Genomic DNA, 47,344 nt, shown 5'->3' on the forward strand with positions numbered 1-47,344 from the left:
CATGGTCAAGATATCGTAGGAATCGGTCAAAAACTTGCTGAAGAATATGGCGATCGTTTTGTGAACGAAAGCAAAGAAGAACGCTTCAAGTTTTTCCGTGAGTACGGTCTGAAATATGAAATGGCAAAATTGAAAGCCGATCTTGAAGATTTCCGTGTGCCATTCGACGTTTGGTACTCCGAGACTTCTTTATATGAAAACGGCAAAATTGACGATGCGATTGCAGAATTAAAAGCACGCGGCCATATTTATGAGCAGGACGGCGCAACGTGGTTCCGCTCAACAGAGCTTGGCGATGACAAAGACCGTGTATTGATCAAACAAGACGGCTCTTATACTTACTTATTGCCGGATATCGCTTACCACCGTGATAAGTTGGAGCGTGGATTTGAGCAACTGATCAACATTTGGGGAGCAGATCACCACGGCTACATTCCTCGTATGAAGGCGGCAATCGAAGCGCTAGGACACGACAGAGAGCAATTGGAAGTAGAAATCATCCAACTTGTTCACTTGTTTAAAGACGGCGAAAAAATGAAGATGAGTAAACGTACAGGGAAAGCTGTAACGATGCGTGATCTTGTAGAAGAAGTTGGTCTTGACGCTACGCGTTATTTCTTCGCGATGAGAAGTGCTGATACACACCTTGACTTCGATTTGGACTTAGCGGTTTCACAATCGAATGAAAACCCTGTATACTATGCGCAATACGCACATGCCCGTATTTGCAGTATCCTTCGTTCCGGACAAGAGCTTGGCATTGAAATCGGTAAAAACTATGACTTGAAGCAAATTACGACAGAAAAAGAGTATGAAGTGCTGAAGAAGTTGGGTGAATTCCCGCTTGCAGTAGCAGAAGCAGCGAAGAAACGCCTTCCTCATCGCGTGACAAACTATATTTTCGATTTGGCTTCAACATTCCATAGCTTCTACAATGCGGAAAAAGTTTTGGATAAAGAAAATATCGAACGCACAAAAGCAAGACTAGCACTTATTCAAGCTGTTGGCATCACACTTCGTAATGCTCTGACATTGATCGGCGTATCTGCACCAGAGAAGATGTAATAAAGAGAACTTGCCTTTGGCAAGCCTGACAAGGCGCAGGCAAAGGTCTAGTTGTGATTTGGTGACTACATCGAATTTTCTGCCACGTTGCCAATTTATTTTCCTATAGTGCAAGAAAAACCGACACCAGTCCTTTTTCATTTTGGATTGACTCCTTGATATTTCTACAATGAAAAAGGAGCCATGCGGCAGGACTAAGATGAATCACACGAGAAACCCGATTTTGGTTTCTTGGGGGAGGCAGCTTAGGCCCGAGCATGGCAGGTGAAAGGTTAGACAATACGAAAAACCGACACCGGTCCTTTTGTAGAAGAAATAAAGAGGTTTGCCTGGAGGGTATTCTTCCGGCAAACCTCTTTTTATTTTACTAATAGTGAAGCGCCGCTTATTTGCTTTACTCCACGAATTTTTGCTAAATCGCCAACCAATTGAAGCATCGCCTGGTCTTTGCTTTTTGCTTCAATCATAAAATCAGCATCTCTCTTCATTTCTTTTAGAAGCTTCAGAAGGGGAGAGAGAAATTCAACATCGACAAAATCAGCATGAGAACGAAAGGTTTTCTCTGACTTGGGAGATGAGATATGTATTTTCGGGGGCAGCCCGGTTCGATCCCACGTAGCAAAAATCCGCGGCATCAGCTCATCTAACGGTTCCTCGCAAAGATTGGCCATATGATGATGATAGTCAAAGACGAATGGAATGCTCTCTTGCTCGCATGCCTTTAATGTTTCAGAGGTATTATACGTTTTATCATCATTCTCTAAAGTCATTTGTACCTTAATGTCAGAAGGAAGCTGTTTCAATTGCTTATGGAAGCGTTTAATGGTCTCAGCTTTATTCCCATAGGCGCCGCCAATGTGGATATTGATATAAGAATCCTTCTCTACACCCATCGCCTCAAACATCTGATAGTGAAAAGCCATATCCCCGACTGCGCTGGTTGTCACTTCTTCGCGTGGACTTGTAAACAACGTAAATTGATTAGGGTGAAAGCTCACGCGCATTTTCATTTTTTTAATAAACTGACCGAGTTCCGACCATTCTTTTTGAAACGGCGAGACAAAATCCCACATGATTTCAGGGTGTGTAGCTAAAGGTACAATTGAGCTGGATAGCCGATACAGCTCAATTTCATGGGCAGCATTGTAATACAAAGTTCTCATCGTATTAGCAAGATTTTGGGCTGTAATAGCCAGTAGCTTTTCTTTTCGTTCTTCCCTTGACAACTGTGAATAAGTTTTGAATGTCATTGTTTTTGACGGTGATGCGTTAAATAATGTAATGGCAGTTGAAACATAGCCAAGCCTTATTTTCATATGCTCCTCCTTTCTCACAAGCTCCGGTGCGTTTTTTCTCTATAAAAAGTATGAAAGACGGATGGCTATCCATTCTTTTGTTTTGCTCCATATGCCAGTACTTTTCAAATCGTCTAGCGAAAGAAGCCGGCTGTTTTCGATATCCTTATGTATTTCCTTAGACATATTTTGAATGAAATGCTGATCATATATGTAGCAGTTTATCTCGCTGTTGAGGTAAAAGCTGCGTTTATCAAAGTTGGCTGTCCCGATATCTGCGAAAGTTTGATCAATCATCATATACTTGCCGTGAAAAAAACCTTTCTGGTACTGATATACTTGCGCTCCGGCTGAAATCAGCTCACGAAAGGACGGAAAGGAGGCCTCTTTGACGAGAAAGTGGTCGGAACTAAAAGGCACAATGATAGTCACAGAAATCCCGCGTCGCAGGCAATTTATCAATTCCTGCACCAGTTTATAAGTTGGAATGAAATAAGGAGAGGCAATGGTGATGTTTTTTTTTGCCTGCTGAAATAAAGCAACGTATTCCTCTTCTAAAAAAGCGCCATCCGAATGAAAAAAACGATGTAAAGCTTGTCCCTTAAAGGATGGAGTAATAAAGACGTCCTCATATTGTACATCTTCGCCGGTCGCTAAGCGCCAATCCTCTAAAAAGACACGTTCTAAGTCTTGAACACCTTCCCCTTTAAGACGCAGATGGTAGTCATGCCACGGGGTTAACTTCTTGTCGCCATCTATGTATTCCTTACCGATATTAAAACCGCCGATATAGCCGATTTGTCCGTCGATTACAGAAATCTTGCGGTGATTTCGTCTTTGGAGACTGTAGAAAAGAAAAGGCCATTTTGGCTTGGAACTGTAGAAAAATTTGGCTCCGCTTTTCTTTAAGTCATCACGAACATTGACAGGAAAAGAAGAACTTCCTGCCCAATCGAGTAGAAGACGCACTTCCACACCTTGCTCTGCCTTTTTTCGGAGTAAATCGGCAAGCTGGATGCTGATTTTATCATTTTTGACGATGAAGAATTGAATATGGATGTACTGTTTTGCTTTTTGCAGGTCGTGAAAAAACTGATTGGTCAAAGCTTTTCCTTTTGTAAAAAGATCAAAATCACTCTGCCTCTCCGGAAACTTCACATTCTTCACTGTCGCTCTATGTTTTTTCCGGCCAATGTAAAAATCTGCAGACAGCCATAGAATTAACAAGATGATAATGCTAACGGCAATAATTGCTTTCATGAACCAAAGCTCCTTTACACAAAATGAATCCTCTTTATATGGTTCTTCAATAAAAACGGTTTATGTATACGCTACCAGAAAAATATTATCTTGTTGACTGAATACTCATTCATAATTACAATATAAATAACAGAAAATGATAGAATACCCAAAATATTCATAATGAGATGGGTATTCACATAATTTTTTTGCAAATAGGGGGAGGGTGAATAGGATGGACGGATTATTGTGGGTCAACTTAATAGCATTTCTATTAGTGACAATATACGCACTTAGTTTATTCGTATATTTAATCAGAACAAGAATCAGTTACATCAAGCTTGGGAAGAAGGTTGAGTTCGATAACAAAGTGAAAGAAAGACTCGGCCTACTTTGGGAAAATGTCTTTGGACAAAAGAAATTATTGAAAGATAAGAAGAGTGGCATCATGCATGTCATGTTTTTCTACGGCTTTATTCTTGTACAATTTGGAGCGATTGATTTCATCATTAAAGGGATTTATCCGGGTGCGCATTTACCGTTTGGACCATTGTATCCGGCATTCACTTTATTCCAGGAAATTGTCACCTTCATTATCTTAGTCGCAGTTTTCTGGGCATTTTACAGACGTTATATCGAAAAACTTGTCCGTTTGAAAAGAGGCTTCAAATCAGGATTAGTTCTCATCTTCATCGGTGGTTTGATGCTATCGGTATTATTCGGTAATGGTATGGCGATGATTTGGCATGGACATGAAGCAACTGTTTTTGAGCCAGTCGCTTCCGGAGTGGCGCTTCTGTTCGGAGGAATCGGTGAAACTGCTGCGATTGTTCTTTTCTATATTTCTTGGTGGGTTCACACGCTGATATTATTTACATTCCTTGTATATGTGCCGCAGTCGAAGCATGCGCATTTAATTGCAGGGCCAGTGAATGTATACTTCCACAGACTTTCGAATCCTGGGAAGCTTTTGAAAGTTGATTTTGAAGATGAAACACAAGAATCATTTGGTGTAGGCAAAATTGAAGATTTCACGCAAACACAGCTTATTGATTTATATGCCTGTGTTGAATGCGGACGCTGTACAAATATGTGTCCGGCAACGGGAACAGGCAAAATGCTTTCACCGATGGATTTAATCTTAAAACTTCGTGACCATCTGACTGAAAAAGGTGCGGTAGTTACGAAGCAGCAGCCATGGGTTCCTGGATTTATCTTCTCGAACTCGAAAGGCAATCAGTTGGCTTTGGCTGCGTCAGGTCAAGGTGTGGAGGAACAAGCGGCATCATCTTTATACAATCCTAGCTTGATCGGGGAAGTTATTACAGAAGAGGAGATTTGGGCATGTACGACTTGCCGTAACTGTGAAGATCAGTGTCCGGTAATGAATGAGCATGTTGATAAAATTATTGATTTGCGCCGTTACTTAGTATTAACGGAAGGGAAAATGGACCCAGATGCGCAACGTGCGATGCAAAACATCGAACGACAAGGAAATCCTTGGGGTCTTAACCGAAAAGAACGTGAAAGCTGGCGCGAATTACGCTCGGATGTCACAATTCCGACTGTGAAAGAGATGAACAAAGCTGGAGAAGAATTTGAGTATTTATTCTGGGTTGGTTCGATGGGCTCATATGATAATAGAAGTCAGAAGATTGCGTTATCTTTTGCGAAGCTACTTAATGAAGCAGGAGTCAAATTCGCGATTCTCGGCAATAAAGAAAAGAACTCAGGCGATACAGCAAGACGTCTTGGCAATGAGTTTGTCTTCCAGGAGTTGGCTGCCAATAATATCGCAGAGTTTGAAAAAGCGGAAGTGAAGAAAATCGTCACGATTGATCCTCATGCCTACAATATTTTCAAAAATGAATATCCGGATTTCGGTCTAGAAGCAGAAGTGTACCATCATACAGAATTGTTGGCACAACTGGTGAGAGAAGGCAGATTAGAGCCTAAATATGAAGTTAATGAAACAATTACGTTCCATGATTCTTGTTACTTAGGTCGTTACAATGAAGTATACGATCCACCAAGAGAGATTTTGAAATCTATTGCTGGCGTCAAGTTAGTGGAGATGGAAAGAAACCGTGAAACAGGTATGTGCTGTGGAGCCGGTGGTGGTTTAATGTGGATGGAAGAAGAGACAGGTCACCGTATTAACGTAGCTAGAACGGAGCAAGCGCTTTTAGTTAGTCCATCCGTCATTAGTTCTGGATGTCCGTATTGCTTGACGATGCTGTCAGATGGTACGAAGGCGAAAGAAGTGGAAGAAGCTGTACAGACATACGATGTAGCAGAGATTCTAGAGAGAGCGGTTGTAGGTGAAGTTGTCCAAGAAGCATCCTAAAATGTAAAAAAATAAAAGTATTGTATTTTTTATACAGTTAGTTGTAAAATTGAATTGAGAAAATTTGGTTTTTTCAAAATGCTTCTGTAAGCGACTAAAATGTAATATAAGGGGTGCAAATACAAGGCACCCCTTCATATTGAAAGAGAGTTGAGCGAGCGTTCGGTCAACCACTTGTCAACTTTTAGGTCAGAATATTCAGTCTAATAGAAGGGGTGAGGGATATGGGGAAAACAGTAATCGTTGGCGGTACTAGAACGCCAATCGGCAAATTAGGAGGAAGTTTACGGACACTTTCAGCTTCTGATCTTGGCGGTATCGCCATTAAAGAAGCATTGAAGCGAGCGGGGATGGAAGCATCTCAAGTAGGCGAAGTCATTATGGGAACTGTCCTTCAAGGGGGACAAGGACAAATCCCTTCACGACAAGCCTCAAGGAAAGCTGATTTGCCTTGGGATGTCAAAACAGAGACCATCAACAAAGTGTGTGCATCGGGTATGAGGAGCGTAACATTAGCAGACTTATTTATTAGAGCTGGTGAAGAAGACGTTATTGTTGCTGGCGGGATGGAATCGATGAGTAATGCACCGTATATTCTTCCGGATGCCAGATGGGGCATGCGCATGGGCTCTTCTAATGTGCTTGATTTAATGCAATACGATGGTCTGACATGCAGTTTCACGGGGGCATCAATGGGCGCTTTTGGAAATGGCACGGCAGAGGAATATGACCTCAGTAGAGAAATGCAAGATGAGTGGTCTTATCGAAGTCATCGTTTAGCGATTGAAGCGATAGAATCTGGCAAATTAGCGGAGGAGATCGTAGCAATTGAGGTACCACAAAGGAAGGGGCAACCGATTGTTATCGCTAATGATGAATCGCCGCGAAAAGACACAACAATTGAGAAACTAGCATCATTAAAACCAGCGTTTGGTCCTGGAACAATCACAGCTGGAAATGCACCGGGTATAAATGACGGAGCAGCTGCGCTTGTTCTTGTAAGCGAAGAGAAGGCAAATCGTGATGGGCTCACGCCACTAGCTTTTATTCTTGGGCATGCAGAACTTGCGATTGAATCAAAGGATTTTCCGAAAACGCCAGGATTAGTAATTAATAAATTACTAGAGAAAACAGGTAAAACAGTTGAAGATATTGATTTATTTGAAATAAATGAAGCTTTTGCGGCAGTGGCACTTGCCAGCATAAAAATTGCCGGTATTGATCCTGACAAAGTTAACGTGAACGGTGGTGCCGTCGCTCTTGGTCATCCAATTGGTGCAAGTGGCACGCGCATCATTTTGACACTTATGTATGAGCTGAAGAGAAGAGGCGGTGGCATAGGTATTGCTGCAATATGTAGCGGTGGTGGTCAAGGCGATGCCATTATGATTGAGGTTCCAAGAGTCTAGGAATATAGAGGAGGATGATGAAATGACAATATCACAAGTAATGGTCATTGGTGCAGGGCAAATGGGTTCTGGGATTGCTCAAGTATTTGCTGCATCGGGCTACTCTGTTTATTTGCACGATTTAAAAGAAGAATTCGTCCAAAGAGGTCTTTCGAGTATTGCGAAAAATTTATCTCGCCAAGTAGAAAAAGGCAAACTATCGCAGGAGCAGCAAGAGCAAATCTTATCTCATATCTCTCCTTCTACAGATTTACAGAATGCCGCTAAAGTTGACTTAGTCATTGAAGCAGCCATTGAAAACATGGAGATTAAAAGCAAACTGTTTTCTGATTTAGACAAAATTGCACAGCCGCACACGATATTGGCGACGAATACTTCATCGTTACCTATCACTGAAATTGCTGCTGTGACAACAAGAGCCGATAAGGTGATTGGCATGCACTTTATGAATCCTGTTCCAGTCATGAAACTAGTAGAAGTTATTAGAGGGCTGGCAACAACAGATGAAGTGTATAAGACGATTGAAGATCTGTCAAAATCGCTCGGCAAAACACCGGTTGAAGTCAACGATTTTCCAGGGTTTGTGGCAAATCGTATTTTATTACCGATGATCAACGAAGCAATATACGCTTTATATGAAGGAGTTGCTTCTAAGGAAGCGATCGATAATGTTATGAAGCTTGGGATGAACCATCCGATGGGACCGCTGACTTTAGCCGACTTCATTGGCTTAGATACATGTCTGTATATTATGGAAACGCTTCATGAAGGCTTCGGTGATGATAAGTACCGCCCGTGTCCGCTTTTGCGTAAGTATGTAAAAGCTGGATGGCTTGGCAAGAAGTCAGGTAAAGGGTTCTATGAATACAACTGATTTTGAAAAGCCGAGATTAGTTTTGAATGTCAATGGATCAACTGGGGAGGCTTACATGAATCTGCAACTGAGTGAAGAGCAGCAAATGATGCGTCAAATGGTTAGAAGTTTCGCTCAAAATGAAGTGAAGGGCTTTGTCGGACGGATGGAACAGGGTGAGTTCCCTCGAGAGCTGCTTGATCAAATGGGTGTGCTTGGCATGATGGGTATTCCGGTACCAGCGAAATACGGTGGTGCTGAAATGGATATGATTTCCTATATTATTGCTATTCATGAGCTGTCAAAAGTAAGTCCAACTTTAGGTGTTATCTTATCAGTGCATACATCAGTTGGTACGAACCCAATACTTTATTTCGGAACGGAAGCCCAAAAGAATAAATATGTGCCAAGGCTTGCTTCGGGTGAATATTTAGGCGCTTTTTGCTTAACTGAGCCAAGTTCTGGTTCTGATGCAGCTAATTTAAAGTCACGCGCTGTTCGGCAAGGAGAGCATTACCTCATTAACGGTTCAAAGATATTTATTACAAATGGCGGAGAAGCAGATGTGTATATTGTATTTGCTGCGACCAACCCAGAGCTTGGAAGCAGAGGGATTAGTGCGTTCATCGTAGAGAAGGATACCCCGGGACTGATCATTGGAAAAGATGAAAATAAAATGGGAATGAATGGTTCTCGTACAGTAGGGATTACTTTTGATCAAATGAAAGTTCCGAAAGAGAATTTGCTTGGGGAAGAAGGAGAAGGCTTCAAGATTGCTATGGCAAATTTAGATACGGGGCGAATTGGTATAGCGGCACAAAGTTTAGGAATTGCTGAAGGGGCCTTTGAAGAGGCAGTTGCATACAGCAAGGCACGTATTCAGTTTGGAAAACCGATAAGCAAACAGCAGGGAATCGCTTTTAAATTAGCGGAAATGGCAACAAACATTGAAGCAGCAAGATTGCTCGTTTATCGTGCCGCCTTCATGCGCGACCAAGGCATTCCTTGTGGTAAAGAAGCTTCAATGGCGAAATTGTTCGCCTCAAAGACAGCGATGGATGTGGCGATTGAAGCTGTTCAAGTATTTGGAGGATATGGGTACACAAAAGAATATCCTGTTGAACGATACTTCAGGGATGCAAAGGTCACAGAAATATACGAGGGAACTAGTGAGATACAGAAAATAGTCATCAGCAAACATTTAACTAAATAATTCAAAAAGGGATGGGGATTAGGATGAACTTTCGTTTAACAGAAGAGCATGAAATGATTCGTAAAATGGTAAGAGATTTTGCACGCAATGAAGTAGCGCCGACAGCTGCGGAAAGAGATGAAGAAGAGCGCTTTGATATCGACATCTTCAAAAAGATGGCGGAGCTTGGCTTAACAGGTATTCCTTGGCCGGAACAGTACGGCGGAATCGGTAGCGATTACTTGGCATACTGTATCGCGGTTGAAGAGCTTTCAAGAGTTTGCGCATCAACGGGTGTTACGTTATCCGCCCACACGTCGCTTGCTGGCTGGCCGATATACACATTCGGAACAGAAGAGCAAAAACAAAAATACTTGCGTCCGATGGCACAAGGCGAAAAGATTGGCGCTTATGGCCTGACGGAACCAAGTTCTGGCTCGGATGCCGGCGGAATGCGCACAACGGCTAGATTAGAGGGTGACCATTATGTACTGAATGGATCGAAAATTTTCATTACAAACGGTGGCGTAGCTGATATTTATGTCGTGTTTGCAGTGACAGATCCGGAATCCAAGAAAGGAACAAGCGCATTCATTGTGGAAAGTACAACTCCTGGTTTTAGCACCGGCAAGAAAGAACAGAAGATGGGCATTCGTTCATCGCCGACAACAGAAATCATTTTCGACAATTGCCTAGTTCCGAAAGAGAATCTTCTTGGTCAAGAAGGAGAAGGTTTCAAAATTGCCATGATGACTTTAGATGGTGGCAGAAACGGTATCGCTGCTCAAGCAGTTGGTATTGCACAAGGAGCGCTTGATGCAGCTATTGATTATGCGAAAGAGCGTGTTCAGTTTAGAAAACCGATTGCTGCTCAACAAGGGATTGGCTTTAAGTTGGCTGAAATGGCGACAAGTGTCGAGGCATCCCGTCTATTAACGTACCAAGCAGCTTGGTTAGAATCGAAGGGATTACCATACGGAAAAGAATCAGCTATGTCAAAACTATTTGCCGGCGATACAGCTATGAAGGTAACAACAGAGGCTGTACAAATTTTCGGTGGTTACGGCTATACGAAAGATTATCCGGTTGAGCGATACATGAGAGATGCAAAAATCACGCAAATTTATGAAGGAACGCAAGAAATTCAGAAACTGGTCATTTCAAGAATGGTCACAAAAGACTAATTACCTTTAACAGCCTTTGGAGAATGTCTCAGATTTTTACCATTTCAATTTGATAAAAATCTGACATGGCATCTCCAAAGGCTATTCTCATATGAAGTGAGGTGAGAAAATGGAGAAAAAGGAAGTGCAAGCTTCGGTGAAGGATGAACACCTCATAAAAACGAGGCGCAACCAGATGATCAAAGGTGCTGTGACACTTTTTACTGAGAAGGGTTACCACCGCACAACAACAAGGGAGATTGCCAAAGCATCCGGCTTTAGTATCGGTACACTTTATGAATACATACGCACGAAAGAAGATGTTCTCTATTTGGTGTGTGATAGCATATATGATGAAGTAAAAGAGCGGCTAGAGAAAGAGCTTGGAGAGGCTGAAGGGACGATAGATAGCTTGAAAACGGGCATTGCCAATTACTTTAAAGTTATCGATGAAATGCAGGATGAAGTACTTGTTATGTACCAGGAGGCAAAGTCACTCTCAAAAGATGCTTTGCCGTACGTACTTAATAAGGAAATTGATATGGTCGCCATGTTTGAGCGGCTGCTCTTAAAATGCAAAAGCAACGGGGAACTGAATTTGGCAGATGAGCAAATCAAGATGGTTGCCCATAATATCTTTGTGCAAGGTCAAGCGTGGGGCTTCAGGCGCTGGGCATTGCAAAAACTGTACACGCTCGAGCAATATATTGAGATTCAAACAAGCTTAATTATGATGAGTCTTAAAAAAGAAGCGAGATAATGGGAGGAAGAGATGAATATGGTACATGTTTATACTGCGAAAAAACATTTGCGATTCATTACAGCATCGAGTTTATTTGATGGTCATGATGCCTCTATTAACATTATGAGAAGAATTCTTCAAAGCAGTGGAGCAGAGGTAATTCACTTAGGGCATAACCGCTCGGTTGAAGAAATTGTAAACGCTGCAATTCAAGAGGATGTACAAGGTATTGCTGTTTCATCATATCAGGGAGGGCACGTCGAATATTTTAAATACATGTATGATTTACTTAAGGAAAAAGGAGCAGGTCACATTCGTATTTACGGAGGCGGCGGAGGAGTCATCATTCCGAAAGAAATAAACGACCTGCATGAATACGGTATTGCCCGTATTTTTTCTCCGGAGGATGGTAGACAAAACGGTTTGCAAGGCATGATTAATATCATGATTCAAGAATGTGAAGAGCAAATGGCACATTCTGACGTTTCCAGTTTACTTCAGCATTTGCCAAGCGGGGACTTTCTAACAGTATCAAAAATGATTACAGCAGTTGAGAATGAAATGGATAAACCAGAAGTTGACCGTGCATCGTTTTTATCCGAGATAAGGAAGACCTCAAAGATAGTTCCAGTAGTGGGGATTACCGGAACGGGTGGTGCTGGGAAAAGTTCTTTGACGGATGAGCTGATTCGTCGCTTTCTTCGTGAGATTCCCGGAACACGTGTCGCGATTTTATCGGTAGATCCGACGAAACAAAAGACAGGCGGCGCCTTATTAGGAGATCGGATACGGATGAATGCAATTTTCTCAGATCGGGTGTATATGAGAAGTTTGGCAACTCGTTCCTCAAGAAGTGAAATTTCATTGGCACTAAAAGATGCCATTGCGGTTGTGAAAGCAGCGAGCTTTGATTTGGTAATAGTAGAAACATCCGGAATCGGTCAAGGTGATGCGGCTGTTGCAGAGTTGTGCGATTTGTCCATGTATGTCATGACAAGTGAATTCGGAGCGCCATCACAGCTTGAAAAAATCGACATGCTCGATTACGCTGACTTAGTGGTGATCAATAAATTTGAAAGAAAAGGCTCAGAAGATGCACTTAGACAGGTGCAAAAGCAATATCAGCGCAATAGAGGACTATTTGACCGAGACTATGCAGAGATGCCGGTTTACGGAACGATTGCCAGCCAGTTTAATGATACAGGAACAAACAGATTGTTTGCTGCACTAATTAATAAGTTGAATGAGACTGCTAATGTTCAGTGGACAACATCTTTTTCTGACGAAGGTATAGTAGAAAAGCAGAGTGTCATCATTCCGAATGACCGCCGCTATTACTTGAGAGAAATTGCTGATACAGTACATCAATACAAGATAAAGGCTGAACAGCAAGCGGATATTGCTAGTCGTTTGTATCAGATTGAAGGAACATTGCAGGAAGTAGCAAAAGTAGAGCAAAATGAACAGCTCATTGCCTCATTGAAAAAAATACGCAACGATATTGCGATGCAACTGACGGGAGAATCGAAGAACATCCTAGAAAGATGGGATGAATTTAAAGAAAAATATAGCCAAGATGAACTTGTGACCGTTATTCGAGACAAAGAAATCAAAACTAGCTTAAAAACGAAAAGTCTATCAGGATTAATGATTCCGAAGATTTCATTACCGAAATATAAAGACTTCGGGGATATTTTATTATGGGTGTATAAAGAAAATGTGCCGGGTTCTTTCCCGTTTACTGCTGGAGTTTTTCCATTTAAACGCGAGGGAGAAGATCCAAAAAGGCAATTTGCCGGAGAAGGATCGCCGGAAAAAACAAACAGAAGATTCCACTATTTATCAAAGGATGACGATGCAAAACGCCTCAGTACAGCCTTCGACTCAGTTACGCTTTACGGAGAAGATCCAGATTATCGTCCTGATATATTCGGCAAAATCGGAGAAAGCGGCGTCAATGTCTGTACGCTAGATGATATGCGGAAATTATATGCTGGATTTGATCTTTGCCATCCTTCCACCTCAGTATCAATGACCATTAATGGCCCTGCGCCTATCATATTGGCAATGTTCTTAAATACAGCTATTGAACAGCAACTCAACAAAAAGAGTGAAAAGCTTGGAAGAGCACTTACGGAAAAAGAGTACGAAGAAGTGAAGAGTTACACGCTGCAAACAGTACGTGGAACTGTTCAAGCTGATATTTTAAAAGAAGACCAAGGCCAAAATACATGCATTTTCTCAACAGAATTTGCTTTGCGCATGATGGGGGATATTCAGGAATACTTTATCCAAAACAGGGTAAGAAACTATTACTCTGTATCAATTTCCGGCTACCATATCGCGGAAGCTGGAGCGAATCCGATTTCCCAATTAGCTTTCACATTATCTAATGGATTCACGTATGTTGAATATTATTTGAGTCGTGGTATGCATATCGATGATTTTGCACCAAACCTTTCTTTCTTTTTCTCTAACGGGCTTGACCCTGAATATAGCGTGATTGGACGAGTTGCGCGCCGTATCTGGGCAACTGTTATGAAAAATAAATATGGTGCTAATGAGCGTAGTCAGAAGCTTAAGTACCACGTGCAAACGTCAGGACGTTCGCTTCATGCACAAGAAATTGATTTTAACGACATCCGTACTACACTGCAGGCATTAATGGCTCTTCATGATAACTGCAACTCTCTGCACACAAATGCCTATGATGAAGCGATTACAACTCCTACCGAGGAATCTGTTCGAAGAGCTATGGCGATACAGATGATAATCACAAAAGAGCATGGCTTAACTAAAAACGAAAATCCGCTACAAGGCGCCTTTATTATTGAGGAGCTGACTGACTTGGTAGAAGAAGCTGTTCTGCGCGAATTTGAGCGGATTGATGATCGCGGAGGTGTGCTGGGGGCGATGGAGACACAGTACCAGCGCGGAAAGATTCAAGATGAATCGATGCATTATGAGATGAAGAAACATACAGGAGAACTGCCGATTATTGGCGTAAATACGTATTTAAACCCAAATCCTCCTTCAGAAGAACAAGTAAACAATATGGAACTGGCTCGTGCCCCATATGAAGAGAAGGAAGGGCAAATCCTGCAGTTGCGCCGTTTCCAAGAACAGCATAAACATGAGGTCGATCAAGCTTTGACGAAACTTAAGCAAGCAGCACTTAACGGAGAAAATATTTTTGCTGAACTGATGGATTGTGTGCGCGTAGCCAGTCTGGGCCAAATTACGCATGCCTTATATGAAGTAGGCGGGCAGTACAGACGGAATATGTGATTGCGTAATTAAAAAGAAAGTATGTATTTTTGAACTTTGATAGCTGTCTAACCTTGCACCTGCAATGGGCGATTTATCGTAGTCCATGTCTAGCTCCAGCGACCATCCAGTTTTTTCTTAGAATATCTTCTTTGAGTATCTTGTCAAATTCATGACTGATAAGTGATGAATTCGACAGCTCGAGGTCATAGACGAATCACTCCGGGAATTTTTCAATTTCCGGAGTGATTCGTCTTATGCTGGTCGGAGGCTTTCAGAACGAGAGTCATAGCGATGAAGATATGCAGACGTAACGTCCTTAGTCGTTTTTCCTACTTACGGGCCGCTTCCGCTTTTCGGTTTCCGCATGTCTCCTTTTGATTCGTAAATTATTTAAAAAAGGTCATCATCTGAAGAAGACTGCAAGTTTCTGAATATGTGACATATCAAAAGGACCGGTGCCGGTTTTTCTTTCAAAATAAATGTAGTAGAGGTTGCCTGAGTATTGTATAGTTAGGCTAACCTCTTTTCTTCTGAAAAAAACTTTATAATAAGTGCAGATTAAGGTTAGAATGTTATTCTTAGAGTAAAATTGTTTTTTGGAGTTGGAGCTATGAAAATAAAGACGATCATTATTGTTTTAGCAATTTGTAGCTTTGCATTTCTATTTCGGTTTCTGTATCAAAAACAGTTTGGTGCAGTAGGTTATTTTATCCTGGCAGTAGCCGCTGTCTTTCTTGCATTAAGAGAGTGGAAAAAAACTAAATGACAGATTGAGTATGCGAAAACATTTTGTGGGTAAAGTTTGAACTAGCATAAAGGTATTTGTATTGTTTATAATGAAATATAGTATATAGAAAATGTTAGCAAAGTATTATTGTACATATTTTGCTTTTTGATATGAAAGGAAGTGCCGATATTGAGCTTAAATCAATATACACAAGAAGAAATCAAGGAAATGTCCTTAATTGAAGTTGCATATGAAATTATGCAAGAAAACCACAGCAAACAAGCAGTAGCATTTGGCGACCTTGTTCAACAGATTGCTCAACTGCAAGAGTTATCAACAATCGAGGTTCAACAAAAAATCGCACAGTTCTATACGGATCTGAATGTAGACGGCCGTTTCAATACAGTGGGTGAAAACCGCTGGGGCTTAAAAGATTGGTACCCAATCGATCAAGTTGAAGATGAACTGATCAATCCGGTTAAGCCGAAGAAGAAGAAAGGTAAAAAAGTCGTTGATGAAGACTTCGAAGATCTTGACTTGGATGAAATCGATGAATTCGATGATACTGAAGAGGAAGAATTATTGGTGGATGAAGAAGATATCCTTGACTTGGATGAAGATGATGATGAAGATCTTGACGAAGATGAACTTATTGAAGATGATTTCGAAATCGTCGACGAAGAAGAACTTGATGAAGAAGAAGAGGATGAGCTTTTGTAAATCTCTTGACTTTTGAAGCTGAAATTTGTAGAATCATTTTTGGGCTCCTTAAAGAAGGACGAAATGATAAATATGCCGCTCCCTTACTTAATTGTAGGGAGCGTTTTTTGTTTTTTTATAAAAATTTATCGTATTCTTTAGCGTTATGCGCCAAAAACTATAAAGAGTCTATCGCATAAAGAATTGAACAATAATGGAAGAAAAAGCATACCCCTTTCATTCAGCAATGTTAATCAGACACAAGAAGTTTTGTCATGCAATTTTAAGTAAACATAAATAATAGGGGGAATAAAAGTGACTAAATATATTTTCGTAACAGGCGGCGTAGTATCTTCACTAGGAAAAGGAATCACAGCTGCATCTTTAGGAAGACTTTTGAAAAACAGAGGATTAAGCGTAACAATCCAAAAATTCGATCCGTATATTAACGTGGACCCGGGAACAATGAGTCCATACCAACACGGTGAAGTTTTCGTAACTGATGATGGGGCTGAGACTGACCTTGACTTAGGTCACTATGAGCGCTTTATTGATATTAACTTAAGCAAGCTAAGCAACGTAACTTCAGGAAGAGTGTACTCTACAGTTCTTCGCAAAGAGCGTCGCGGCGATTACTTAGGCGGAACAGTTCAAGTTATCCCGCACATCACGAATGAAATTAAAGAGCGCGTGCTTCGTGCCGGCAGTGAAACAAATGCAGACGTTGTCATCACAGAGATTGGCGGAACAGTCGGAGATATTGAATCTTTACCATTCCTTGAAGCAATCCGCCAAATCAAAAGCGATATCGGCCAAGAAAACGTTCTTTACTTGCACTGTACATTAGTGCCTTACATTAAAGCTGCTGGTGAAATGAAAACAAAACCGACTCAGCATAGTGTAAAAGAGTTGAGAAGCTTAGGTATCCAGCCAAACGTTATCGTTGTACGTACAGAAATGCCGATCTCTCAAGACATGAAAGATAAAATCGCGTTATTCTGCGACATTGATAAAAATGCGGTAATCGAGTGCCGTGATGCGGATACGCTATACTCTGTACCGTTAGCTCTTCAAGAGCAGCACTTAGATCAAATCGTTTGCGATCACTTGAAATTAGATTGCAAAGAAGCAGATATGACAGAATGGAAACAGCTTGTAGAGAAAGTATTGAACTTATCTAAAACAACTAAAATTGCTTTAGTAGGTAAATATGTAGAGCTTCAAGATGCGTATCTTTCTGTAGCAGAAGCATTAAAACATGCTGGTTATGCATTTGATGCAGATATCGATATTGACTGGATTAACTCTGAAACAGTAACTCCGGAAAACGTAAAAGAATTGCTGAAAGATGCAGACGGTATTCTTGTGCCCGGCGGATTCGGTGACCGTGGTGTTGAAGGGAAAATCACAGCTATTCAATATGCGCGCGAAAACAAAGTACCGTTCCTTGGTATTTGCCTAGGTATGCAATTAGCGACAATTGAATATGCTCGTAACGTATTAGGTCTTGAAGGAGCACATTCTTCAGAGCTTGACCCGAATACACCATACCCAATCATCGACTTGCTTCCTGAACAAAAAGATGTAGAAGATTTAGGCGGAACATTACGTCTTGGACTGTATCCATGTAAATTAGTCGAAGGCACTAAGGCGATGGAAGCATATAACGATGAGGTTGTGTACGAGCGTCACCGTCACCGCTATGAGTTCAATAACCACTTCCGTCAAGAGATGGAAGACAAAGGCTTTGTTTTCTCTGGAACTAGCTTAGACGGACGTCTGGTGGAGATCGTTGAAGTGAAAGATCATCCATGGTTTGTAGCGAGCCAATTCCATCCGGAATTTATCTCTAGACCGACAAAACCGCAACCATTATTCCGTGACTTCATTGAAGCATCACTAAACAATAAATAATTGATATAGATAAAAAAGCTGCCATGTTTAGGCAGCTTTTTTTAAAAAGATAAGAAAGCGTATATTTTCGAACTTGGAAAGCTGTCTAACCTTATACCTGCCATGCTCGGAGGACAACAGGATGTTGGTCACATCGGCGTTGTCACAGGACGTGACACCCTTAACCGATGTTCTCCTCCATCCCACCCAAGAAACCAAAACCGGGTTTCTTGGGCAGTTTGTCTTAGGCCTTGTCTAGCTGCAGCAGCCAGCCAGTTTTCATCTTGGATAATCTCCCTTGAGTATCTTGTCAAATTCATGACTGATAAGTGATGAATTTGACAGCTCGAGGTCATAAGCCAAATGACTCCGGAAATTTTCAATTTCCTGCATGATTCGTCTTATGCTGGTCGGAGGCTCTCAGGACGAGAGTCACAGCGACGAAGATATGCGGACGTAGCGTTCTTAGTCGCTGTTCCTTACTTGCAGGCCGCTTCCGCATTTCGGTTCCCGCATGGCTCCTTTTTCATTGAAGTAAGCTCAAGGAGTAGAATCAAAAATGAAAAAGGACCGGTAACGGACTTTCTTACTATTCCTCAATCTCTTCAAGCAGTTCAGATAGTGTAAGATGAATGCCGTGATACGTAAATAGTGCTACCAGCAGGGAAGGGAAACCTACGCGTTCACCTGTTTCCGTAGGTACAAGCCCACGTTTTACATTGAGATTAATATGGATATGCGCTAAGTCATGCAAACCGTTCTTCATTTCGTCAAGAACAGTAGATACACCGACAAATGGAACATTTAGTTCTTCGAGTTTTTCAGCAAGTGCAACCGCTTCAGGATCATCGTTATTACGAGTGAAAAGCAGCACACGATCAACGCTTGATATTTGTTCTATGTCAGGCATTGCTTTACAATGAGGTAGAGAATCGATGCCTTCAAGGGCTTCCGAAACAACGCCTTTCATTTCTTTGAAACCATGTATATAAATATGGCCATCGCCAATGACAGCTTGTGCCAGAAGTCGCGCCGCATCTTCTATTGCATACTCATCTTGGGAAATGGCTTTGAACAGTCCGCTTAACTGAGTGGAAAATATTTTAAGCATAGTTTGATCTCCTTTATCAATTGAATCATTGAGTCCTTATAAACAGGATAAATGTTCTACCAGCATTATATAAGAATGAGGATATATATGCGAATGTTTATTTTCTTTGAAGAAATGAAGGATTTAATTAATTGGAATAGAATACTTCTACAATAAAAGACTGAATACATTAAAGAAAGGCGGGGATGGTATGGGACAACAAATATTGATTGTAGATGATCAATTCGGGATTCGAGTTTTGTTGAATGAAGTGCTGCAGAAAGAAGGTTATACAACGTTTCAAGCAGCAAACGGACCGCAGGCACTTGAAATAGCGAAGGAGCAAAAATTGGATCTTGTACTTCTTGATATGAAGATCCCGGGAATGGACGGAATAGAAATACTGCGAAGACTGAAAGAATATGACCAAAGCATCTCTGTAATCATCATGACTGCATACGGTGAATTGGATATGATTCAGCAGGCCAAAGATCTTGGTGCGCTTACTCATTTCTCTAAGCCGTTTGATATTGACGATATTCGAAGCATCGTCAAAAAATATATTCCGATGAATACTAAGTGATGTTGTACTAGTATATAACCTGAAAAATCTATCATTGGACAAAGTTTAGTTACATCTTTATAGAAAATATTTCCTAGTCGTGGGATTATCTTGAGAATTATGATGACTATTGGTATTCTTGAAGGTGAAATAATTGTCATTCCCTTGGTATACATAACCTGTATACTTTACATACTTTTTAGGGAAAATTGTATAAGGAAGCACTGTGATTTACATAGTGTCAACCGTTACAACATAAGGAGGAAATATAATGCCTTTAGTTTCAATGACTGAGATGCTGAACAAAGCATTAGAAGGAAAATATGCAGTAGGTCAATTTAACATCAACAACCTTGAGTGGACTCAAGCAATTCTTGCTGCTGCTGAAGAAGAAAAATCACCTGTTATCCTTGGGGTTTCTGAAGGTGCTGCTCGTCACATGGGCGGATTCAAAACTGTAGTGATGATGGTTAAAGGTTTATTAGAAGACATGAAGATCACGGTTCCTGTGGCAATCCACTTAGACCACGGTTCTTCATTCGACAAATGTAAAGAAGCAATCGATGCAGGTTTCACATCTGTAATGATTGACGCTTCTCACCACCCATTCGAGGAAAACGTTGAAACGACTAAAGCTGTAGTTGACTACGCTCACTCTAAAGGTGTTTCTGTAGAAGCTGAATTAGGAACTGTTGGCGGACAAGAAGACGACGTTGTTGCTGACGGCGTTATCTATGCTGATGCTCAAGAATGTAAAGAACTAGTTGAAAAAACTGGTATCGACTGCCTTGCTCCAGCATTAGGTTCAGTTCACGGTCCTTACAAAGGTGAACCAAACCTTGGTTTTAAAGAAATGGAAGAAATCAAAAACCTTACTAACATGCCATTAGTATTACACGGCGGTACTGGTATCCCTGAAGCAGATATCAAAAAATCTATCTCTTTAGGTACTTCAAAAATCAACGTTAACACTGAAAACCAAATTGCATTCGCTAAAAAGGTTCGCGAAGTGTTAGCTGCTGACGCTGAAGTATATGATCCACGTAAATTCATCGGCCCTGGCCGCGACGCTATCAAAGCGACTGTTATCGGCAAAATCCGTGAATTCGGTTCAAACAACAAAGCTTAATTTTAATCATTTTGAAAAAGGCATATGCTTTTTCATATGATTCACATAAAGAAGATGACTCCTGGCTTGTACTGGGGTCATCTTCTTTTGTTATGAAGAAAGGTATGTAGATGAATACTAACAGTAACAAAAAAGCTTGTTTGGCAGGTGAATTGAAAGGAAGTAAGTTATGGCTGATTTTTTTCGGACAGAAAGAAAACCATTGAAACTGCACACGCTTATACTATTGCTCGTATTTGGCATCATACTGACTTCAATACTGATTACAAGCACTTTTATAAGCCTCTATGTATCCAATCAGACAAAAGAAAACTTGTCCGAGAAAATAAGAGACGTAGCTAGAATGACGGCCCATTCGCAAATAGTCGTTGACGGTCTGGAAAAGGACTATATCGATCTTAGCCTCCAGGATTATGCTAATGAAATGATAGCCTTGACAGATGTCGGTTTTATCGTTGTCCTCAATATGGATCTAATCCGCTATTCACACCCTTGGGAGACGGAAATAGGCCATTCTTTTTATAATCGGGAGGACGCTCAGGCAGCCCTTAAAGGCAATGAGTATTATTCAACACAGGAAGGTCCGCTTGGCATCGGGCTACGTTTTTTTACACCTGTCAGAGATGAGGCAGGAGAGCAAATCGGGATTGTCGTTGTTGGCATTTCGCTTGATACAGTAAAAGGTTTGATGAAGGAAAGCCGACATGTTATTTATCTTTGTGCGCTTATTCCGCTGCTGTTTGGAGGAGCCGGTGCATTTGTCTTAAGCAAATTTATAAAAAGGAAGCTGCTGAATATGGAGCCTGAGGAGATTGCCCAACTGCTTGAAGAGCGCAATACTATGATAGAAGCAGTGAAGGAAGGGATACTGGCAGCTAACGTTCGGGGTGAGATAACATTAGTTAATGAGGAAGCGTTGAAGCTAATGAATGTTAATGAAGAAAAAATTGTGAATCAGCCGATTAAGGAATATATGCCGATTTTTGAGAAGGTGATGCAGACGGGAGAAGCGGAAGTGGGCTACGAGGAAACGCTGTACGGGCGCACGGTACTTTTGAATTGCTTCCCGATCATTGTGAACAGTGAAATTGTAGGCGGAATCGGCACATTTAGAGATAAAACTGAAATACGGCAAATGGCGGAGCAGCTGACAGGGGTAAAACTGTATTCCGAATCGCTGAGAGCTCATTCGCATGAATTCATGAATAAGCTTCATGTCATTCTCGGGTTAATTCATTTGAAGAAATATGACGACCTGAACAATTATGTGCAAGATTTAGTCGAGGACCAAGAATCGGAGAAAAGCTTTGTCTTGCAACGTATACAGAACCCGATTTTGGCAGGGTTTCTTTTGGGCAAATTAAGCAAGGCGCGCGAGCATGGGATTCAATTTGAAATTAGCGAGAATAGCCAGTACAATGGTGAGCTGGAGGAAAAAGCGATCCATGATTTAATTTGCATATCAGGCAACTTAATTGAAAATGCCTTTGATGCCGTTAGCGGCTTGGAAGTTAAGCAAGTCTCCTTCTCTGTTTACCATTCGGAAGACAGGTTGATTCTGCAAGTGGAAGACAGCGGTGCAGGTATGGAGCCAGGCCAGTTGGAGAATATATTCACAAAAGGCTTTTCGACAAAAGGCGAAGACCGAGGGTACGGATTATACTTAACGCTTCAATCTATTGCTAATTTGCATGGGGAGATAGACATTGACACGAGTCCAGGAACTGGGACAGTATTTACAGTTCAAATTCCTTTGCCTGAAAGGGGAAAATTACCTAGAGACTTAAAAGGAGAATAGTCTATTCTTTATTAAGAAAGAAATTTGAGTTGAGGTGGATAAATTGTGATTGAAGTTCTCATAGTTGATGATGATCCGATGGTTTCGGAAATTAATAAAAGCTATTTAGAGCAAGTGGATGGGTATCATTTAAAGGGAACGGCCTCTTCCGTCAAAGAAGCAATCCGCTTTATTGAAAAGAATACCGTAAAGCTTATTTTGCTGGATATTTTCATGCCCGAAACAGAAGGAATACAGCTGCTTATAAAAATTCGTGAAATGCAAAAGGATATAGATGTCATACTTATAACAGCCGCTTCCGATATGAGAACGATTCACAAAGCCTTTCAATTTGGAGCAGTAGATTATATCATTAAACCTTTTCGCTTCGACCGATTTGAAGAAGCGCTTATTAAATATAAAAAACAAACAAATCTTCTTCTAAATGACAGCAAGCTCAGTCAAGAGGAGCTTGACCATCTGTTGCTGAAAAAACAGGAAAAAGCGGTTCAGGAAATGCTGCCGAAAGGCTTATCTAAAAATACGTTACGAGAAATTTGGAACTATATTGAACAGAAGAAAGGATTGGATTTCACGACGGAAGAATTGGTGAATACAATAGGCATTTCAAGAATTTCTATTCGAAAATACTTGTCATTTTTAGAGAAAATAGACGTGATTTCATCATATTGCAGCTACGGAAATGTCGGTAGACCTTTAACAATGTTTCGCAGCAGGCAGGAATCTGCTAGAAATATCGAACCTTATATTGGTGATCAAAGAAAATAGTTTGCATAAGAAAAGAGATTGTCGACATGGACAATCTCTTTGTTAGTTTAATGCATACTATGCATTAACAGATACTTTTGGAAGTTCAACTGCATTTGCTGTTTTGCCTGTAGTTAAAATTTCGTTAAAGTTTTCGAAGCTTGTTTCGATCATGTTTGATAATGCTTCATCTGTATTAGAACCGATGTGAGGCGTTACTAATACACGTGGATACATATCAACTAATTGTTGAACTGTTGCATCCGGAAGTGCTTGCCATGGTTGGAAGCTCTTGAAGAATAAATCTTTTTCGTTTGCGAATACGTCTGTTCCGAAAGCACCTAACGTATCATTTTGTAAAGCTTCTAAAATTGCTTCGTTGTCTTGTAATTCACCGCGTGCAGTGTTGATTAAAATTGCGTCGTTTTTCATTTTTGAAAGGAATTCCGCATTGATCATTTTGTCGTTTTGACCAGGGAAGTAAGGAACGTGAAGACTTACAATATCAGCCTCGGCTAACAGTTCGTCCATTTCCTTGAATTCTAGAACTTCTTTAGCAATGTCTGATTGGAATACATCATAACCGATTACTTTTGCGCCTAAGCCTTTAAACAATTTAGCTTCTGTAACACCGATGCGGCCAGTTCCGATAATCCCTACTGTGCAGTTACGGATTTCTTTGCTGAACATTCTTTCGTCAACAATGAAGTTTTTGTAAGCTGTTCTGTTTGTAGTATAAGCTGTGTTGCGAAGAAGCATCATAGCTAATGTTAAAGCAAGCTCAGCGATTGCGTTTGGTGAATAAGAAGGAACGCGAGCCACTTCCATGTTATATTTTGCAGCAGCTTCCAGGTCGATGTGGTTGAAGCCTACTGTTCTTGTAAATACATATTTAATGCCATATTCATTCATTTTTTCAAGATTGATTGCATCAGCTACACAGTTTCCGCGAAGTAATACTGCATCGTGGTAAGCTGCTGTATCAATATTTTCGTGTGTTAATAAGTCTTCGATTAAAGTCAGTTCGAAGTTATATTTATTTAAGTCGTTAAAAAATGAGATTTCATTAGGACGAACGCCGTAGCAAGCGATTTTTAACATGTGTGTTTCCCCCAATAATATTAGCTTTTTAGTATTCGCGAAGGAGATAGAACTCCGAGCTGAATATATTTAAGAAATAATAAGCATGCACCACTCTCTTATGAAAGAGAGCAGTGTACGCTTAAAAATGTTTTAGAATAAACCTGTGTTATTGATAACTTCTAAGATAACGATCCAAATCGGCATCATAATAACAGCAGTAATTGTAGACAATAAAGATGCGTTAGATGCTAAAACAGCGTCTTTATCAAAGCTGATTGCATAAGCAGCTGCAACAGTAGCAGTTGGCGTAGCCATCATGATTACGATTGTTGCAAGAGCTTCAAAGCTAACTGGTAAAATATTTGTAGCTGTTAAAATAGCTAGTAAAGCAATGTTGATTGTTGGTACAAGGGCGATTTTCATTGCGCTGTAGTACCAAGAAGTTTTGTCTGATGCAGCTGCTTTAAAGCTAATTCCTCCAAGAGTTGCACCGATTGATAACCAAGCAAGTGGTGATGCAAGATTAGACAGGTATGTCATTGGTTTGAAAAGCCAAGTAGCTGTTTGGTCAATACGTAAGAATGCATATTGTGCAACTGTGCCGTCAGCAGCAGTAACTGATACTTGTGGTAAGTATCCTTGGAATAACCAAACGAAAAGACCTGCAAAAGTTGCGATAACGATTGGATTCAAGAACATAGTTTTAATGTTTTTAAGCTCCATTTTCAAACCGCTCATTTTGATATAACCGTAAGAGTATAAGAACACGCGGTATCCGATGTTAAAGATCGAACTGAACATTACGCCGACTGGTCCGTAAATAGCACTTACAATCGGAATACCGAAGAATGTAGTTGAACCGAAAATTGTTAAGACACGCAATGTATCTTGTTTGTCGCCTTGGTAACGTAAAAATAGCGGCTTAGAAACGAAAATCAAGATGATATAAATCGCAATCCCCCAGATTAAAACGTTCATTCCTTGTGTTAATGTTTCTGAATCGATATCTTGCATGAAAGCTTTGAAAGCTAATGCAGGTAAAGCAACAGTCAAAACAACGTTAGATAAAAGCTTGCCTACTTCTGCAGAGAAGATGCCTTTTTTACGGCAGAAGAATCCAAGCAGAATGATGAAAACTGTGGATGAAATTGCACCCATAATCTCCATATCTGTAACAGTAGTTTTGATAATTTCTAAAAGATTCATAATGTCCTCCTATATTGTGAAATTATTCACATACCGAAATGTATTGAATTTATTAGTTCGTTGAAACTACGTGTCTTATATTAAAATAAGTTTGTGAATTAGTGAACAATATGTAATTAAGTTATAGTTTTGTAATTAAAGTAACCGTAATATCCGACTGTTTTGGGGCAGTTTCATAAAAAGGTTGAATTTTGTGTCTACTTGTTATTATCATTAAGTAGTAAAGGTACATATTGTTCTGAGCTTCACGGCAACAGAAGTCAGAATAAATTTTAAATAAGGGAGATTGTGAACAAATGAAATTTTTCATCGACACTGCCAATTTTAATGAAATAAAAGAAGCCCACGCTTTGGGGATTTTGGCGGGGGTAACGACTAATCCGTCCTTAGTGGCAAAAGAAAATGTTTCATTTCATGATCGCATTAAAGAAATTACAGAGCTTGTTGACGGCTCAGTAAGTGCTGAAGTCATTGCGACGGATTTCGAGGGGATGGTAGCAGAAGGAAGAGAATTGGCATCCATCAGTCCGAATGTGACGGTAAAGGTTCCGATGACTCCTGACGGTTTAAAAGCTGTTTCTGTTTTTGCAAAAGAAGGTATTAAAACGAATGTTACGCTCATTTTCAGTGCTAATCAGGCTCTTCTTGCTGCAAGAGCGGGTGCTTCTTACGTATCTCCATTCCTTGGGCGTTTGGATGATATTGGACATAACGGAGTTGCATTAATTGCAGATATTGCTGAGATTTTCTCAATACATAATATCAGCACTGAAATCATCGCCGCTTCCATCCGTAACCCGATTCATATTACTGAAGCTGCTTTAAATGGGGCAGATATTGCGACAGTTCCTTACAAAGTGCTTATGTCACTGTTCAACCACCCATTAACAGATAAAGGTATTGCGACTTTTTTAGCTGATTGGGAAGGGAAAAATAAATAAGATTAACCGCTAAAATTTTACAAAGACGAGGCCCGCTTCAGTTGTGAAAAGATCACGAATGAGGCGTGCTATTTTTTTTGAAAAGGATAACTTGAAACAGACCGGTGACGGTTTTTCTTGTATATCATTACATGATTTTTTGTTTTTTGTGTAAACTAATAAATATATACTAGAGTAAATTCTATCTAAAATTTATGGTAAAATATAGTAATTACTCTTTGTTTATGGTTAATATAATAGGGACGTTTTAATCGGTTAAACAGAAAATGAAAGTGCTGTGACGAAGGGAGTATTATATGGATAAACTTAAGATAGCAGGCGGATATCCTTTGCAGGGAACAATCAGAGTAAGTGGGGCTAAAAATAGTGCGGTTGCACTCATACCGGCCACTATACTTGCTGACTCTCCTGTAACAATTGAAGGCTTGCCGGATATATCTGATGTCAGTATTTTAAAGGACTTATTGGAGGAAATTGGCGGAAAAGTCAGTTTTGGTGGCGAAGAAATGATTGTTGACCCAAGTTCTATGATTTCTATGCCGCTTCCGAATGGGAACGTGAAGAAATTGCGCGCATCCTACTACCTAATGGGAGCGATGCTGGGTCGTTTCAAAAAAGCGGTAATCGGTTTGCCGGGCGGCTGTTATTTAGGACCGCGGCCGATTGACCAACATATAAAAGGCTTTGAGGCATTGGGGGCCCGAGTGACAAATGAACAAGGAGCCATCTATTTAAGAGCAGATGAGTTGCGCGGAGCAAGAATATATTTGGATGTTGTGAGTGTGGGTGCAACAATTAATATTATGCTGGCAGCAGTAAGAGCTAAAGGACGGACAATCATTGAAAATGCTGCCAAAGAACCCGAAATTATCGACGTGGCCACATTATTGACGAATATGGGTGCGAAAATAAAAGGGGCAGGGACGGATGTCATCCGGATTGAAGGAGTCGATTATTTGAGCGGCTGCCGCCATACGATTATCCCGGACCGGATAGAGGCGGGAACATTCATGATTATGGCAGCTGCGGTAGGGGACGGTATTCTGATTGACAACGTCATACCTCAACATCTTGAATCGTTAATAGCTAAGCTTCGTGAAATGGGCGTCAATATTGAAACAAGAGATGATCAAGTATATATTCCCCGCAGTGATTACTTGAAAGCTGTTGATGTAAAAACCCTTGTATATCCGGGTTTTGCTACTGACTTACAACAACCATTTACATCTTTATTAACGAAAGTTACAGGTGCGAGTGTTGTCACAGATACTATTTATAGTGCACGATTCAAACATATTGATGAATTACGCCGTATGAATGCCAGTATTAAAGTGGAAGGGCGTTCGGCTATTGTCAATGGACCTGTGCGACTGCAGGGAGCAAAAGTGAAAGCCAGTGATTTGCGAGCGGGTGCAGCATTAATTGTTGCAGGCTTAATGGCAGAAGGTGTGACAGAAATCACAGGTGTTGAACATATAGATCGCGGATATAGCCAAATTGTGGACAAACTGAGTGATTTAGGTGCAACTATTTGGCGTGAAGAGATGTCAGAAGAAGAAGTTCGGCAACTGAAAAACACATAATAAGTGTTTATATAAGTCATTCTACATCAATTGTGTTATAATAAATAAACAAATATGTCATACTTAATGACTTGTTGGAGGGGACACAATTGGAGAGAAGCTTATCAATGGAACTTGTGCGCGTGACAGAAGCTGCTGCTTTGGCATCAGCTCGCTGGATGGGCAGAGGGAAGAAAGATGAAGCAGATGATGCGGCAACAACGGCAATGCGTAATGTTTTTGATACTGTGCCGATGAAAGGAACTGTTGTAATCGGCGAGGGAGAAATGGACGAGGCTCCGATGCTATATATCGGAGAAAAGCTTGGAACAGGCTATGGCCAGCGGGTAGACGTAGCAGTCGATCCATTGGAAGGAACTAATATTGTTGCTTCAGGAGGCTGGAATGCACTGGCTGTTATTGCTGTTGCAGACCATGGAAATCTTCTTCACGCACCAGATATGTATATGGATAAAATTGCAGTCGGTCCGGAGGCAGTCGGAAAAGTCGACATTAATGCGCCTCTGATCGATAATGTTAGAGCTGTTGCAAAAGCAAAAAATAAAGATATTGAAGACGTAGTAGCAACGATTCTGAATCGTCCTCGCCATGAGCATATTATTCACCAACTACGTGATATGGGTGTTCGAATCAAGCTGATTAATGATGGTGATGTAGCCGGAGCAATAAATACAGCCTTTGATTCGACTGGGGTGGATATTTTATTCGGATCAGGCGGCGCACCAGAGGGTGTACTGGCTGCCGTTGCTCTGAAGTGCCTGGGCGGAGAAATCCAAGGGAAACTCATCCCGCAAGAAGAATCAGAATTGCAACGTTGTATCAAAATGGGAATAGATGTTAATAAGATTCTTCTTATGGAAGACCTTGTGAAAGGCGACGATGCTATTTTCGCAGCGACTGGTGTAACGGACGGTGAGCTATTGCGAGGCGTTCAGTTCAAAGGAAGCTACGGTGAAACGCATTCTATTGTTATGCGTGCGAAATCAGGAACAGTTCGTTTTGTCGACGGGCGCCACAGTCTTAAGAAAAAACCTGACCTTGTTATGAGATAAATAGAAAAACCGTCACCGGTCCTTTTTTTCATTTCTAGATTCCGACCTATAATCATATCAGGCTGCCTCGGAAGAACTCTTTCGCTTTTGAGGCGGCTTTTTGCTACATTTTGAAAAATAATATTCCGTTATGTTTACATCCTCGAAATCATGGGTATTAAATCTTTTAATGCAGCAATAGCTATATTTGTCGGTTGGAGTGGATGGTGGCGACTCGACTCCTGCAGAAAGCGACTGCGCACACTAATCTTTTCACTTTTAAATTTGTGTGCTTCCCTTCTGTCTTCGAGAGTTCTTAATATTTAGTAATTAATTACCTATTTTCAAATATATATTTATTTTTTGAATATTTTTCTGTAAAATAGACAAAGTTGTAGATGAAACAATATCGGAGCCGGCGGAACTTCCAATACATCATACTATGTTTATGTTGAACATTTCTTAGTATAGAAGTAAAATAAAGATATTATTCAAATATATAAGAACATTAATTCTGCAAATTACTCCTGATCTTCTATTTTAGCGATTTCCTTCAACTTTTTCTTCATAAAGCTAATCAGAAACCCTAATTTCTTACATGAATGATAGCTTAAAACTTGATGAAACTCGCTTATAATTATAATTATTTCCTTATTACTATAAAGTGTGGTGTACATATGAACTTAACTATTTCTCATTTAGAGGACATGAAGTTAAAAGAGCTGTATGAGTTAGCAAAAGAATATCGCATTTCCTATTACAGTAAATTAACTAAAAAAGAATTGATTTTTGCTATATTGAAAGCGCAAGCAGAGCAAGACGGATTGCTTTTTATGGAAGGTGTGCTTGAAATTATTCCTTCTGAAGGATTCGGTTTCCTTCGTCCAATCAACTATTCCCCGAGTTCAGAGGATATTTACATCTCTGCATCGCAAATTCGACGCTTTGATTTACGAAACGGCGATAAAGTTTCAGGGAAAGTAAGGCCGCCAAAAGAAAATGAGCGCTACTACGGATTACTTCATGTGGAAGCAGTGAACGGCGATGATCCGGAAACAGCAAAAGAGAGAGTTCACTTCCCTGGATTAACACCTCTTTACCCAAACCGTCAAATTAAATTGGAAACAACACAACGCAATTTGTCAACGCGTATTATGGATATTTTAGCGCCTGTTGGTTTTGGACAGCGGGGATTAATTGTCGCTCCTCCAAAAGCGGGTAAAACAATGCTGATAAAAGAAGTAGCAAATGCCATCACGACAAATCACCCGGAAGCGGAACTGATTGTTTTGCTTATTGATGAGCGCCCCGAAGAGGTAACGGACATTGAACGTTCAGTAGCGGGAGATGTTGTCAGCTCAACGTTTGATGAACTGCCTGAAAATCATATAAAAGTTGCTGAGCTTGTTTTAGAACGAGCGATGCGTCTGGTTGAACATAAGCGTGATGTTATAATTTTGATGGATAGCATTACACGTTTGGCGCGCGCTTATAACTTGTACATTCCGCCTAGCGGAAGAACTTTGTCAGGCGGTATCGACCCGGCTGCTTTCCACCGTCCGAAACGATTTTTCGGTGCGGCCAGAAATATCGAAGAAGGCGGAAGCTTGACAATTTTGGCTACTGCATTAATTGATACTGGTTCGCGAATGGATGATGTTATTTACGAAGAATTTAAAGGTACAGGGAACATGGAGCTTCATCTCGACCGTTCATTGGCAGAAAGACGAATTTTCCCTGCAATCGATATCCGTCGTTCCGGTACACGAAAAGAAGAATTGCTGATTCAAAAAGATCACTTGGATAAAGTTTGGGCGATTCGTAAAACAATGACAGATACGCCAGATTTTGCAGAGAAATTCTTGCGTAAATTGCGACAAACTAAGAGCAACGAGGACTTTTTCAATGCCCTTGATACAGAAATGAAAGGTGCAATGAACCGCCGAACTCGGACTGAAAATTAAGGTTACGGTAAATAATAGCCGGCATAAAGTATGAGTTGCAAATCAGTGTTTAGCTTGCTATAATAAAAAGCATGTTTGATTAAAAGATGGGTGAGTTTTCACCCTTCGATATATAACTCTGTTTCAGGCAATGATTCAGGGCGGAAGGAGATGAAAAAAATGAAAGCAGGAATTCATCCTAATTACAAAACAATCACTGTAAAATGTGCATGTGGTAATGAGTTTGAAACTGGTTCAGTTAAAGACGAGTTGAAAGTTGAGACTTGCTCTGAATGCCATCCATTCTATACTGGACGTCAGAAATTTGCTGAAGCTGGTGGACGTGTTGATCGCTTCAACAAAAAATACGGTCTTAAATAATTACTATAGTTCCAAAACGCTTAAAGACAGGCAACAATCCTTGCCTGTTTTTTTTCTCGTTTTATGGGCAAAATAAATGAAAAGTATGCGAAAATACAAGATGAACAGGCAAGTACAACTGCGCTTTTTATTCCATTAAAAAGCGGGTTTTCTTTATATATAATTTGAAGTAAATCTATGGTTGCCGGGGGTTTTCTCCATCCTCCATCAAACATCAGATGAACAAAAGGCTGCTCTCAGGCATTGGTTTCTTGTTTGTTTTATGTAGAAAGTGGAAGCTGTGTCTGTTAAATGATAAATGAATGATCCAATACTCATCCATGAAAAGCTTAGCGTGTATGTGGGTGTGATTGCATAGCGAGGGAGAGATGAACATGTATGAAAAGAAGCAGGCTGGTTGGATGGAATTGATATGCGGCAGCATGTTTTCCGGAAAATCGGAAGAGCTTATTAGAAGAGTGCGCAGAACACAATTTGCCCGTCAAAAAACGGTTGTATTCAAACCTGCTATTGATAACAGATATGCGGAAGAGGCGGTCGTTTCTCACAATGGCGCATCTGTTTGGGCAAAACCTATTCGTAAATCTGTCGACATCTTTAAGCATTTAGATGAAGAAGATTGGGATGTTATTGCTATTGATGAGGTTCAGTTTTTTGATGATGAAATTGTGGAAGTGGCGAAGCATTTGGCAGATAACGGTTATCGAGTTATTTTGGCGGGTCTTGACCAAGACTTTCGCGGAGAACCATTTGGTCCGGTTCCAAGGCTGATGGCATTGGCTGAAACTGTGACAAAACTGCAGGCAGTATGTGCTGTATGTGGCGGGCCGGCAAGCCGAACACAACGCTTGATCAATAACAAACCTGCTAATTATCATGATCCTGTCATCCTCGTTGGTGCATCAGAAGCATATGAAGCAAGGTGCCGTCATCACCATGAGGTCCCTGGAAGCGAGCGAAAGTATGGCTATTCAGATACGGCGGTAAAAGCTGATTAATCGGATTTTGATAAGAAAAAAGTTTTGCTGGTATGAGCAAAACTTTTTTTATTATTAAAATCACCGAGGCGAATTCAAGTAGCATATTCATGATGAAAAAGGACCGGTAACGGTTTTTCTGATGTCTAACCTTATACCTGCCATGCTCGGGCCTAAGTTGTCTCGCCCAAGAAACCAAAACCGGGTTTCTTGCGCGATTCATCTTAGTCCTGCCGCATGTCTCCTTTTTCATCGAGGTGAATTCAAGTAGCATATTCATGATGAAAAAGGACCGGTAACGGTTTTTCTAACTTTGACGTGAATAACTTGTAATAATATAATGAAGAGAAACTAGTCGTTAAGGCTGATGCTTGGATTTTTAAAAGCAGAATGTGATATGTGCTATGGAAAAAATATGAGGTGAATGAATTGATAGATCGATTACAGGCAGTTGAGGACCGATATGAGCGCTTAAATGAATTACTGAGCGACCCGGATATTGTAAATGATCCGAAGAAGCTGAGAGATTATTCAAAAGAGCAATCCAACATTCAGGAAACGGTGGAAGTATACCGTGAATATAAAGATATTCGTGAGCAATACCAAGACGCAAAAGCAATGCTGGAGGAGAAACTCGATGCGGATATGCGTGAAATGGTTAAAGAAGAAGTAACCGAATTAGAGTCAACAATGACAGAATTAGAAGAGAGATTGAAAATCCTTCTGATTCCAAAAGACCCTAACGATGATAAAAACGTAATCATGGAAATTCGCGGAGCGGCAGGCGGAGAAGAAGCAGCTTTATTCGCGGGCAGCTTATACCGTATGTACAGCCGATATGCAGAAATGCAAGGCTGGAAAACGGAAGTAATTGAGACAAATGCTACCGGCTTAGGCGGCTTCAAAGAAATCATTTTCATGATCAATGGGACAGGTGCGTACTCTAAACTGAAGTTTGAAAATGGTGCTCACCGAGTGCAACGTGTTCCGGAAACGGAATCAGGCGGAAGAATTCATACATCAACAGCAACAGTTGTTGTTTTACCTGAAACAGAAGATGTAGAAGTTGAAATCCACGACAAAGATATCCGTTTTGATACGTATGCTTCTTCCGGCGCCGGCGGACAAAGTGTTAATACAACGATGTCAGCTGTTCGTTTAACGCATATTCCAACAGGAATTGTAGTTACGTGTCAGGATGAGAAGTCTCAGCATAAAAATAGAGATAAAGCGATGAAAGTGTTGCGTGCTCGTGTATATGATAAATTCCAGAGTGAAGCACAAGCTGAATATGATCAAAATCGTAAATTGGCAGTTGGTACGGGTGACCGTTCAGAACGAATTCGTACTTACAATTTCCCTCAAAATCGTGTGACGGATCACCGAATCGGCTTAACAATCCAAAAACTGGATCAAGTGATGGAAGGGAAGCTGGATGAAGTCATTGAAGCGTTAGTGATCGAAGACCAAACAAGCAAGCTTCAAAGAGAAGGTGAATAAGCCTTGAGCCAGAAGATATATGAAGCCCTCAATTGGGCTTCTTCTTTTTTAAAACAGTACGACCGGGACGAAAATGCAGGAGAGTTATTATTAAAGTATCTGCTGCAATGTTCGCGTTCACAACTATTTGCCGGCATGCATGATGAGCTTGATGATGCTGTCGCGAAAGATTTTCAAGAAATGGTACGTCGTCATGTGGCAGGGACGCCGATTCAATATATGATGGGATTTGAAGAATTTTATGGCCGTTCATTCGAGGTGAATGAATCCGTATTGATTCCTCGTCCGGAAACGGAAGAGCTCGTATACCACTCACTTTCTAAAATGAAAGTGCTGTTTGCGGGCCGTACAGATGTGAAACTCGTTGATATCGGCACAGGAAGCGGCGCAATTGCGATTACGATGAAGTGCGAACAGCCTGCTTTAACAGTTACAGCAACAGACCTGATGGCGGATGCATTAGCTGTAGCGAAGGAGAATTCGAAGAGGCTGGAAGCGGATATTTCTTTCGTGCAGGGAGACTTGTTGCAGCCTTTCATTGCAGACGGGGAAAAGTTTGATATTGTCCTATCCAATCCGCCATATATTCCTGAGGGAGATCGGGCATGCATGTCGGAAGTTGTGACAGAACATGAGCCTCATACGGCCTTATTTGCCGGTGCGGACGGGCTGGACTTGTACCGCCGTTTATGTACTGAGCTGCCGCAAGTACTGAATGAAACCTTTTTGGTCGGTTTCGAAATTGGTGCCGGACAAGGATGGGATGTAGCTGATTTGCTGCAGAAGGCACTCCCGACAGCAAAGGTATCAATTGAATATGATATTAATGGTAAGGATCGTATGGTATTTGCTGAAAGTAAAGGTATTTCGAAAGTCTAAAAAAGACTTTCGAAATACCTTTTTTAATTTGTATAAAGCAGGAAGATTGACCATATGTATAGAAGGGAATTAAAAGAAAATAGAAAATATGATAGAGAGTAGGGAAGATGATGCTTGAAGTTGTCAATTTATCGAAGAAATTTAAGCAGAAGACAGTAGTAAACGGTATCGATTTTTGTATAAATCAAGGAGAAACGGTCGGATTAATGGGACCGAACGGAGCAGGTAAGTCGACAACGATTTCCATGATTGCTTCCTTGTTGGAGCCGTCCGGAGGCGATATTTTGCTGTATGATAAAAGTATTTTGAAGGATCCGAAACCGCTCCGCAAAATACTTGGGGTTGTGCCGCAAGAAATTGCGCTCTACCCGGAACTGTCCGCTCTGGAGAATCTCCATTTCTTTGCCAGAATCAATAAGCTGAAAGGTGCGGAACTGAAGCAGCGGGTCAAAGAAGTATTGGAGTTGATAGGCCTTAGCGACAAAAGAAAAGATCTTGTCAAGACCTTCTCCGGTGGGATGAAAAGAAGGCTGAATATCGGGGCGGCTCTCCTCCATAATCCGGAACTTGTTATTATGGATGAGCCGACAGTAGGGATTGATCCGCAATCCCGTAATTATATTTTAGAGGCTGTTCGAAAGCTGAATAAGGAAAAGAATATGAGTGTGCTGTATACAAGCCACTATATGGAGGAAATTGAGTTTTTATGTGATCGTGTATATATCATGGATCACGGAGAGATTATCGCATCCGGCACACAAGACGAAGTGAAAGGTATTTTATCAACTGAAAATACTGTAGAAGTGAAGCTTGAGCGCCATTCAGATCGATTTGTGGAGCAGCTCAGACAGCATGAAGGAATTTCAAGTGTTTCGGTAAATGATGCGGCATTGACAATCATTGCGCCAAAGAATGTTAATATTTTCACAATTATATATCCGATTTCAGAAAGTCTTGGTATTCAATTTCAATCCATTGAAGTGAAAACTCCTACTTTGGAGGATGTATTCTTGCATTTAACAGGACGGAAGCTGAGAGATTAGGAGGGAAAGAGATGATTGCGCACTTAATTAAGAAAAATATATTAGTGATGCTTCGTAATAAGCATATTTTCATTATTCTTCTTCTCATGCCAATTGTACTCATATCAATCCTCGGCTTTGCGCTTTCAGATATGATGAGTGATGATGGCGAACCGTTAAAGGCAAAGGTGTACATAGTAGAGCATGGTTCGGAGGAAGCGGATATCGAACGATTTTTAACAGAGCTTGAGCTATCATTATTGCCTGCTGAAGCGAAGTCGGCAATTGAGGAAGCAGTGACGGAAGTGCTTCCTATGAAAATATTAAAAGATCAAATCTTTGCAAGTGAAGAGCTTAGTGAGAACATTACCTTAAAGAGCGCTAAGGAAGGCGAGCTTTCAGATATCAAAGGTGATGAAGAAGCTACAGCAATTATAGAAGTGCCGGAAGAGTTCACCTATCATTTCTTACAGAAATTATTTTTTGATCAAGGGGAAAAAACGGAGCTCAAGCTGCTCAAAAATGAGAGTAATCAGCTCGCTTCAAGCATGATTGAAAGTATTTTATCATCCTTTCAGGAGCAATATGCGCTATCAGCATTGCTACAAAAAGAGAATTTGCCGACTGATGTGATGGAAAAACTGGCAGCTATGGATTTATCTATAGCCAAGGAGAGTGTTGGCCAACGTCCGATTATTAATTCTGTCACTTATTATACGTTCGGGATGAGTGCGATGTTTGTTTTTTACGTCGCTTCTTCATTAGCTTCAATGGCTATTTTAGAAAAGGAAAACAATGTGTTTAACCGGATTCTCCTCAGTGATGTATCGAGGGTTTCTTACTTGAGCGCATTATCGATGACCGGGATGATATTTGCTTTTTGTCAGCTCGGCATATTATTTGGAATCATGAAGCTCGTTTACGATGTACAGCTTCCAGACTTGACGATGCTGCTTGTGATTACGTTGATGCTTAGCTTCAGCATTGGTGGTTTTACCGCTTTTATTACAGCTGTATGTTTCCGAAGCGTAAAAATGAATGTCTTCGCGGACCTTTTTCAGACAGTTATTGTCACTGTATTGGCTTTTGTCGGAGGAAGCTTTGTGCCGATTGAATCGTTAGAAGGTGTTGGTCGCTTTACGCCGAACGGTGCAGGGATGCAGGCTTATTTACAAGCTGCACAGGAGTATGGCTGGGCTGATATAAGCAGCCATTTGCTGACAATGCTCACATATGGCGTAATTTTATTGGTTGCCGCAGTTTTTATTTTCCCAAGAAAGGAGAGGGCATAGCTTATGACTAGTATTCTATGGGTGAAATGGAAACAGCTTCTGCGTGGCCCTTGGATGGTTCTTGGGCTTACGGCGGCAATGATCGGTTTTGCGTTTGTGGTAGGTTCTAATTTTTCATCAAAAGTCGAGATACCGGTGTTTTCGAAGTTGTCTAAATCGGCTGCTAATGAAATAATCGAGCAGTTGAATACTTCCGATAACTTCGCATATGTGCTGATGGACAAGGAAAAAGCCATTGATGATGTCGTCGATAATAATGCGGAAATGGCTGTTCAGCTTGATGACGGGGAGGCCATAATTTTTCTCGCTTCAGAAGGAAGCAATGCTTCGCTCGTATATTACGAGTTGCATGATGCGTATGAAAAAATGAATAGAGATGCCATCATTATGGAAAGTGCCGCAAATCTTACTGATTCGGAGCGAGAAGCGTTGCAGGACAACTTGAATGATTTATCGGAGTATGATGTTTTCACTATTAAGCAGAGCGGATTTCAGGCGAAGGGGGCATTCGTTTATGACTCCGGCTTGCAAGGTGTATTCGGGTTCGCGCTCTTTTTCGTCATTTATACAATAGCCTATAATGTCGTGACTATTTTGACGGAGAAGAAAGAGGGTGTTTGGGACCGGATGATCTTATCTCCGCTCAAGAAGTGGGAAATTTACGCAGGCAATTTAGTATACAGCTTTATTTTAGGCTATATTCAAATTTCACTTGTATTCTCCGTATTCAAGTTCGGTCTTGGTTATAATTTTTACGGTTCGTTCGGGAAAACGCTCGTCATTTTGATTCCGTATGTCTTTTCGATTGTCGCAATATCAATATTAGTGGCAGGTCTTGTGAAAGACATCAATCAATTTCATGTAGTGATGCCCCTCATATCCGTCAGCATGGCAATGCTCGGAGGAGCCTATTGGCCATTGGAACTTGTTTCTTCAAATCTTATTCAGACACTTGCGAAATTCGTGCCTTTAACATATGGAATGGAAGCGCTGAAGGGGGCGACCGTGTATGGGTACGACTGGAGTGCTTTGTTCTATCCGATGGGAATGATGACTTTAATGGGAGTTGTCTGCATGGTTATCGGCATCCTGCTTTTCAGACGTAAGGCAAGTTAAAGAACCGGTGCCGGTTTTTCTGGTTGTCTAACCTTACACCTGCCATGCTCGGGGGCCTACAGGATGTAGGTCACATCGGCGAAGACATGCGGACGTGGCGGTTTTAGCCGATGTTCCCCTCCTGCCCCACCCAAGAAACCAAAACCGGGTTTCCTCTCAAGATGAGAGTCACAGCGACGAAGATATGCGGACGTAGCGCTCTTAGTCGCTGTTCCTTCTTAGTCCTTGTCTAGCTGCAGCGGCCAGCCCCTCGAGGTCATAAGCCAAATCCCTCCAGAAATTTTACAATTTCCTACGTGATTTGTCTTATGCAGGTCGGGGCTGAACGGGCCGCTTTCGCATTTCGATTCCCGCATGGCTCCTTTCCCATCGAGGTGAATCTAAGTAGCATATGCATAATGAAAAAGGACCGGTGCCGGTTTTTCTGAATTAATTGTAATTTGATAGTTTAAGATAACCTGCTCCTGACCATAATGTTTGTATGAAAGGGAGTGGGTTGGGGATGAAAAAAAATCAAGTTGCTTGTTTATATATAATATTTCTATGCTTTGCCACGATTATTAGCTTTTATATACCGAAAACGGAAAGTGCAGGTGCTGCAGAAGAGAATGTTGTCATTCCGGACGAAGCGATTCGCCTTCGAATTCTGGCTAATAGCGACCGTGAAGAAGATCAAGCAGTTAAAAGGCAAATTCGCGATGAAGTCAATGCTCATATAACGAATTGGGTAGGTGAGCTGACATCTATGGAAGAAGCGCGTGATGTACTGAAAAGTCACTTGCCGGACATTCAGCAAATTGCCGAGAGTTATATCGCGGAGCGAGGCTTGCAGCAAGAGGTGAAGGTTGAATTCGGTAAAGCGGAGTTTCCTACTAAGTTATACGGACAATATTTATATCCTGCTGGAGAATATGAGGCAATTGTCATCACGTTAGGTGAAGGAAGCGGCGCAAACTGGTGGTGTGTTTTGTTTCCACCTTTATGCTTTCTTGATTTTTCAAATGGCACCGCGGTAAGTATGTCGCCGATCGCTGAAGCTGCCGAACAACCCGAAGAGCAGGAGACACCTGATCAAGAAGTACTGCCGGAAAATGCTACAGAGGAAGTAGTTGAAAGGCAAGATGAAAATACAAAAGAAACAGTTTCAGACCAAAATGAGGAGATGGAAAAAACAACAAATAAATCAGAGCCCGTGTATGTTCAAGATGAAGAAACAGAAGTTGTTGAAACAAGATGGTTTATTGTCGACTTCTTTAAAGAAGTATTTTAATATCGAATAAATCCATGGAGAGCGGCCAATAAACAATTGGCCGTTTTTCTACTACTTAAGAAAGAGTAACAGCAACGAAGATATGCGGACGTAGCGTTCTTAGACGCTGTTCCTTACTTGCGGACCGTTTCCGCTTTTCGGGTTCCGCACGTCTCCTTTTTTATTGAAGTGAATACAAGGGGGTGGATTCAAAAATAGAAAAGGACCGGTAACGGTTTTTCTACTAAAGATGAATTGGTTTGCATACATATAGTAGAAAACATTGTTAGGAGAGAAGATATGCTGACTGTAAGAAAAGGGACAACCGTCGATTATCCATTGATAAAGCAATTTATTGAGCAGTCGGAAGCGGTATATGATAAAGATTCCGTTTTCGTTTTAGTAGAAAATGAGGAAGGGGAGATACTGAGCGTCATCGGTGTGCTGAAATGCGAACAAGCCGGTTTTTTGCGTTCGTTCGTATTCTCGCCTGGTTTTCCGGTTGACAAGCTCCCTTTGTTTTTCGAGCGAGTCTTGGTTGCGGTGAAAGAGTTGGATTGCTGTTCCATTTTTTTGGCTTCTAATAAGAAGCAGACAATTTCATTCTTTGAATTGTTCGGATTTGAGGAAATTTCGCTTGATTGCATTCCGGAACAATTAAAGTTATCAACAGTTTTTTCAGCGACAAGTCAGATGGATGACGTGTTTTATATGTGGAAAACTATATAGTTATTCAGATTATCCACAAAGTTATCCACTTATTATAAGTTATTATACACATTCTGTGGATATCATTTTCATTTATGCACAACAGTTGAAAAGGGAACGCTTGCAGATTGGCATCGTAATTAGGATATAATAGAATAGAGTGATTCCTATTTCATAGAAGGTGTACTAATTGAAAACAAACATATTAAGAATCGATAATCCGATAGAAGATATTCAACGAATAGAAGAGGCTGCCGCTCTTTTGCGCAGTGATGAAGTAGTTGCTTTTCCGACTGAGACAGTTTATGGTTTAGGGGCTAATGCGAAAAGCGATGAAGCGGTAAAGAAAATTTTTGAAGCAAAGGGAAGACCGAGCGATAACCCGCTAATTGTCCACATTTCGGATACAGCGCAATTGGAAGGGCTGGCGAAGAACGTTCCGGATAAAGCGCGCTTGCTGATTGATGCTTTCTGGCCGGGACCATTAACGCTTGTATTTTTGAAAAATGAAGGTTTGTCTGAAACAGCGACAGCCGGTCTCGATACGGTAGCTGTCAGAATGCCAAACCACCCGTTAGCGCTCGCGCTAATTGAAGCGGCCGACTTGCCGATTGCCGCGCCAAGTGCGAATTTATCGGGTAAGCCAAGTCCGACAACCGCTGAGCATGTTGCAAAAGATTTGAACGGACGGATTCGCTGCATTGTCGATGGAGGAGAAACGGGAGTCGGTTTGGAATCGACCGTGGTGGATTGTACGGAAGAAATTCCGGTTATTCTCCGCCCCGGCGGTGTGACCAAAGAAGCGATTGAAAAAGTTATCGGCTCGGTTGGAGAGGATCCTGCGCTTCGAAATGCCTCTGATATTCCGAAATCGCCCGGCATGAAATATACACATTATGCGCCAGATGCTCCTTTTGTTCTTGTAGATGGAAGCAGAGAGCTTATTCAGCAACTCGTGAATGGAAAAAGGCAACAAGGCCATCGTGTCGGTGTTTTAACAACAGAAGAGAACGCAGACTTCTTTGATGCTGATTCTGTTATTGTTTGCGGGAAAAGGCAAGCGCTTGAAACGGTGGCAGCCGGCCTGTACGACGCTTTGCGTGCTTTTGATGATGAGAAGGTTGATTTTATTTACGGTGAATTGTTCCCGACAACTGGAATCGGGTCGGCGATTATGAACAGACTATTGAAGGCAGCCGGCCATAATATTTACCGCAGCGAAGATTAATCTTCTTTCATGCCTGTACAATTCAACTTCTAACTATTTCCGGACGAGCATATGTATATAAAGCAAGTCCGGGGAGGTTGGATAGATTGGATGCGATGACGGGTGAATTTTTGACGCTAATGCTGATGGCGTTTGCTCTTGGTATGGATTCATTTTCAGTAGGGTTAGGAATGGGGATGTTTAAGCTCCGCTACAGGCAGATTGCTGTAATTTCCGCAACGGTCGGTTTCTTCCATGTGTTGATGCCGTTGATCGGCATGTTTGCTGGCCGGTTTTTATCGGGCCAATTCGGTGTCTACGCAACGTTTGCCGGTGGCTTGCTGCTTGTTTTGCTAGGATTAGGTATGCTGATTTCAGGATTGCGAGGTAAGGAAGATACCAGTTTTATCACGCCTGTCGGTCTTGGGCTGCTTGTGTTTGCGCTGAGTGTGAGCTTGGACAGCTTTTCAGTCGGATTGACCTTGGGGATATACGGTGCACGCACTGCTTTGTCAATTACACTATTCGGTTTTGCTGCGTTAATTTTAACATTGTCTGGCTTACTGTTAGGGAGAAAAATACAAGGTATGCTGGGTGTATATAGTCAAGTATTGGGCGGGAGTGTCCTTTTTGCTTTCGGAATTAAACTCTTGATTCCGCTTTAATGGTAACCATAATAGAGAGAATGGGGCGCAAGTATATGAGCGGCCCTTATTTTGTTTGGAAAATTAATTAATAATTGAATGGATGACCGGCTCCAATCCATAGTAATTCATCTTTAAGATAGAATTGTGTCAATTTTGTTTAAGAATTTTGAAGTTATCTTTCGGAAGAGGTAGATAACCTGAGAAAGATATGGAATTTTGTCGAAAATATCTTATAATATATGGTAAGGGAGGATTTTCCAATATGCGTATCTTATTTGTTTGCACTGGAAATACATGCAGAAGCCCGATGGCAGAAGCAATCTTAAAAAGTAAAGGGATTCCCGGCCTGGAAGTGAGGTCGGCGGGCGTATATGCAGCGACAGGACAAAGTGCTTCCCGTTTTGCACAAGAGGTGTTGTCGGATGCTGCAATTCAACATGAACATCAATCGAAACAGATTTCGTCGGAGGAAATAGAGTGGGCTACGCATATTTTGACAATGACGGAATCACATGCGGCAGCCATTCGCAATTATTTTCCGGAGAGCGTTGAGAAAGTGTTTACGCTGAAGGAGTTTGCAGAAGAGGACGGTTCAGGCAAGGATGTGTTGGATCCATATGGCGGTTCCAAGGCTGATTATTATAATACATTCATTGAGCTTAAGAATTTAATAGATTCTTTCGTGAATAAATTAAAGTAATTGTTCATACGATTTGGGGGAGAACAGGTGGAAGGGAAACAAGTTTATAAGTTTAGCTTAAGAAAACAGATGGCTTTGTTCATCACTGTTGTAGCGATTATTACATATTCATCGAGTGCTATATTTATTTATGTGTTATATCCTTTGTTATTCAGTAATTTTAATCAGATGGGCTTTACAATACTTACGCTGACTGCCGGTGTTATATGGTCAAGCATAATCGCCTTTGTGGCGGCCGGATTTATCACTAAACCGCTGCAAAAGCTTGAACAGGTTGCGCTAAAAGCGGCTCATGGAGATATTCGCGAAGATGTGGAAGTTTCCAAGATGGATGATGAAATTCGTTCATTGGGCATTGCTTTCAACCATATGCTTTACAATTTGCGCGATATGGTATTAAACATTGATGAAAACTTTAAGAAAACAAATGAAAAGGTAAATATTATTTCGGCTGAATCAACAAAAGCGGCGGAACAGGCGGATAATATTAGCCGAACAATTCGTGAGATCGCTCTTGGCGCTGATACTTCAGCTGTCTCTATACAAAATACTGCTGAGTCGGTTGAAGAAATTTCCTACTTAGCACGTAATGTGCAAGGACGAGCGCAATCATCTGAACGTATTTCTGTTGAAATGGTTACGGAATTAACGAAGAGCAAGGAAGTCATTCGTTCGCTTACTTCGGGCATACAGAAACTGGCGGAGGATAATGAAGATTCTTTGGCAGCTGTTCATCGTTTAGAGGGAAATGCGAAAAAGGTAGAACAAATCATCCAATTAGTAGGCGATATTGCCGCTCAAACTAATCTTCTTGCTCTGAATGCGTCTATTGAAGCAGCGCGGGCAGGAGAGCATGGAAAGGGATTTGCTGTTGTCGCTGAGGAAGTTCGATTATTGGCTGATGAAAGCGCCAATGCGGTACAAGGGATTTCTTCCTTAATACAGAACATTCAAGAGGATGTTCAAAGTGTCGTAACGAAGATTAGCAATCAAGTGGTAATCGCTAATAAGGAAGCGGAAAAAGGTGTAGAGACAGATGTCATTATTGAAGAAATGACAAAAACAGTTCATGAAGTGGCTGCTGCTGTTCAGGAGATTACAAAGCTTGTCGATCAGCAAATGAAGAGTGTTGAAAATACATCGATGCTTTCTCAAGAAGTAGCTGCTATCGCGGAAGAAACATCAGCCGGTGCAGGTGAAGTTTCAGCAGCGACAGTTGAGCAAACGAATGTGATCGGCAATGTCGAAAACTTAGTAAACGAGCTTCAGACGCAAGCCGATCAACTGAAGCAGACAATCACACGTTTCAAAATGTAAAATGTTACATAATGAGGTTGGCTGATCGCTTGTTTTTCTCGAGCGGTCGGTCAACCTTTTTTTTTCGAAAAGGGCATACACCTGCCGTGCTCGGAGATCTATAGGATGTAGGCCGTATCGGCGAGTCGTTGTTCCTTCTTAGTCTTTGTCTGGCTTCCGCTTTTTGCGTTTCTGCATGACTCCTTTTTACTTGGTGAAAAAATAAGGATAGTAATCTTCTTCAATTTACATCTTAATTATATAGAACGCGCTCGACCAATAAGGACCGGTGACGGTTTTTCTTGAAAGATAAGTATGAAGTTTTTGAACGTAGATAACTGTCTAACCTTACACCTGCCATGCTCGGTCCTAAGCTGCCTCCCCCAAGAAACCAAAATCGGGTTTCTTGTGTGATTCATCTTAGTCCTCCCGCATGTCTCCTTTTTCATCGAGGTGAATCTAAGCAGCGTATTCATGATGAAAAAGGACCGGTGACGGTTTTTCTATTAGAACTAGACGAGGCATGGAATCAATACTATTATTAAGGTATACAAGTTAAAGGAGACGATCTAGATGAAAGTAGCTATAGCTTCAGACCATGGCGGTATTAATATTCGTAAGGAAATCGTAGCGTTATTAGAAGAAATGGGCATTGAATATGAGGACTTCGGCTGTGAGTGCGACTCATCGGTTGATTATCCGGATTATGCGTTTCCGGTTGCTGAAAAAGTAGCGAACGGAGAATTCGATAGAGGCATTTTAATATGCGGAACAGGTATCGGCATGAGTATTGCCGCAAACAAAGTGAAAGGTATCCGCTGTGCGCTTCTTCATGATACATTTAGTGCGAGAGCAACTAGAGAGCATAATGATAGCAATATGATGGCGATGGGAGAACGTGTAATCGGACCTGGTTTAGCTAGAGACATCGCAAAAATATGGCTGTCAACGGATTTTGAAGGCGGACGTCATGAAAATCGTGTAAATAAAATTAAGGAATATGAAAAATAAAAACAGGGGGCTTACACAAGATGATGGAAGAGACAATAGATGGTTCTTTCTTGGTAAAGGTAACTGAACAAATCACTCAAGCTCTTTCAGAATTGCAGATTCACCCAAACTTCAGTCGCTGCCGGTTGCTTGTTGTTGGATGTAGTACAAGCGAAGTAATCGGGAAGCACATTGGAACTGCCGGGACGACAGAAGTCGCTGAAACAATTTTCCGGGCAGTGACAGACTTTGCCGATAAAAGCGGAGTAGCTGTCGCCTTTCAATGTTGTGAGCATTTGAATCGTGCGCTTATTATGGAAGCAAGTGTAATGGAACGTTACGGTTATGATGAGGTTGCAGTAGTGCCTGCTCTTTCAGCGGGGGGAGCTTTGGCAGCTTACGCTTATAAGCATTTCCCAAATGGTGTCGTAGTTGAGCGAATTGCAGCAGATGCCGGAATTGACATGGGGGATACGTTGATTGGCATGCATTTAAAGCCGGTAGCTGTTCCGGTTCGATCTCAAGTGAAACAGATTGGAAAAGCACACTTGACGATGGCGGTTACACGTCCTAAATATATAGGCGGACCTAGAGCCGTCTATTGAAAGCCATATAAATATCAATTAATGGGGCATTATCGAAAAATATGACCCTCACTTTTCTTTGTGAATTTCTTTAAATGATTTTACGAAGACTAGTGAGGGAGTTTTTTTGAGTAGATGAAAGAAAAACTTTATCGAATGTTTATAAAGACTAAAAATGCTAATGTTCGCCTTTCGAGTGTAAAGAAGATATTTTTCTGGGATAAAACTTGTTACTGTCATCTGTAAGGCGAACATGTTACAATAGGATTGAATTTTCAAACAATGACCGTTTTATGATCTTAAGGAGGATGGCAATGAAGTATTTAATTGAACAAGATGAACAAGTCTACAAGGTGATTCAAGATGAATTGAAGAGACAAAGAACTAAAATTGAGCTAATCGCTTCAGAGAACTTTGTAAGTGAAGCTGTGATGGAAGCACAAGGTTCAGTTTTAACGAATAAATATGCTGAAGGTTATCCGGGCCGACGCTACTATGGCGGTTGCGAGCACGTAGACGTAGTAGAAGATTTGGCAAGAAACAGAGCGAAAGAAATCTTTGGAGCGGAGCATGTCAATGTTCAGCCGCATTCAGGCGCACAAGCGAATATGGCTGTCTATTTCACAGTGCTTGAGCCTGGAGATACTGTTCTTGGCATGAACCTTTCACATGGCGGCCATTTAACGCACGGCAGCCCGGTTAACTTTAGCGGGGTTCAGTATAATTTCGTAGAGTACGGTGTTGACCAAGAAACGCATCGCATCAATTATGAAGATGTTCGTGAAAAAGCTTTAGCTCACAAGCCAAAACTGATTGTTGCAGGTGCGAGTGCTTATCCGCGTGAGATTGACTTTAAGAAATTCAGAGAAATCGCTGATGAAGTAGGAGCGCTATTCATGGTGGATATGGCTCATATTGCCGGTCTTGTAGCGGCTGGATTGCATCCTAATCCGGTTCCTTACGCTGATTTTGTTACGACGACTACACATAAAACATTGCGCGGACCTCGCGGCGGAATGATTTTATGTAAGGAAGAATACGCGAAGAAAGTCGATAAATCGATTTTCCCGGGTATTCAAGGTGGACCGCTAATGCACGTTATTGCTGCTAAAGCTGTTGCTTTGGGAGAAGTGCTTCAAGATTCATTTAAAGATTACGCAAAAAACATCATCACTAATGCAAGTGCGTTAGCTGAAGCGCTTAAAGAAGAGGGCTTTGAACTTGTTTCCGGCGGAACAGACAATCATCTTCTTTTAGTGGATGTTCGTAAAGTGAACTTGACTGGTAAAGTTGCTGAGCATGTGTTAGATGAAGTTGGCATTACAGTTAACAAAAATACAATTCCTTTTGACACAGAAAGTCCTTTCGTAACAAGCGGTATCCGTATCGGCACAGCGGCTGTTACTTCTCGAGGCTTTACACAAGAGGATATGAAAGAAATTGCAAGCATAATTAGCTTGGCATTGAAAAATCCGGAAGATGAAACAAAACTTGCGGAAGCGAAAGAGCGTGTAGAAGCTTTATCAGGCAAGTATGTCCTTTATCCATCTCTATAAGAAGAAAAAAACTACTAAGCAAATTTGAAATGCACCCTTTGTAAAGGACATTTATAAAAAAGGACAGTTAGGCTGCCTGAATAAGATGATCTCTGTACTGAACAGGGGTCATCTTATTTAATTTCCATTGATACCTGTAATGATTGTAGTAAGTCATATATCTTTTGATTTCACGTTTCAACTCATCAAAAGATACGCACGCTTTGATAGAAGCTTCATCCTTAAAATGCCCA

42 protein-coding genes (1 of these 42 cut by a window edge) are annotated in these 47,344 nt (G+C 41.1%); 35 read left to right on the plus strand and 7 right to left on the minus strand.

Annotated features, from left to right (window positions below):
• Positions 1 to 1,065 carry the 3' portion of an arginine--tRNA ligase gene (gene argS, locus IEO70_RS01600; protein WP_190996606.1) on the plus strand. It extends 606 nt beyond the left edge of the window, so 1,065 of the gene's 1,671 nt are visible here — the last part of the coding sequence; its start codon lies off the left edge, out of view; its stop codon occupies positions 1,063 to 1,065.
• Positions 1,066 to 1,424: 359 nt separating this feature from the next.
• Here argS and uvsE read toward each other — a convergent pair whose 3' ends face one another.
• Together uvsE and cls are read right to left on the minus strand one after the other, a co-directional pair.
• Positions 1,425 to 2,381 carry a UV DNA damage repair endonuclease UvsE gene (gene uvsE / locus IEO70_RS01605; RefSeq protein ID WP_190996607.1) on the minus strand — a complete coding sequence of 319 codons (957 nt, stop codon included), beginning with the start codon at positions 2,379 to 2,381 and terminating at the stop codon, positions 1,425 to 1,427.
• 39 nt (positions 2,382 to 2,420) lie between these two features.
• Positions 2,421 to 3,620, minus strand: coding sequence for a cardiolipin synthase (gene cls / locus IEO70_RS01610; RefSeq protein ID WP_190996608.1), 1,200 nt, complete (start codon positions 3,618 to 3,620; stop codon positions 2,421 to 2,423).
• 214 nt (positions 3,621 to 3,834) lie between these two features.
• Between cls and IEO70_RS01615 the strand changes: the two genes are divergently transcribed.
• The 10 genes from IEO70_RS01615 to IEO70_RS01660 all read left to right on the plus strand — a co-directional run bounded on the left by IEO70_RS01615 (position 3,835) and on the right by IEO70_RS01660 (position 17,915).
• Complete coding sequence (locus IEO70_RS01615; RefSeq protein ID WP_190996609.1) at positions 3,835 to 5,946, plus strand: heterodisulfide reductase-related iron-sulfur binding cluster; 2,112 nt, start codon at positions 3,835 to 3,837, stop codon at positions 5,944 to 5,946.
• 224 nt (positions 5,947 to 6,170) lie between these two features.
• Positions 6,171 to 7,355 (plus strand): acetyl-CoA C-acetyltransferase, encoded by a 1,185-nt coding sequence (locus IEO70_RS01620; protein ID WP_190996610.1) that lies wholly within the window; start codon positions 6,171 to 6,173, stop codon positions 7,353 to 7,355.
• A 22-nt stretch (positions 7,356 to 7,377) separates the two neighbouring features.
• A complete protein-coding gene (locus IEO70_RS01625) occupies positions 7,378 to 8,229 on the plus strand; it encodes a 3-hydroxybutyryl-CoA dehydrogenase (protein ID WP_190996611.1) in 852 nt (283 codons plus the stop codon).
• Between the two features lie 55 nt (positions 8,230 to 8,284).
• Positions 8,285 to 9,421: an acyl-CoA dehydrogenase gene (locus tag IEO70_RS01630; RefSeq protein ID WP_190996612.1), complete on the plus strand. Its 1,137-nt coding sequence runs from the start codon at positions 8,285 to 8,287 to the stop codon at positions 9,419 to 9,421.
• A gap of 23 nt (positions 9,422 to 9,444) precedes the next feature.
• The gene (locus IEO70_RS01635) at positions 9,445 to 10,584 is read left to right on the plus strand and encodes an acyl-CoA dehydrogenase (protein ID WP_190996613.1); all 1,140 of its coding nucleotides are present in this window, start codon (positions 9,445 to 9,447) and stop codon (positions 10,582 to 10,584) included.
• Between the two features lie 109 nt (positions 10,585 to 10,693).
• Positions 10,694 to 11,323 (plus strand): TetR/AcrR family transcriptional regulator, encoded by a 630-nt coding sequence (locus IEO70_RS01640; RefSeq protein WP_190996614.1) that lies wholly within the window; start codon positions 10,694 to 10,696, stop codon positions 11,321 to 11,323.
• A gap of 18 nt (positions 11,324 to 11,341) precedes the next feature.
• The gene (icmF, locus tag IEO70_RS01645; protein ID WP_190996648.1) at positions 11,342 to 14,593 is read left to right on the plus strand and encodes a fused isobutyryl-CoA mutase/GTPase IcmF; all 3,252 of its coding nucleotides are present in this window, start codon (positions 11,342 to 11,344) and stop codon (positions 14,591 to 14,593) included.
• Positions 14,594 to 15,185: 592 nt separating this feature from the next.
• Positions 15,186 to 15,341 carry a hypothetical protein gene (locus IEO70_RS01650; protein WP_190996615.1) on the plus strand — a complete coding sequence of 52 codons (156 nt, stop codon included), beginning with the start codon at positions 15,186 to 15,188 and terminating at the stop codon, positions 15,339 to 15,341.
• Between the two features lie 141 nt (positions 15,342 to 15,482).
• A complete protein-coding gene (rpoE, locus tag IEO70_RS01655; RefSeq protein ID WP_328820845.1) occupies positions 15,483 to 16,022 on the plus strand; it encodes a DNA-directed RNA polymerase subunit delta in 540 nt (179 codons plus the stop codon).
• A 294-nt stretch (positions 16,023 to 16,316) separates the two neighbouring features.
• On the plus strand, positions 16,317 to 17,915 hold the full coding sequence (locus tag IEO70_RS01660) for a CTP synthase (protein WP_190996617.1): 1,599 nt from the start codon (positions 16,317 to 16,319) through the stop codon (positions 17,913 to 17,915).
• Between the two features lie 128 nt (positions 17,916 to 18,043).
• Here IEO70_RS01660 and IEO70_RS01665 read toward each other — a convergent pair whose 3' ends face one another.
• On the minus strand, positions 18,044 to 18,250 hold the full coding sequence (locus IEO70_RS01665) for a hypothetical protein (RefSeq protein ID WP_190996618.1): 207 nt from the start codon (positions 18,248 to 18,250) through the stop codon (positions 18,044 to 18,046).
• 233 nt (positions 18,251 to 18,483) lie between these two features.
• Entirely contained in the window at positions 18,484 to 19,005 is a 522-nt protein-coding gene (locus IEO70_RS01670; RefSeq protein WP_190996619.1) for a DUF2529 domain-containing protein, read from the minus strand.
• Between the two features lie 190 nt (positions 19,006 to 19,195).
• Between IEO70_RS01670 and IEO70_RS01675 the strand changes: the two genes are divergently transcribed.
• The 4 genes from IEO70_RS01675 (at position 19,196) to IEO70_RS01690 (ending at position 23,241) form a co-directional block, all read left to right on the plus strand.
• A complete protein-coding gene (locus IEO70_RS01675) occupies positions 19,196 to 19,567 on the plus strand; it encodes a response regulator (RefSeq protein WP_190996620.1) in 372 nt (123 codons plus the stop codon).
• A gap of 250 nt (positions 19,568 to 19,817) precedes the next feature.
• The gene (locus IEO70_RS01680) at positions 19,818 to 20,675 is read left to right on the plus strand and encodes a class II fructose-bisphosphate aldolase (RefSeq protein ID WP_190996621.1); all 858 of its coding nucleotides are present in this window, start codon (positions 19,818 to 19,820) and stop codon (positions 20,673 to 20,675) included.
• A 169-nt stretch (positions 20,676 to 20,844) separates the two neighbouring features.
• A complete protein-coding gene (dcuS, locus tag IEO70_RS01685) occupies positions 20,845 to 22,473 on the plus strand; it encodes a DcuS/MalK family sensor histidine kinase (RefSeq protein ID WP_190996622.1) in 1,629 nt (542 codons plus the stop codon).
• A gap of 45 nt (positions 22,474 to 22,518) precedes the next feature.
• The gene (locus tag IEO70_RS01690; RefSeq protein ID WP_190996623.1) at positions 22,519 to 23,241 is read left to right on the plus strand and encodes a response regulator; all 723 of its coding nucleotides are present in this window, start codon (positions 22,519 to 22,521) and stop codon (positions 23,239 to 23,241) included.
• A gap of 57 nt (positions 23,242 to 23,298) precedes the next feature.
• Here IEO70_RS01690 and IEO70_RS01695 read toward each other — a convergent pair whose 3' ends face one another.
• Both IEO70_RS01695 and IEO70_RS01700 read right to left on the minus strand, forming a co-directional pair.
• Positions 23,299 to 24,321 carry a 2-hydroxyacid dehydrogenase gene (locus tag IEO70_RS01695; protein ID WP_190996624.1) on the minus strand — a complete coding sequence of 341 codons (1,023 nt, stop codon included), beginning with the start codon at positions 24,319 to 24,321 and terminating at the stop codon, positions 23,299 to 23,301.
• A gap of 132 nt (positions 24,322 to 24,453) precedes the next feature.
• Positions 24,454 to 25,509 (minus strand): AEC family transporter, encoded by a 1,056-nt coding sequence (locus tag IEO70_RS01700; RefSeq protein ID WP_190996625.1) that lies wholly within the window; start codon positions 25,507 to 25,509, stop codon positions 24,454 to 24,456.
• A gap of 296 nt (positions 25,510 to 25,805) precedes the next feature.
• On the opposite strand from IEO70_RS01700, the gene fsa reads away from it, so the two are divergent.
• The 20 genes from fsa to IEO70_RS01800 all read left to right on the plus strand — a co-directional run bounded on the left by fsa (position 25,806) and on the right by IEO70_RS01800 (position 47,111).
• Positions 25,806 to 26,450, plus strand: coding sequence for a fructose-6-phosphate aldolase (gene fsa, locus IEO70_RS01705; RefSeq protein WP_190996626.1), 645 nt, complete (start codon positions 25,806 to 25,808; stop codon positions 26,448 to 26,450).
• A gap of 296 nt (positions 26,451 to 26,746) precedes the next feature.
• Positions 26,747 to 28,033, plus strand: a complete 1,287-nt coding sequence (locus IEO70_RS01710) for a UDP-N-acetylglucosamine 1-carboxyvinyltransferase (RefSeq protein WP_190996627.1) — start codon at positions 26,747 to 26,749, stop codon at positions 28,031 to 28,033.
• 89 nt (positions 28,034 to 28,122) lie between these two features.
• Positions 28,123 to 29,085 (plus strand): class II fructose-bisphosphatase, encoded by a 963-nt coding sequence (gene glpX, locus IEO70_RS01715; protein ID WP_190996628.1) that lies wholly within the window; start codon positions 28,123 to 28,125, stop codon positions 29,083 to 29,085.
• A 656-nt stretch (positions 29,086 to 29,741) separates the two neighbouring features.
• Positions 29,742 to 31,028: a transcription termination factor Rho gene (gene rho, locus IEO70_RS01720; RefSeq protein ID WP_190996629.1), complete on the plus strand. Its 1,287-nt coding sequence runs from the start codon at positions 29,742 to 29,744 to the stop codon at positions 31,026 to 31,028.
• 159 nt (positions 31,029 to 31,187) lie between these two features.
• The gene (gene rpmE, locus IEO70_RS01725; protein ID WP_190996630.1) at positions 31,188 to 31,388 is read left to right on the plus strand and encodes a 50S ribosomal protein L31; all 201 of its coding nucleotides are present in this window, start codon (positions 31,188 to 31,190) and stop codon (positions 31,386 to 31,388) included.
• A gap of 374 nt (positions 31,389 to 31,762) precedes the next feature.
• Entirely contained in the window at positions 31,763 to 32,386 is a 624-nt protein-coding gene (locus IEO70_RS01730) for a thymidine kinase (protein WP_190996631.1), read from the plus strand.
• Between the two features lie 408 nt (positions 32,387 to 32,794).
• Positions 32,795 to 33,865: a peptide chain release factor 1 gene (gene prfA, locus IEO70_RS01735; protein WP_190996632.1), complete on the plus strand. Its 1,071-nt coding sequence runs from the start codon at positions 32,795 to 32,797 to the stop codon at positions 33,863 to 33,865.
• Positions 33,866 to 33,868: 3 nt separating this feature from the next.
• Entirely contained in the window at positions 33,869 to 34,744 is an 876-nt protein-coding gene (gene prmC, locus IEO70_RS01740) for a peptide chain release factor N(5)-glutamine methyltransferase (protein ID WP_190996633.1), read from the plus strand.
• 110 nt (positions 34,745 to 34,854) lie between these two features.
• Complete coding sequence (locus tag IEO70_RS01745) at positions 34,855 to 35,787, plus strand: ABC transporter ATP-binding protein (RefSeq protein WP_190996649.1); 933 nt, start codon at positions 34,855 to 34,857, stop codon at positions 35,785 to 35,787.
• Positions 35,788 to 35,798: 11 nt separating this feature from the next.
• Positions 35,799 to 37,058: an ABC transporter permease gene (locus tag IEO70_RS01750; RefSeq protein ID WP_190996634.1), complete on the plus strand. Its 1,260-nt coding sequence runs from the start codon at positions 35,799 to 35,801 to the stop codon at positions 37,056 to 37,058.
• 3 nt (positions 37,059 to 37,061) lie between these two features.
• Positions 37,062 to 38,174 (plus strand): ABC transporter permease, encoded by a 1,113-nt coding sequence (locus IEO70_RS01755; RefSeq protein WP_190996635.1) that lies wholly within the window; start codon positions 37,062 to 37,064, stop codon positions 38,172 to 38,174.
• Positions 38,175 to 38,676: 502 nt separating this feature from the next.
• Complete coding sequence (gene spoIIR, locus IEO70_RS01760) at positions 38,677 to 39,444, plus strand: stage II sporulation protein R (RefSeq protein WP_190996636.1); 768 nt, start codon at positions 38,677 to 38,679, stop codon at positions 39,442 to 39,444.
• Between the two features lie 279 nt (positions 39,445 to 39,723).
• Positions 39,724 to 40,152 (plus strand): GNAT family N-acetyltransferase, encoded by a 429-nt coding sequence (locus IEO70_RS01765; RefSeq protein WP_190996637.1) that lies wholly within the window; start codon positions 39,724 to 39,726, stop codon positions 40,150 to 40,152.
• 169 nt (positions 40,153 to 40,321) lie between these two features.
• Entirely contained in the window at positions 40,322 to 41,359 is a 1,038-nt protein-coding gene (locus tag IEO70_RS01770; protein ID WP_190996638.1) for an L-threonylcarbamoyladenylate synthase, read from the plus strand.
• A gap of 95 nt (positions 41,360 to 41,454) precedes the next feature.
• The gene (locus IEO70_RS01775; protein ID WP_190996650.1) at positions 41,455 to 42,003 is read left to right on the plus strand and encodes a manganese efflux pump MntP; all 549 of its coding nucleotides are present in this window, start codon (positions 41,455 to 41,457) and stop codon (positions 42,001 to 42,003) included.
• A gap of 244 nt (positions 42,004 to 42,247) precedes the next feature.
• A complete protein-coding gene (locus IEO70_RS01780; RefSeq protein ID WP_190996639.1) occupies positions 42,248 to 42,685 on the plus strand; it encodes a low molecular weight protein arginine phosphatase in 438 nt (145 codons plus the stop codon).
• Between the two features lie 69 nt (positions 42,686 to 42,754).
• A complete protein-coding gene (locus IEO70_RS01785) occupies positions 42,755 to 44,002 on the plus strand; it encodes a methyl-accepting chemotaxis protein (protein ID WP_190996651.1) in 1,248 nt (415 codons plus the stop codon).
• Between the two features lie 552 nt (positions 44,003 to 44,554).
• The gene (gene rpiB, locus IEO70_RS01790) at positions 44,555 to 44,992 is read left to right on the plus strand and encodes a ribose 5-phosphate isomerase B (RefSeq protein ID WP_190996640.1); all 438 of its coding nucleotides are present in this window, start codon (positions 44,555 to 44,557) and stop codon (positions 44,990 to 44,992) included.
• 20 nt (positions 44,993 to 45,012) lie between these two features.
• A complete protein-coding gene (locus IEO70_RS01795; protein ID WP_407948265.1) occupies positions 45,013 to 45,576 on the plus strand; it encodes a TIGR01440 family protein in 564 nt (187 codons plus the stop codon).
• Positions 45,577 to 45,869: 293 nt separating this feature from the next.
• Positions 45,870 to 47,111, plus strand: coding sequence for a serine hydroxymethyltransferase (locus tag IEO70_RS01800; protein WP_190996641.1), 1,242 nt, complete (start codon positions 45,870 to 45,872; stop codon positions 47,109 to 47,111).
• A gap of 67 nt (positions 47,112 to 47,178) precedes the next feature.
• Here IEO70_RS01800 and IEO70_RS01805 read toward each other — a convergent pair.
• Positions 47,179 to 47,344, minus strand: a 166-nt coding sequence (locus IEO70_RS01805) for an IS3 family transposase (RefSeq protein ID WP_190996642.1), incomplete at its 5' end; no start/stop codon positions are given.

It is taken from the genome of Peribacillus faecalis (assembly GCF_014712675.1).
GTDB lineage: Bacteria > Bacillota > Bacilli > Bacillales > DSM-1321 > Bacillus_AD > Bacillus_AD faecalis.

Bases quoted from the DNA above. Each gene is read 5' to 3' on its own strand.
- uvsE (WP_190996607.1), bottom strand. From the start codon at position 2,381: ATGAAAATAAGGCTTGGCTATGTTTCAACTGCCATTACATTATTTAAC.
- cls (WP_190996608.1), bottom strand. From the start codon at position 3,620: ATGAAAGCAATTATTGCCGTTAGCATTATCATCTTGTTAATTCTATGG.
- IEO70_RS01615 (WP_190996609.1), top strand. From the start codon at position 3,835: ATGGACGGATTATTGTGGGTCAACTTAATAGCATTTCTATTAGTGACA.
- IEO70_RS01620 (WP_190996610.1), top strand. From the start codon at position 6,171: ATGGGGAAAACAGTAATCGTTGGCGGTACTAGAACGCCAATCGGCAAA.
- IEO70_RS01625 (WP_190996611.1), top strand. From the start codon at position 7,378: ATGACAATATCACAAGTAATGGTCATTGGTGCAGGGCAAATGGGTTCT.
- IEO70_RS01630 (WP_190996612.1), top strand. From the start codon at position 8,285: ATGAATCTGCAACTGAGTGAAGAGCAGCAAATGATGCGTCAAATGGTT.
- IEO70_RS01635 (WP_190996613.1), top strand. From the start codon at position 9,445: ATGAACTTTCGTTTAACAGAAGAGCATGAAATGATTCGTAAAATGGTA.
- IEO70_RS01640 (WP_190996614.1), top strand. From the start codon at position 10,694: ATGGAGAAAAAGGAAGTGCAAGCTTCGGTGAAGGATGAACACCTCATA.
- icmF (WP_190996648.1), top strand. From the start codon at position 11,342: ATGGTACATGTTTATACTGCGAAAAAACATTTGCGATTCATTACAGCA.
- IEO70_RS01650 (WP_190996615.1), top strand. From the start codon at position 15,186: ATGAAAATAAAGACGATCATTATTGTTTTAGCAATTTGTAGCTTTGCA.
- IEO70_RS01665 (WP_190996618.1), bottom strand. From the start codon at position 18,250: ATGACCTCGAGCTGTCAAATTCATCACTTATCAGTCATGAATTTGACA.
- IEO70_RS01670 (WP_190996619.1), bottom strand. From the start codon at position 19,005: ATGCTTAAAATATTTTCCACTCAGTTAAGCGGACTGTTCAAAGCCATT.
- IEO70_RS01675 (WP_190996620.1), top strand. From the start codon at position 19,196: ATGGGACAACAAATATTGATTGTAGATGATCAATTCGGGATTCGAGTT.
- IEO70_RS01680 (WP_190996621.1), top strand. From the start codon at position 19,818: ATGCCTTTAGTTTCAATGACTGAGATGCTGAACAAAGCATTAGAAGGA.
- dcuS (WP_190996622.1), top strand. From the start codon at position 20,845: ATGGCTGATTTTTTTCGGACAGAAAGAAAACCATTGAAACTGCACACG.
- IEO70_RS01695 (WP_190996624.1), bottom strand. From the start codon at position 24,321: ATGTTAAAAATCGCTTGCTACGGCGTTCGTCCTAATGAAATCTCATTT.
- IEO70_RS01700 (WP_190996625.1), bottom strand. From the start codon at position 25,509: ATGAATCTTTTAGAAATTATCAAAACTACTGTTACAGATATGGAGATT.
- fsa (WP_190996626.1), top strand. From the start codon at position 25,806: ATGAAATTTTTCATCGACACTGCCAATTTTAATGAAATAAAAGAAGCC.
- IEO70_RS01710 (WP_190996627.1), top strand. From the start codon at position 26,747: ATGGATAAACTTAAGATAGCAGGCGGATATCCTTTGCAGGGAACAATC.
- rho (WP_190996629.1), top strand. From the start codon at position 29,742: ATGAACTTAACTATTTCTCATTTAGAGGACATGAAGTTAAAAGAGCTG.
- rpmE (WP_190996630.1), top strand. From the start codon at position 31,188: ATGAAAGCAGGAATTCATCCTAATTACAAAACAATCACTGTAAAATGT.
- IEO70_RS01730 (WP_190996631.1), top strand. From the start codon at position 31,763: ATGTATGAAAAGAAGCAGGCTGGTTGGATGGAATTGATATGCGGCAGC.
- IEO70_RS01745 (WP_190996649.1), top strand. From the start codon at position 34,855: ATGCTTGAAGTTGTCAATTTATCGAAGAAATTTAAGCAGAAGACAGTA.
- IEO70_RS01750 (WP_190996634.1), top strand. From the start codon at position 35,799: ATGATTGCGCACTTAATTAAGAAAAATATATTAGTGATGCTTCGTAAT.
- IEO70_RS01755 (WP_190996635.1), top strand. From the start codon at position 37,062: ATGACTAGTATTCTATGGGTGAAATGGAAACAGCTTCTGCGTGGCCCT.
- spoIIR (WP_190996636.1), top strand. From the start codon at position 38,677: ATGAAAAAAAATCAAGTTGCTTGTTTATATATAATATTTCTATGCTTT.
- IEO70_RS01765 (WP_190996637.1), top strand. From the start codon at position 39,724: ATGCTGACTGTAAGAAAAGGGACAACCGTCGATTATCCATTGATAAAG.
- IEO70_RS01775 (WP_190996650.1), top strand. From the start codon at position 41,455: ATGACGGGTGAATTTTTGACGCTAATGCTGATGGCGTTTGCTCTTGGT.
- IEO70_RS01780 (WP_190996639.1), top strand. From the start codon at position 42,248: ATGCGTATCTTATTTGTTTGCACTGGAAATACATGCAGAAGCCCGATG.
- IEO70_RS01785 (WP_190996651.1), top strand. From the start codon at position 42,755: ATGGCTTTGTTCATCACTGTTGTAGCGATTATTACATATTCATCGAGT.
- rpiB (WP_190996640.1), top strand. From the start codon at position 44,555: ATGAAAGTAGCTATAGCTTCAGACCATGGCGGTATTAATATTCGTAAG.
- IEO70_RS01795 (WP_407948265.1), top strand. From the start codon at position 45,013: ATGATGGAAGAGACAATAGATGGTTCTTTCTTGGTAAAGGTAACTGAA.
- IEO70_RS01800 (WP_190996641.1), top strand. From the start codon at position 45,870: ATGAAGTATTTAATTGAACAAGATGAACAAGTCTACAAGGTGATTCAA.